This is a genomic window from Streptomyces rimosus subsp. rimosus (genome assembly GCF_000720725.1).
Lineage (GTDB): Bacteria > Actinomycetota > Actinomycetes > Streptomycetales > Streptomycetaceae > Streptomyces > Streptomyces rimosus_A.
Map to the genome: position 1 here is coordinate 173,015 of NZ_JOCQ01000010.1, position 54,970 is coordinate 227,984.

The window sequence follows — 54,970 nt, forward strand, 5'->3', positions numbered from 1 at the left end:
CCGCGGCGGCACTGCGCAGACTCAGGTAACGCGGCACGCGCAGCCCCCACTCGATGTTGCCGCGGATACCGTGCCCGAGATCCGTGAGACAGCGGCGCAGTTCGGCGCTCGCCCGGGGCAGGATCCGCTCGCGCAGGACCAGGAAGCGGTGCAGTACCCGGTCGCGCAGCGCCACGGCGTCCGCCACCGCGCGAGCGGGCGGGGACCCGTCGTGCCGCATCAGGACGGAGAAGATGTTCTGCTCGGTCTGGTGGCGGGTGACCTCTTTGACGAGGGAGTACCGGTCGTTGTCCAGGGCAGCGACGAGAATGGCCATTTCGGTCAGGGCGCAGACCGCCGGGGAGTCCATCTCCCGGGCGGGCACCTCGGCGCCGTTGGCGATCTCCAGTAGCGCGAAGGTGGGTTCGCCTCCGGCTGCGTGCAGACGCATGGTGAGGTAGTCGTCGAGCGTCGGCATGTGCCCGCGGGCGCGGTTGCCGATCTGCCGCTGCACACCGCTCAGCCAGGCGCGGTGGGCCTGTTGGAAGCGCCGTACCTGTACGGGCGTCGCGCAGGCCCGGAAGCGCTCGCCCAGGTCGTGGACGGCCGCGGCGTGCGGGTCGCCGAAGGCGCACGGGCCCGGGATCTCCAACGCGCGCTGCACGTTGCCCGCCATGGCGGCGAACGCGGCCGGGTCCCTGCTCAGCATTCCCTCGTCGCACCGGGCATCGTCGAAGGCGAACCCCCAGTACACCCAGCAGACGGCGACCCAGAGGCGTTCGAGGTCGGCTTCGGGAGCGAACCGGGCGTAGAAGTCCGCGCCGCAGGTGCCGAGCGCCCACGCGCGCTCGGCCGGGGTACGGCAGAATCCGAGCCGGTCGATCCACGCGACGGCGCGCCGCTCGGCCTCGCCGGCCTCGGGGTGGATGGCGGAGGCGATCGGGCAGTAGAAGGGGGGCAGGTCGACGGCGGCCGTGTCCATGGAGGCTCCCGGGCGCCGCTCAGGGGCGGGTGAGTGCGCGGGGCAGCGCGAAGTGCCGCCGCTCCTCGGCGGCGCGGATGACTTCGACGTCGTCGAAGCCGTACGCGGCGAGCCGGTCCAGGGCCTCGGCGACCAGGATCTCCGGCACCGACGCGCCGCTGGTGAGCCCCACGGTGGACATCCCCCGCAGCCAGGCCGGGTCGATCTCCTCCGCGCAGTCGACCAGATGGGCAGCGGGCGCGCCGGCCAGGACCGCCAGTTCGGCCAGCCGGGCCGAGCCGGCGGAGTTCCGCGAGCCGATCACGAGCACCACATCGCAGACGCCGGCCAGCCGTCGCACCGCCGCCTGCCGGTTGCGTGTCGCGTAGCAGATGTCGTCGCCGGGCGGTCCGAGCAGTGCGGGGAACCGCGCCTTGAGCGCGTGGACCGTCACCGCCGTCTCGTCCACCGACAGCGTCGTCTGCGACAGCCAGACCACCCGCCCCTCGTCCGCGACCCGGAGGTACGGGACGTCGTCGGGGCCGCCCACCAGGTGGACGCGCTCCGGCGCCTCGCCCATCGTGCCGATCACCTCCTCGTGCCCCTCGTGGCCGATCAGGAGGATGTCGTAGCCCTCGCGGGCGAACCGCCGGGCCTCCATGTGGACCTTGGTGACCAGCGGGCAGGTCGCGTCGATGGTGGTGAGCCCGCGCCGTGCGGCCTCGGTGTGGGCCTCCGGGGCGATGCCGTGCGCCGGGAGGACCACGACCGCGCCCGCGGGCACCTGGCCGGTCTCCTCGACGAAGACCGCGCCCCTGTGTTCCAGGGCGCGGACCACGTGCCTGTTGTGGACGATCCGCTGACGGACGTACACCGGCGGCCCGTAGCGGTCCAGGGCCTTCTCCACGGTGACGACGGCACGGTCCGCCCCCGCGCAGTAGCCGCGGGGCGAGGCGAGCAGGACCCGGCCGGGGCCCGCGGTCACGTCGACGGAGCGGAATGCGGCGGTTCCGTAATACGTCATGAGGTCCTCACGGTGGCGGCGATGGCGAGCTGGTACAGCGCGGCCCGTACGGCCGACGGGAACGGGGAGCTTTCGAGGGAGTCGACGGCCTGCCGGCGGCGTTCGCGGATCATGTACTCGACGGTGTCGAGCGCGCCGGTGGCCCGCAGGACGCCGCGGACGACGGCGGCGCCGTCCTCGTCGAGGCGCGGGTCGCCCACGAGCGCCCGGAGCGTACGGGCCTGTGCGGCGTCGGCCTGCCGCAGGGCGACGGCCAGCAGCCCGGTGTGTTTGCCTTCGCGCAGGTCGTCCAGGCACGGCTTGCCGGTCACCGAGGGATCACCGAAGACGCCGAGCACGTCGTCGCGCAGCTGGAACGCTTCGCCGACCGGCACTCCGTAGGCACTGCACGCCGCGTACATCCGCTCGTCGCCGCCTGCGAGGGCGACGCCCAGTTGCAGGGGGCGTTCCACGGTGTACTTGGCGGTCTTGTACCGGGCGACGGCCAGGGACGTGTCCAGACCGCTGTCGAGGTCCGCGCTGGCGAGCAGGTCCAGATACTGGCCGTACATCAGCTCGCTGCGCATGTCGTCCAGTACGGGCCGGGCGGCGGCCATCCGCGCGGCGGACAGTCCGCCGGCGTGCAGGAGTTCGTCGGACCAGACCATGGCGAGGTCGCCGAGGAGGATCGCGCCGTTGACACCGAAGCGTTCGGCGTCCGTGCGGCCGGGGCGGCCGCTGCCCGCGTCGGCCAGCGTGCGGTGCACCGTGGGGCGCCCGCGTCTGGTGTCGCTGCGGTCCATGACGTCGTCGTGGATGAGGGCGAACGTGTGGAAGAGCTCCAGCGAGGCGGCGGCAGGCACGACGCGCGCCAGGTCACCTCCGTCCGCCGCCAGCCAGCCGCAGCAGCACAACAGCGGGCGCAGCCGCTTGCCGCCCGCGCCGAGCAGGCCGCGCAGGAGGTCGATGAACCGGGTGAGGTCGGCGTCTTCACCCGGGCTGGTCTTGCCGTCGAGGAATGCCGTCAGGGCCGCCTCGACCGCCGCGGGTACGCCGTCGAGGCCGGGGACGCGGACGCCGTTACGGATCTGCGCTGCGCGCGCGATGACCGGCAGCGCGCCGGCGCCGTCCTGAAGGCTCCGGCCGGGGCAGCGGAAAGGGGCGACGGGGACGGTGGGCACTCCGGGGTCTGCGGCCATCTTGCGCTCCACGAAGGGTGAGGGAAAGGGAAGAGGAAAGTCGGCAAGGGTTTTCGCGCGTGGGCTGATACGGAGTGGGCAGTGCCTGTGCCTGTGCCAGTGCCGGTGCCGGCTCATGGGCATCGCGGACAGCGGGGCGGTGAATTCTGACCGCCGCGTTCTTTCCACAGAGAGGCACGACGGATGCGGATGCGGATGCGAATGCGAATGCGATGAACGGTGCCCGATACGTCGACGTGGAACCTCTCGAATTCGCTGATCGTCGTCTGCGGGACGAAGTCGGATTGGGTGACCGGGAGTTGCCCGAGATCGATGCGGAACGGGCTCGATGCGGAGCGGACTCGGCGCAGAACGGGCTCGGCGCAGAACGGACTCGACGCAGAACGGGCCGGGGCTTCCCAATCACTCGTCGTACGTTCCGGGCGCGCCGTGCCCCGGTCTCCGGCCGCGTCCCGTGGGGCGGACAACGCGGCCGGAGAGTCTGCGCGGCCTCCTGACCGATCAGATCACCCTGGGTGCGCGGCACCAGTCGGCCTCGGCCGCTCACCATGTCTTCCGCCTTTCCTCGTACGGCGACGGCCGGACGCACCCACCACGGCTCCATCTCGCCGCGGACACCTTCGCGCCGCCCCGTGCCATCGGGGCGGCCGGTGTTACTCCATGGGTTCACGCGCCGAAAGGCCCTCATTCCGACTCGGCGACCGCATCGTGTTGAACGTGTTGTGCGGCAATGGCACGTCAACAGGCGTCGGCGGGCGAGGCATTCATCCGGAATTCCGTACGACCGCATCCACCCGGCGCAACAAGGACCGGACCGGTTGGCGCGTGGCGTGCACCCGCAGTTCCCCGCGCAGTTCGGCGAGAATACGGTCGGCGCGGCCGGAGCGCAGGTGAAGGTAGTCGTCGAGGAACCGGTGCCAGGTCGCGCACGCCTCCTCCAGCCGGCCGTCGCCGAGCAGCAGCCGGGCGATCTGCGCGTGGGTGAGCGCGCAGGGGAGGTATGCGGTCGCCGGGCGCTGCTCCAGGGACGCGCGCAGGGCGGTGACCGCCGCCGTCCGGTCCCCCAGGAGCGCCAGCGTCCGCCCCTTCCGGCAGGCGAGCGCGGCCGCGGAGGCACCGGGTACGCAGCGTCCTGACGTGCGCGGATCGGGCATCTCCTGCTGCTGTCGCGCCATCTCCGACAGGGAGGCCAGCGCGCGGCGACGGTTTCCGGTGGCGGCCTGGGCGAGCGCGAGTTGAGCCAGCAGCGGCGCCCGGACTTCCGGGGGCGCGTCGGGCGTGGCGATAGCAAGGGCCGCCTCCGACAGGCGCAGGGCCGTGCGGCGGTGGCCGAGGTCGAGGGCGTGGCCGCTCATGCTCCGCAGCACGATGGCGTACGTCGTACGGTCACCGGCCTCGGCGGCCAGGAGGAGGGCGGCGCGGTGGTAGTGCTGCGCCGCGCCGTTCCGTACGTCGTCGACGTACATGCCGGCCAGCACGTGGACCAGCCGTGCCGCCTCGGCCAGCAGCGGAAGGTACATACTCGCGTGGCCTCCCGCGTGCAGCCGGGGGACGACGTCGTCGTGAAGATAGGACACCAGGGCCGAACGGGCGTGGCGGCCGCCGAAGTCACCGGCGCGCCGGAAGAAATCCGTGGCGCTGCGCAGCCCCGCGGCGTCTCCCGGGCAGCCGATGTCTTCCCGCGACAGCGGCTGCTCGGCGGCGGAGCTTCCAGCACTCCGTCCGGGCCACACCGGCGCATCGTTTTCCACGGCGTTGTAAACGCACTGCTGCACCAGGCGCCGGCGCACGGGGTCGGCGTCCATTCCGCACAGCGTGGCCAGCAGCGCCACCGCGCGCGTTTCCCCGTCGGCGCCCTTCCGCACGTACGCCTCGATGCTGTCCCGGACATCAGGTGCGGCGGATTTCCCCATCCCCAGCGCCCCGGGGGAAACGGGCCGGCGGAGTTTGCGGGTGAAGGCCTCGGCGATCAATTCCCTGGTACGCGGGCGGGGGACCGATCCGGCCAGCCAGTGCGCCACCGAAGTGCGGTCGTAGCGCAGCCGTATGCCGTTCTCGGCACCGAGCGCGTTGACGTTCCTGGCCAGGGCTTCATAGGTCCAGCCGGCTGCCGAGAGCAGCCCCCGCAGGGCATCGTTGGCTGCACGACGGTCGGCGGCCATCCCCCTCCTCCAACGCGTGGAACGCTCACAAGGATTTCGCCGCGACCCGGGCAGCGTTACACAGCTGAACGCCCGTCGTCTTGGCAGGTGTCCCGCACCTCCGTGTCCGGCCGGGAGGGCTTCACAAGCCGTCCCGCCGGAGCGCAGCAGGCACCGGTCAGCGGGGACTCGGCGGCGGCACGGGTGGCATTCGCGCGACGCCTTCCGACCAGGCGGATGCAGGGAGCACTCTTCGTTTGGCGCGATGCCCAAGCGGGGTGAGCGATATCCCTACATTCGCTCTATCGGGCAATTACTAATATGAGATGAGGCCACTGGACTCTCCGAACGGGAAGCTGGGGCCTTCGAACGGGAAGCTGGGATCTCCGAACAGGGATCGGGCGCCGTACTCCTGCGTCCGCCCTCTCAGAAGATCAGAAGATACGGGGCTGACCGGACGACGCGCTCAGGCCGCCGTCGACCGGAAGGTGCACGCCGTTGACGAACCGGGCGTCGTCGCTCGCCAGGAAGGCGATGACATCGGCGACCTCTTCGGGCTCGGCGGGGCGCCGCATCGGAATGCGCTGCTGGAACGCGGCCATCAGGGACTCGTTGGCGAGCAGCGGGCCGGCCATCTCCGTGGCGGTGAGGCTCGGGTGTACGGCGTTGACCCGTATGCCCTCGGCCCCGTGGTCGAGGGCCATGGCGTTGGTGAGGTTGACCACCGCGCCCTTCGCCGCGTTGTAGGCGGCCAGACCCCAGTCCCCGCCGAGGCCGGAGACCGAGCCGACGTTGACGATGCTGCCGCCGACGGCGCGCAGGTGCGGCACCGCGGCCCTGGACATGTAGAAGGTGCCGTCCACGTCGACATTCATGATCTGGCGCCAGCTGGCCGTGTCGGTGTGCTCCACGGTGCCGCCCGTGGCGACGGCCGCATTGTTGACCAGCACGTCCAGTCGGCCGTGGTCGGCGATCACCGCTTCGATGAGAACGGTGACCGCCGATTCGTCGGAGATGTCCGCCACCTGCGCGACGACGGCCGAGCCGTCGGGCGCATCGGCGACCGTCCCGCGCAGCTTCTCCTCCGTACGCCCGACCGCGACGACGGTGGCGCCCTCGCGTGCGAAACGGTGCGCCGTGGCGGCACCGATGCCGGAGCCGGCGCCGGTGACGATGACAACCTTGCCGACGAAGCGGCCCTCGCTGCTCACGATCAGTGTCCCCTCAAGTGGCCTAGACATCAGAGCTGTTGCCCAGGGAACTGACGGGTCCGGCGTTCTGTTCCCGCCCACACCGAGCACAGCGGCCCGCACCACACACCGAAGGACGCCTGCACCAGCGAACACCGAAGGACGCCGACGCCAAGGAACTGACGCCGGCGTCCCGGAGCCGGGAATGTCCGCTCAGCCGAGGCCGGTCATGATGCGCCCGACAAGCTCCCGGTTGCCCGCGGGAACCGCGGCGAAGCTCGGATCGGAGATGTTGGTCTTCGTATCCGTGGCGGCCGTGTCCTTCTGGGTGTCGGTGGCGGCCGTGTCCTTCTGGGTGCCGGTGGCCGCCGTGTCCTTCTTGGGGACGGTCTGGCCGTTGGTCTTCGGCGGCACCTTGGGGTCGTCGGCCGCTCCGGCGACGGGTGCCCCCGCGACGACGGTGACTGCGGCCAGTGCCGCGCCGGCCAGGGTGAGACGTATACGCATGCAGATCGCTCCTGGATCGTGAATCAGATGGGTACGTCTTCAGCACACCCGCTTCCGCCGGTCACCGCATGCCGGCGGAGGCACCCGGGTGGCCGGGGCACGATCCCCGTACGGCGGCGCCCAGTGGTTTCCGACCGGCCTCCCAGAATCGCTTCGTCGCAGGTCCACGGGCCAATCGCCCCGCCGGCCACCCCTCTCCGAGCCCTCAAGTAAGGTAACCCTTCCCAACCACCCCTGCGCCCCTGCGCCCCTCCCGCTTCTTCCTCCCGGAGAGACCTTCCGACCGCCGCCCCCTCCACAAGGTCCGTCAGCGGCTGACGCCGGACGACCTCGGCCTGCTCGGCCGGTCGCCGTTCTGTCTGGTCTCCACGTCCGACGCGCAGGGCAACTGCGACGTCTCCCCGCGCGGCGACCTGCCCGGCTTCACCCACGTCCTGGACGCCGCCACACTGGCCCTGCCGGTCCGGCCGGGGAACCGGCGGGCCGACACCTTCCACAACGTCCTGGAGAATCCGCACGCCGGATTGCTCTATCTGATACCGGGCAGCAAGGGCGTGCTCCGTATCAACGGCAGAGCGCGTGTCCTGACCGACGCGCCGTTCTTCGACGCCATGACGGTCCGGGGGCAGCGCCCCACGCTCGCCCTGCTCCTCGACATCGACGAGATATTCCTGCACTGCCCCGCGTCGCTGCGGCGCTCCGGCGTGTGGCAGCCGGAGGCCTGGTGTGCCTCCGGCTGACCGGTACGGACTTCGGGGACCTACGGATCAGTTCAGGCGGTCTTGCGGGCGACCGCCCCGTACATGGCGATGTCCCGGTCGTCGACCTCCTCCTGGTCGGCGTCCGGGCGCCAGTGGTGGACCTGCGTCAGCCCCGGGGCGACCAGGTCCATCCCCGCGAAGAACGCCTCGGCCTCGGCCCGCGTCCGCAACTTCATGGGCATGCCCCGGCGCGCGTACTCGTCGGCGACCCGGTTGACCTCGTGCGGCGCGAAGTCGGCGGTGCCGATCGTCATGGCCACGAAACTGCCCGCGGGCAGCGGCTCCAGGAGGCGCCGCACCAGACTGTGGTCCTCGGGCGGGAGCATGAAGTGCAGGATCCCGATGATCATCAGGCCGACCGGCTTCCGCAGGTCCAGCAGCTCCTGGAACTGCGCGGAGCCGATGATGGCCTCGGGGTCGCGCATGTCCGCGTCGACGTACGCGGTCCGGCCCTCGGCGGAGCCGGTCAGCAGCGTCCGGGCATGGGTCAGCACGATCGGGTCGTTGTCGACGTACACCGCCCGCGCGTCCGGCCGTACCCCCTGGACCACCTCGTGCAGGTTGGGCGAGGTGGGCAGCCCGGTGCCGATGTCCAGGAACTGCCCGATGCCCTCCTCCTGGGCGAGGTAACGGGCCGCGCGGTGCATGAACTTGCGGTTGGCCCGCATGTGTACGGGCAGCGCGGGCCACTCCCGGCACATGGCGTCACCGGCCTCGCGGTCCACGGCATAGTGGTCCTTGCCGCCGAGGATGTAGTCGTACACACGCGCCGAGTGCGCCGTACCGGTGTCGATACGGTCCGCCGGGTATCCCTGGTCCAACACCCCTGCTCCTTACGGTCATACGGCACCACGACGGTCCGGTGCCAGGGGGAGTCTAGGCGGCGGCTGATCAACACCTCTCCAGTGGCCTGCTGTTTTACCGGGCGTCCTACCAGGCGCCCTACCAAGAGGGCAGCGATGACGAGGACACTGACGTCTCACCCCGCCCCCTATTACCGCCCGGCCTCCCACCCGCGATCGCCGCTCCAGTCCACCCACGTCGGGTCGTCGAGCAGCGCCACCCCTTCCGGCAGCCCGGCACGCCGCAGGAACTCCTCCACGTCGGCGTCCGAGTACGCCACCCCCAGGTCGGCGTCGAGCCCGGCCGTACGCACGGAACCCCGCCGCCCGCCGCTCGCGGACGGCCGGTGCACGGTGATCGGCGCAGTCATACCCCCCACCCTGGGCCCGCCCCGCGGCAGCCGCGACCCGGCGCCCGCCCGAATACGGCCAACCGGCGGCCGGTACGCAGTCCCACCGCCGTCCGCCGTCGACGACTCCGACCACCCCACAGCGAACTGGATCAGTCACTCCGAAATACGAGGAGGTCCGCCGTGCCACCCGCCGGTCGCCCCCGCGCCTTCGACATGGAGGCCGTCCTCCGCGAGTCTCTACGGCGCCTTCGGCTCCAAGGAAGGGCTGTTCGCGCGGGCCGTCGAGCACTACATCGCCGGGCCGGGCAGTGTCACCGACATCGCGTCCGACGACGCACCCAGTCCCCGCGAGGCCGTGGCCCGGCTGCTGCACGGGTCCATCGACATGCAGACCGACCCCTCTCACCCCCGCGGCTGCCTGGTCGCCCTTTCGGGGGCGGTCCAGGGTTGCGGGGCGGAAGAGGCCGGGTTCCGGAAGGTCGTGGCAGCGCGCCGGGCCGCGGACCGCGCGCGTTTCAGGGAGCGCGTCGTGGAGGGCATCGCCGTCGGCGAACTCGCCGAGGACGCCGACGTGGAAGGCGTGACAGCGATGATCCACGGGTTCCTGCTCGGCATCTCGACACAGGTGTGTGACGGGACACCGGCCCGTGACCTGCACGCGGCGGCCGATGCGGTGCTCGCGGGCTGGGGCGGGCCGGGAACGGACGTACACGACGTGCACGGGGACCGAGACCGTCCGGGCCGCGCGCCGGGCCCACCACCCGATAACTGATTGCCGTACACGCACCCCTGGTGATCTCATCCGCGCATGGACCATGACGCGATGCTTGCGGTTTTCGACGACCGGATGAGGAAGAACGCACCACCGGACGACCCCGGTGCGCACGTCGAACGGGTAGGGGACGTGGTGCGCCAGACCGGCCCGGACACCGGCTGGAACGGGGTGCTGTGGTCCGCGCTGGACCGGTCCCGCGCGGACGAGGCCATTGCGGAGCAGATCGGCCACTACACCGCGCTCGGGCGGGAGTTCGAGTGGAAGCTGTACGGCCACGATCAGCCGGGCGACCTCGCCGACCGGCTGGAGGCCGCCGGTTTCGTCCCCGAGGATCCGGAGACACTCATGGTCGCGCGGATCGCCGACCTCCCAATCACCAGTGCACTCCCCACAGGCATCGAGCTGCGCCCGGTGACCGACGCCGCCGGTGTGGAGCTGCTGGCGCAGGCCCAGGAGCAGGCGTTCGGTACGGCACCCGGCACCCGCCACCGGCAGCAGCTCCTCGCGCAACTCACCGGGCAGCCGGACACGGTCGTCGCCGTCGTCGCCATGGCCGGTGACGTGCCGGTGAGTGCGGCCCGGATGGAACTGGTGCCGGGCACCGGCTTCGCCGGCCTCTGGGGCGGCGGAACGGTAGCCGCCTGGCGCGGCCGCGGCATCTACCGCGCCCTGATCAACTACCGCGCCCGCATCGCCGCCGAGCGCGGCTACCACTACCTCCAGGTCGACGCGTCCAGCCAGAGCCGCCCCATCCTGCAGCGCCTGGGCTTCACCGCGCTGACCACCACGACCCCGTACGTGTACCGCCCCCGCCCTGCGACAGCTTCCTGACGTCGCACCGTCAGAGGGGCGCGAGGATCATCAGGATCTCGTCGCGGTCGTCCCCGGGAGCCAGGCGCAGCGCGTCGGGCCGGCGGCCGATCTCCTTCCAGCTTGAGGGGCTGGGCGTAGTAGATGTTCGCCACGGCCGCGCCGCAGACCACGGCCGGCAACAGCACCGTGCCCCGGCCAAGCCCGCTCCGTACGGGCGCGGCGGCGACCGGAGCGGGGCCGGAAGCCGGCCCGGGAGCGGGGACGGAATCGGGCGTGGCGCGGTCGACGGCGGGTGTTGATCCGGCACCGAGGAGCACGCCCCTGTCACGCGGCGATGCAGACTTTCGCCCGTCCCTTCAACCCCGCGGCACCGGCCGCAGCGCCAGCAGGGCGATGTCGTCGGCGCTGTCGGCGCTCAACCCGATGAGGAGTTCGTCGCAGAAGACGTCGAGGGGTTCGCGGGCCAGGTCGGCGGTGTGGCGGCGGAGCCGGTCCATGGCGTGGTCGAGGGATTCGTCGCGGCGCTCGATGAGGCCGTCCGTGTACAGCAGGACGGTCGAGTGGGCCGGGAGGGCGTCGGTGGCGCCGGGGCGGGGCATGTCCGGCTCCATGCCGAGGAGGAGGCCCGAACCCCCGTCGAGGTAGCGCGTGTCGCCCTCGTGTGTGGTCAGCAGCGGCGGCAGGTGCCCGGCGGAGGAGTGCTTCAGCTCCCACGGGCCGCTCGCGGGGCCCGTGACCAGGGCGTAGATGCAGGTGGCGGTGGCCTCCTGGGACAGGCTGTGGTTTGCGATGTCCAGTCGGCGCAGCACCTCTTCGGGAGGCTCCTCGCGGTCGATGGCGATGCCGCGCAGCATGCTGCGCAGCTGGCTCATGGCGACGGCCGCCTCCAGGTCGTGCCCGGTGACATCGCCGATGACCACGGCGGTCTGTCCGCCGGGGACGACGAAGCTGTCGTACCAGTCGCCGCCGATCTGCGCGGTCGTGGAGGACGGCGAGTAGCGGGCAGCCATCTGGAGATGCTCGATCTCGGGCAGTACGGGCAGCAGGGAGCGCTGAAGTCGCTCGGCGATGTGCCGGGTTTCCTGGTAGAGGCGCGCGTGCTCCACTCCCAGGGCGAGGCTGCGGACCAGGTCGCCGATCAGGAGCAGGGACTCCTCGGTGAACGGCCGGTTCCGGCCCGTACGGACGAGGGTCAGGGCGCCGAAGACCGCCCCGCGGGTCCGCAGCGGTGCGACGACGGCGCTGTTCGCGCCCACCCGATCGAACAGCTCGACGTAGTGCGCGTCGAGCGGGCTTTTGGCCTCGCTCGGCTCCGGCGGCTCGGTGAGCAGCAGCGGTCCGGCGCCGCGCAGCACCCGGGCCAGCGGCCCGCGCGCGACCCCCGTCACGGGCGGGAGCCTGCCCGCGTACGCCTCGGCCGGCAGCGGCGTGGGGCTGTGGTGCGCGACGCAGAACCGCTCCAGCTGATCGCTGTCGTTGAGCAGGTCCACCACGCACCAGTCGGCCAGCCGCTGCGTGAGGATCTTGCAGACGCGCTGCAGTCCTTCGTCCAGGTTCGGGGTGCTGCTCAGCGATTCCCCGATGTCGGCCAGCAGTTTGCGCTCCAGTGCCGCTCCGCCGGCCGCGTCACCCGCCGCACCTGTCGCAATGCGCTCCGGCCCCTCCGGCAGGTCCGGCCCTGCGGACTGCTCCGGGGACGCGGCCCGGCTCTCCCCGGGTGACAGCGGCGCGGGCACGGGAGGGGCCGTTCTGGGGGCGAGTTGCGCGACGAAGACCGTAGTGCCGTCCGCGGTGCCCTGGGTCTGGATGAACAGCCGTACGGGAACCAGCCGGCCGTCCCGGTGCAGCGCCGGAAGCGGCACCGAGCGGCCCAGGATGTGCGGCTGCCCGGTGCGCAGGAGCCGGGTGAACGCCGCCAGGTGGCGCTCCCTCAGGTGCTCCGGGATGAGCACGGTCAGCCGCTGCCCCACCAGCTCGCCCGTCTGCCAGCCGAGCATGTCCGCGGCCGGCCCGTTCGCCACGATGATCCGGTTCTCGTCGTCGGCGGCGATGGTGGGGATCCTGCTGGCCCAGGCGTGGCTGGCGTCCCAGGGCACCAGCTCCGAGGGGCTGGCGCTCGGCTCGCGGGGGATCACGGTCCATGCGGTGGGCGGCCCGCCGGCGAACTGGCCGGTGATCTGGTCGAACAGCCACTGGCGGAAGACGCGGTTGTGGGGAAGCGACGGCCAGACGAGCAGGCGTTCGTCCCGGGCCAGCTCCTCGGCGGTATCGAGCACTTGACGGAGCGTCGGCACGGCAGGCGCGATGTCCGCCGGAAGGGACACGTTAAGGGAGTGGGTGTGGTCGACCGACGGCTGTTCCTCCAGCGCCGCCGTCATGGCGGCGCTGAGCACGTTGTTCATGTCGTGGGCGACGGCGAGGTCTTCCGGCTGTACGCCGGTGTCCGTACCGGCGAAGGCGGCGAGGGTCAGCTCCCGCAGCAGCGCGTGCTGGTGCCCCTGGGCCGCCATGTAGAGCGCGCCCGGCAGGTCGACGAGGGTCACCGTACGGGTCGGACCGCAGGCCGGCGCGGTGGTCTGCCATCCGGACGGCGGGGGCGGCCGCTCGTCGCGCCGCAGGGCGAACCAGACCGCCTTGCGCTCGTCACCGGTGTCGACCCCGTAGGCGGACGCCAGTTCCTCGACCATCGACAGCCCCTGCCCGGGCCCGGTGTGCGGGAGGGACCGCTGCGGCACCGGCGCGCGGCACGGCCGCCGGTCACCGATCCGTACCTGGACCTCGCCGTCGAGGGCCCGGGCCGACACGTCGATCTCCGTGCGCGCGTGCAGTACCGCATTGGTCACCAGCTCGCTGACCAGCAGCTCGGCGGTCTCCACCGAGTCCGGGTCGGCCCCGGCGAGCACGGCCCGCACGAAATGCCGGGCCGCCGGCACGCTCTCCGGCCGCGGCGGAAACCTCCGGGAGGACGCCTCCTCCGGCTGACTGATGTGGTCCATGCCGCCAGTGTGCTGCACGCGGCTTCCCGGGGCTCTGCGCTCCGGTACGAGTTCCGCCGACCCGCTCGCGGGAATCCGCCGACCGGGTGAGGGGGGCCGGAGAGCGGGGCCGGTGACCGGGCCGGTCACCGACGGCCCGGTAGGCCCCCGCGGTCATCCCAGCAGCCACCTCAGCAGGCCCCCCGCGGCCACCCCACCATCACCCCGCCTCCCCCCGCACCACCCCGCCCATCACCGCGGCCACCACCTTGCGCACCGCCTCGGCCCCCGGCCGTTCGCCCGTCCGGTCGGCGAAGAGCAGATGGCCGCCCCCGATCAGCGTGGGAGCGAGGCTGTCGATGTCCGCGTCGGCCGCGATGCGGCCCCGTTCGCGTTCGGCGGCGAGGTAGGAGGCCAGGGCGGTGGCGGCTTCGGTGAGCAGCGGGATGCCGGCCGGCGTCGTCCGGCGCAGCCGTACGCGCAGCTCGTCCCGCGAGGTGACGAGGCCGACGATCGCCACCGCGACCGGCCCGAACAGGTCCGTCAGCGCCTCGGTCAGGTGGCCGACGACGGTACCGGTTCCGGCGGAGTCGCGCAGCGCGGCGGCGCGGCCGTCCATCCGGGCGATGCGGTCCCGTACGAGTTCGGCGAGGAAGGCGTCGAAGTCGTCGAAGTGCCGGTGCAGCACGCCTTTGGCGCAGCCCGCCTCCGTGGTGACCGCGCGGCTGCTGAGCGCGCTCGGCCCGTCCCGGAGCAGGACGCGCTCGGCGGCGTCGAAGAGCTGCTCGCGTGCGTCGCGGATGGCCACCCCTGTCGGCACCGTACGTCTCCTCCTGCGGTCGTCGGGGCGTACCCCGTTGACGAGTGGGCACTCGCCCACTCATAGTGGGCACATGCCCACTATACCGTCGGAGGGATCGACCCCTCCTGCCCGGGAACCGTCGCGCCGCCCCGCTCCGGAGCCGCACCGGCACCGCGAAGTGGCCGAGTCGTTCGGCACGGACGCCGAACGCTACGACCGGGCCCGCCCCCGCTATCCCCGGGCCCTGATCGACCGTGTCCTCGCCGTCGCACCCGGTACCCGCGTGCTCGACGTCGGCTGCGGCACGGGCATCGTGGCCCGTCAGTTCGCGGCGGCCGGGTGCCGGGTGCTCGGGGTCGACGTGGACGCGCGGATGACCGGACTGGCACGGCAGTACGGGCTCGCAGCCGAGGACGCCGCGTTCGAGGCCTGGGACCCGGCCGGCCGGACGTTCGACGCCATCGTCTCCGGACAGGCCTGGCACTGGGTGGACCCCGTGACGGGGCCCGCCAAGGCGGCACAGGCGCTGCGGCCGGACGGCGTGCTGGCCGTGTTCTGGAACGCGGGCAGTCCCCCGCCCGAACTGGCGACGTCCTTCGCCGAGGTCTACCGCCGCCTGCTGCCCGACTCGCTCGCCGCCCGCCAGTGGTCGGTCCCGGCCGTGGACACGTACACCGCGATGTGCGGCAAAGTCGCCGACGGCATACGGGAGGCGGGCGGGTACGGCCCTCCGGAGCAGTGGCGCTTCGACTGGGAGCACACGTACACCCGGGACGCGTGGCTGGACCAGATCCCCACCACCGGCGGCCACACCCGGCTCTCTCCCGCCGAGCTGGCGAAGGTGCTCGCGGGCATCGGCGCGGCCATCGACGCGGTGGGCGGCGGCTTCACGATGCGGTACAGCACGCTGGCGGTCGCCGCGAGACGGAAGGACGCCGGCTGAGCGTACGCCGTGTCACGCGGGACATTCGCGGGGCGCTGCCGCTCATCCCAGCAGCGGCGCCACCGCGTCCCGCAGCTGCCCGACGTGCCGGTAGTGCAGGCCCGTCATGCCCACCGTCCGGGCCGCGGTGACGTTGCCGAGGCTGTCGTCGACGAACAGGCAGCGGCGCGGATCGGCCCCGGCCCGGCCGGCGGCCGTCGTGAAGACGCGCGGGTCCGGCTTGGCCATGCCGATACGGGCGCTGTTGACCACCGCGTCGAACGCCTCCGCCAGCCCCACGGCGGCGAGACAGGTCTCCAGCCGGGTGGTGGCGTTGGAGACCAGGACCACCGGCACTGTGCCGCGCAGCGCGGTCAGCAGGGCCACGACCTCGGTGTCCACCCGCCCGGTCAGCGCGCTCCACGCCGTCACCAGGTCGCGGGCCCGCCCGGCCGAGCCGCAGACCGGCACCAGGCCGTCCGCGACCCGGTGCCGCCACTGCTCGTCGCTGAGGCGTCCGGTGACGGCCGCCTCCAGCAGCGCGGCGTCGAACGCCACGGCTGCCAGGGTGCCTTCGGCCAGCCCCCAGGAGCGGTCCAGCGCGGTCATCCCGTCCGGGTCCCACAGGTTCACGACTCCGTCGAAGTCGCACAGCACCGCTTCGTACGGAGGCGTGTCCGTGTCCATGGCAAGTGATCGTGCCATCCGCTCCCCGATCCGCCAACATCCCGCCCGCGCACGGCCGCACACAGATCGAAGAGCACGGTGGGGGGACGACCGGCCCGCAATCAGGCCCCATTCCCCCGGAACGCCGACCGGTACGACTGCGGTGTCACGCCGACAACGCGCTTGAACCGCTCCCGGAACGCGGTCGGCGAGCCGAACCCGGCCTGGGAGGCGATGCGTTCGACGCCGTGGTCGGTGTTCTCCAGGAGGAACTGCGCCCGCCGCACCCGGGCGCGCAGCAGCCACTGCAACGGTGTGGTGCCCGTCTGCTCCCGGAAGCGGCGGCTGAACGTCCGCTCGCTGAGACCGCTGCGCGCGGCCAGCTCGGCGAGGGTCACCTCCTGGGCGAGATGGTCCTCGATCCACTTGAGCACCGGCTCCAGCAGCGAGCCCCGCGGCACCGGCGGCCGGGCGTGCACGATGAACTGTGCCTGCCCGCCCTCCCGTTCCAGCGGCATCACCGCCAGCCGCGCCGAGTCGGCCGCGACCGCCGAGCCGAAGTCCCGCCGGATGAGGTGCAGGCACAGGTCCAGCCCGGCGGAAGCCCCGGCCGAGGTCAGGATCCGGCCGTTGTCCACGTAGAGCACGTCCGGCTGTACGTCGACGCGCGGGAATCGTTCGGCCAGCAGGTCGGCCGCCATCCAGTGCGTCGTCGCGCGCAGCCCGTCCAGCAACCCGGCTTCGGCGAGGATGAACGCTCCCGTGCAGATGGAGGCGATGCGGGTGCCCGCTGCGGCGGCCGCGCGCAGCGCGTCGAGCACCTCCGGGCCGGGCGGCGGGGCGGCCTCCGAACAGCCGGGCACGACGATCGTGTCCGCGTCCCGCAGCGCCTCCAGGCCGTGCGGCGCGACGATCGTGAAGGCCGCGGAGGCCACCTGGGGTTCCGGTGCGCAGACCCGGACCCGGTACGGGTTGCGCCCGTCCGCGAGCCGGGCGCGCCCGAACGCGTCGACCGGGCAGGCCATGTCGGCCGCCACCACCTGGTCCAGCACCAGGACCGCCACCGTATGCATGCCGGACACGGTAAGCGAGAAGCCGCCGTACGCAAATGCCCAGCTCGTGGGCGTGGGCTGACGCTTTCCGCAGGCGGGGCCCGGTGGCGGGAACCCGTTGGAAATTGTCATTTCAGCCTCTGGGGGGCCGGTCGGAGCGCGGCCTAACCTGACGCGGCACGTTCCCGGGCGGTGGCGCAGAGACCCACCACCCGCCCCCTGAGCGACAAGAAAAGGCGCCCCTCCATGTCTGTCGACGAAGCCACCCGGCGGCCCGGAGCCGTCCGGTGACCAAGTTCCTCCTCGCCGTCCACGTCCTGGCCGCGATCATCGCCGTCGGGCCGGTGACCGTGGCGGCCAGCATGTTCCCCGCGGCCGTCCGCCGTGCGCAGGCGGCCGGGCCGGACGCCGCCGGCCGGTCCGGCGCCCGGCTGCTGCACCGCGTCTGCCGCGTCTACGCCGCCCTCGGCATGGCCGTGCCGGTCTTCGGCTTCGCCACCGCGAGCAGCCTCGGCGTCCTCGGTGACGCCTGGCTGATCGCGTCGATCGTGCTCACCGCCGCCGCGGCCGGCGTCCTGGCGCTGCTGGTCCTGCCCGGTCAGGAGCGGCTGCTCGGCCGGCTCGACGGCTCCGGGCCTCCCGTGGACCGCGGCGCCACCGCGCGGCTGGCCATGCTCACCGGAACGTTCAACCTGCTGTGGGCGGTGGTGACCGTCCTCATGATCATCCGCCCCGGCTCCACCACGGGAGCGTGACCGTGCACCGCGACCGCCGGGCCCTGCGCATCGCCGCCGCCGTGGAACTCGCCTCGCTCGTCGTCCTGCTCGGCAACCTCGCGACCGCGCATCTGCCCGCCGTCTCCTCCCTGGCCGGCCCTCTGCACGGCTGCGCCTACCTCTTCACCGTGGTCGCCACGGCCCGCGATCCACGGCGCACCGCCATGGCCGTCGGGCTGTCCCTCCTGCCCGGCGTCGGCGGGATGCTGGCCGTACGGCACCTGACACGGGGAACGGAGGGGGGTGATCCGGTTCCCGTACGGGAGTGAGCGTCGCGCCGGAGCGGTACCCGGCACGGGCGGAACCCTGCCGGGCGCGCACCTCCCGTACCTCCGTGCCGCCCCTCACGCCACCGAGGACGAGGTCCCCAGCAGCGCGATCACCTCGTCATCACTCACCTGCCCGAAGTCGTCGTACCACTCGCCGACCGCCCGGAAGTGGTCCGGCTGGTGCAGGACCAGTACGCGGTCGGCCTCCTGGGACAGTTCGCCGACGGCGTTGCGGGAGCCGACGGGTGCGGCCAGGGCCAGGTGGGCGGGCTGCCGGCGGCGCAGGTGGCGCAGTGCGGCGAGGGCGGTGAGGCCGGTGGCGAGGCCGTCGTCCACGAGGAGTACGGTCCGGCCGGTGAGGGCGGGCTCCGGGCGACCCCGGCGGTAAAGGTCCTCGCGGCGGTGGAGTTCGGCGCGTTCGCGGGCCACGGAGGGCGCGAGTTCGTCCTCGGCGAGGCCCAGGAACTGCAGCGCCCGCCGGTCGAAGACGGGCGGCTCATCGGCGACGATGGCGCCGATGCCGGTCTCGGGCGATCCCGGTACGCCGATCTTGCGGGCCACCAGTACGTCGAGGGGCGCCCGGAACTCCCGGGCGACCTCCGCGGCCACCGGGACGCCGCCGCGCGGCAGGGCGAGGACGAGTGGGTCGGCCGCCCCGTACGGCCATGTTCCGGCCGCGCCGGCCTCGTCGTCGACCGGTGATCGCAGCCACTCGGCGAGGGACCGGCCTGCGTGCCGGCGGTCGGTGAAGCGCATGGTTGCTCCTTGCCCTCGGTCGGGAGGGGCGTTCGGGTGGGTCGGTGGCGGCGGGGCGCGGGTCACTGGCCGGTGGGCCAGGTCTCGGCCTCGCCGGTGGCGGGCGGCTCGGCGTGCAGCGGAGTCAGGGCGTGGGTCCGGTCCAGGTACAGGAAGGCGTCGTAACGCTGGTCGAGCGTGGTGGACACGTAGTTGGCGAACGCTTCCCGTTCCGGCCGGTAGACGACGCCGATGGCCCGGTGGTCACGCCGTGCACCGGACCAGAAGGCCGGGCGCGGGATCTCCGGGTGCAGGCCGGTGGCGGCGTCCCGCGGCGGGAAGATGAACAGCGCACGGTCCTCGGGGAAGACCTGGTGGAGCAGTTCCTCCACGCTGCCGGGGCGAGCCTCGGGCACGGGCACGTTCCGGGGGGTGGCTCCCCACTCGCTCCCGGCGACGACCGCCCCCTGGTACGAGCCGAAGCCGACGAGCACGACACCGTCGGCGGAGTGCCGTTCCCGTACGAGCTGGCCGATGTTCACCAGTCCGGCGGCGGCCATGTCGGTGGCCCGCGCGTCGCCGACATGGGTGTTGTGGGCCCACACCACCGCCTTGGCGCCCGGGCCGTGGTGGACCGTCAGCCGGTCGAGGGTGTCGGCCATGTGGTGGTCGCGGATGTTCCACGACTCGGGCCCGCCGTGGACCACCGACCGGTAGTACCGCTCCGCCCCGGCGAGGGTCTCGGCGTTCTGGAGCGCGGCGAGTTCGGCGACGGACGAGGCGTCCTCCGGGCGCCGGGCCCGTTCGCGCAGCGACACCAGGAGCCGGACCACCTCGGGTTCGCACCCGGAGGGCAGCATCCGGGTCGCCAGGGCGTAGCTCTGCGGGTCCTGCTCGTACGGTTCGAGGCAGCGGTACGCCTCGACCGCCTGCTCGACGTGGTCCGGGTGGTGCTCGCGCAGGTAGGCCAGCACCGCGTCCAGGGACTCCCACATGCTGTAGACGTCCAGGCCGTAGAAGCCGACCCGCTCTCGGGGCGGAAGGCCCGTGTTGTGCTCGCGCAGCCACCGGGCGAAGCGGGCCACGTCGGTGTTGGCCCACATCCAGCGCGGCCAGCGGCGGAAGCGCTCCAGGACCTCCCGCGGGTCCTCGGGCGCGCCGGGCTCGGCGGTGACCGAGCAGTGCAGGTCGAGGCAGTCGGGCCAGTCTCCCTCGACGGCGACGAAGGAGAACCCCTTCTCCGCGATCAGCCGCTCGGTCAGCCGCGCCCGCCACCAGTAGTACTCGGCCGTGCCGTGCGACGCCTCGCCCAGAAGGACGTAGCGGGCGTCTCCGATCCGGTCCAGCAGCGGGTCCAGCGCGCCGGGGTCCGGCAGCGGTACGGCCGTCTCGCGGACCGCCTCCAGGTCGGACGCCGCCGGTTCAGCGGTCATCGCCGCCGCTCCCGTGGTTCCCCGCGGGTGCCGGCGGGTGCAGGAACCAGTCCCGGGCGGACTCGGTCACCTGCTCCAGGGTTCCGGGCTCCTCGAAGAGGTGGCTAGCGCCCGGCACGATCTCCACCTCGCAGGGCGCCCGCAGCCGGGCCGCTGCCTCGCGGTTCAGCCGCAGTACGTCGGTGTCCAGCTCGCCGACGAGCAGCAGCGCGGGCGCCCGTACGCGCTCCAGCGACTCCTCCGCCAGGTCGGGCCGGCCGCCGCGGCTCACCACGGACCGGACCCGGGCGGGCCGCCGCTCCGCCGCCACCAGGGCCGCTGCCGCGCCCGTACTCGCGCCGAACAGGTGCAGCGGCAGTTCCCGGGTGGCCGGGTGCTCGCTCAGCCAGTCGACCGCCGCGACCACCCGCTCGGCCAGCAGGGGGATGTCGAAGCGGTGCTGCCGGGAGACCGCGTCCTCCTCGGCCTCCTGGGGGGTCAGCAGGTCCGGCAGCAGCGAGGCCAGACCGGAATGGCGCAGCGCGAGGGCGACCGCGCGGTTGCGCGGACTGCGCCGCGAGCTGCCGCTGCCGTGGACGAACAGCACCACGGCGCGCGGTGAGTCCGGCAGCTCCAGATCGCCGTCGAGCACCACCCCGCCGGGTGCGGACACGGTTTCCTGCGTTGTCACTGCATCCTCCTTCCGGCACCGGCTCGGGACGGCACCGGCCGCACGCGCGAACACCCGGGCCGGACCGTTCCTCCTCGGCCCTGAGGGTTCCTCACGTCCCGCCGGGCAAACAAACGCCCACCCGCCTTCGTCAGGTACCGCGTCGCGCGCTTCTTATCCTGTAGGCGCCACTCGGTTCCGCCTATCGGCCGAGCGATTGCGGGGGCGGGGGCGGAACTGGGGCCGGGACGGTGCCAGGGCAGGGGCAGGGGCAGGGGCAGGGGCCGGCATACCGGCACCGGTCGGCACGCCACCACTGCCCCGGCCCCCGCCCCCGTACGCGTGCCAGGCCGCGGCCAAGCGGCGTACCGCTTCGGTCAGGTCCTCCGGCGGGGCGAGGAAGTGAAGACGGATGAATGCTCCGCTCGCCCCGGAGGCATCCAGCCCGCTGCCGGACAGTACGGCGACTCCGTGCCGCAGGGCCGTCTGCGCGAAGGTGTCCCCGTCGCCGTGGGGCAGCCGTACCCACAGGGTCTGGCCGCCGCCGACCGGCCCGACCTGCCACTGCGGCAGCCGCCGCGCCAGCTCCGCCAGCAGGTGATCGTGGCGTGCCCGGCGGTCCTCCGCCGTGTCCCGGCACCACCGCTCCAGACCGGGCAGCAGATCCGCGGCGGCGAGCTGTGCGGGGAGGTTGCCGCCGAGGTCGTGCACCGCGCGCAGCCGCGCGAGACGGTCCACGATCGCTTCCGTGGCCCGTATCCAGCCGACACGCAGTCCGCCCCAGACGCTCTTGCTGAGTGAGCCGACGGTGACGACCGTCCCCCCGTACGCAGCGAGCGGAGGCGGCGTGTCCTGGCCGGGGAAGGACAGGTGGGCGAGGACTTCGTCGTCGATCAGCGGCACACCAGCCGCCGCGGCGGCGCCGGCGAGCCGCCGGCGTGCCAGCGGCGGCAGTACCGCGCCGGTGGGATTGTGGTGCGTGGAGACGACGTAGGCCAGATCGGGGCGGTGGGCCGGTGAGCGGACCGCCGTCTCGAAGCCGACCAGGCCGACGGGGAGCGTCCGCAGAGAGGCGGACTGCTCGCGGAACGCCTCCAGCGCGCCCGGGTAGGTAGGCGCTTCGACCAGCACCTTCCCCCCGGGTTCGACGAAGGCGCGGGCGAGCAGGGAGAGGGCTTGCTGGCCGCCGTTGGTGACGAGGATCTGCTCGGGGGCGGTCGGCACCCCGCGGCGCGTGTAGTGGTCGGCGACGGCGCGGCGCAACCGGGGATGGCCCGCCGGGTGATAACCGATGTCGCCCGTGAGCGTGGCAAGTTGGCTCACGGCCCGCTCGTACGCGGCCAGGAGAACCGGCGGCGGCGCGGCGGGCGCGGCACACGCCATCAGCACCACATCGGCGTCCTGCCGCTCCAGCAGGTGGAGGAAAACCGGCGCCCCCGTGGTCTCGCGGGGCCGCTCGCGCGCCGGACCGGCCACCCGGGTGCCGCTCCCCTGGCGCCGGACGATCCGGCCTTCCGTACGCAGCTGTTCGTACGCGGCGACGACGGTCCCGCGCCCCACCGCGAGCGCGGCGGCCAGGGACCGGTCGGGCGGCAGCGCGGTCCCCGGGACGAGTTCCCCCCGGTCGACGAGGTGTCGCAGCCGCGCCGCGAGCAGGAGGTACAGCGGACCGCGGCCGGACGACCACCGGCCCAGACGGTCGGCCAGTGCAGCGGAATCCATGGCCATGAGCCTCATCTCTCAACACCCTACGTACAGATATGTTCGGCCACGCCCTCGTACGGGCGCGCCCGGCCGGGCGGCCACAGCCCCGACGGACGGACCAATCCCCGGCCATTGGCTCTGTGCCGCGCCCCGGACGACGGCGAGGATCAGGGCATGACGACACGACACGACGACCCGCGCCACCTCTCCGCCGTCTCGGTGCCCGAGGCCATCCCCGCACTCCCCGGACCCTTCCAGCAGCGCGAGTTGGCGCGGGTGAACGACACCACAGCGGTCCGCCTCGCGCGGCTGGAAGGCGCGTTCCCCTGGCACCACCACGACGAGGACGAGCTGTTCCTGTGCTGGGACGGCACCTTCCGGATCGAACTGGAGGGCCGGGCCCCGGTCGTGCTCACGTCCGGCGAACTCTTCGTCGTCCCCGCAGGAGTACGGCACCGCCCCGTGGCCGAGGAAGCCGCCCACGTCCTCCTCATCGAGCACCCGGAAACCAAGCAGTACGGGAACTGACGCCCTACGGACGCTCAGCGGCCCGCCGCACCCGCTCCCGCTCCCCGAAAACCACCGTCGACGTCACGCCTTTCCTCCGGACGAACCGCCCATGCAACGCCGCAAGCACGGCACCCGCCAGGAGCACCAGGGCACCTACCGCCTGTACGGCTCCGAAGCTCTCGCCGAGGAAAAGCGTGCCGCACACCGTGTTTACCACCGGAACGGCGAACATCATCAACGAGGCCGAGGCGGGCCCCACGGCTGCGACACCCCGGTAGTACAGAAGGTTGGCGACGGCGACGGCACCCAGCGCCAGAAACGCGGCGTTCAGCCAGACAGCGGACGGGAGGCCGCTCCAGTGCACGCCCGGAAGGTCAGGGGCCGCGACCACGCCCAGCAGCAGAGCTCCGGCACAGGTGGCGTACGTGGTGGCGCGCAGCGGATCGACGCCGGCGAGAACACGGGGGCCGGCAAGGGTATAAGCGGCCCAGCACACGGCGCTGAGAAGAAACAGCACGTCCCCGGCGAGCCGCGTAGAACTGCCCTGGGCGCTGCCGCCCACCCCCACAAAGAAGACTGCCGCACCGGCCAACCCGAGCCCCAGCCCCGCCAGGCGCGTCTTCGACGCCCGCTCCCGCCGGGTCAGGAGGAGGAAGAGGCTGGTCAGGACCGGGCTCATGACCGGGATGAGGATGCCGGCGTCCAGGGACGGAGCGAGCGACAGCCCCCAGAAGAAGAAGCCGTTGTAGGCGAACACGCCGACTATGCCTGCCAGGGCGGCGCGGGCGGCGGCGCGTGGGGCCGGCTTGGTCTGCCCGCCGCCGCCGAGCCGCTTGCCGAAGAGCACCAGGACGGTCATCAGCGCCAGGGCGGCGCCGCCGAAGCGCAGGAGAGCGGCCACGGAGTGCGGCAGGTGCTCCACCACCGACTTGGAGCTGGAGAAGGCGCTGCCCCACAGCACCATGGTGATCGTCAGCAGCAGATACGGGCTGCTTGGGGTCTTCGTTCGCGTCATGGGAAGACTGTGGCGGTGGTGGGCCGGGTGGGTCTTGAACGCTGGTGCGCTTGCTCGGCCTTGGCATGACCACCACCAACAGGCCCCCTTTCAGTCTCAGGGCGTCTGCGCCACAACAGAGCCGCATGGGCCCGGGAGTTACGAACCGCCCAGGAAATCAGCGAGGAGCTCGCGCAACCGCGTCGGCTCGTCCTCCTGAACCAAATGACCACTGTTGTCGAGATAGGCCAGCCGGGCACCTGGAATGAGTTCCTTCAGCCGTTCGGCATGATCGGGCGGAAGCCAGTTGTCTTCCCGCCCCCAGCCATGGGCGGACGAGGGCATCAGCCACCTTTTCGCTCAGCCCCTTGTTGCTCGCCGTGGCGATGTGCGCGCGCACCAGCGCTTCGTGAAGATGGGCCGGAAGCGACGCGAACGCCTCGGGGTGTTCACGCGCCAGGCGGAAGAACCCCGTTCCCCACGGGCGCAGGGCGACGACGTCGAGCAGTGCGAGCCGCCCGTACCGCACCCCGTCGAAAACCGCCGACCTGAGCGCTACGGCACCACCGAAGTCATGTGCGATCACGGCGGGTTCACGCAGCCCCCATTCCCGCATCAGCCCGGTGAATACTTCCTGTTGGGCCGCCAAGGAGACGTCCTGCCCCTCGAACATGTCCGACTGGCCGTAACCGGCCATGTCCCAGACGTGAAAACAGAAGCGGTCGGACAGCTGTGCCACGATGTCGCGCCAGATGTACGAGGAGAAGGGAGTGCCGTGCAGAAGGACAACCGGCTCCCCTTGCCCTACGCGGGCCCAGCGAATGGTTCCTGACGGGCTCGCGTACTCCTCGTCGAGTTGCCAGTCCTCCATGACACCTCCAGTCGGGTCCACCGACTTCCGCATGCTAACGACGAGATCGTCCACCCGGCCAACAGCTCCTGGCTGAACAGGATCGAGGCCCAGGGCAGTGCGATCCGCCGATACAGCATCTGGCGGAACAAGAACGCCGCCGACACGCGCCTCACTACCCTCGTCCACAGGGCGTACGCCGCCTGCCCCGACGCCGTCGGCGTCTGTTTTGGGTCGTCAGGTCCGGGTCGGTGGCGCGCTCATCGCTGCCGTCAGGAATGTGATCGCCCATCGCCGGGCCGCCTCGCCCGCTTCCGGGGGCACGCAGCCAGGGGAGGGCTGCTGGTAGACCTGAAGGCGGTCGACGGCCGTCACGGCGAGGATTCCCCGCATCCGGAACCGCAGCTCCTCCGGGGAAAGGCCGGGCAGTGCGCGCGCGAAGGCCGCAAGGTAGCGCTCGCGGACCGAGTCCTGGGCCGGACCGGTCCAGTTGCGTGCTTCCTCGGCCGGGTCGCTGAGGATCGTCACGATCAGCCGGGACGTCCGGGCGCCGCCCTCGTCACCGGCCGGCATCTCGTCGAGCAGCGGCCCCGCGAATGCCTCCACCAGTTCGCTGACCGGTGGGTCGGGTGTCCGGGCGAGCAATGTGTCGAGCCCGGCGCGCTGGGCAGCGTTGATGGGCTCGATCACGCGGCGGGCGACTGCGGCCATCAGCTCCGCCTTCGAGCCGAAGTGGTAGCCGACGGCGGCCAGGTTCGCTCCGGCGAGTTTGGTGATCGCGCGGATCGAGGTGCCGCGGTATCCGTGCTCGGCGAAGAGGTGCCCGGCCGCGTCGAGGATCTGGGTGCGGGTGTCTGGAGTCGCCACACGCAGGACTCTACATATGTTTAAATGAAACGAACGTATGAATGAGACGGACGTATGAGAGAGGGCTGTCATGAAGCTGCTCGTGTACGGCGCCGGAGTACTCGGCAGCCTGTTCGCCGTCCGCATGCATGAGGCCGGTCACGACGTCTCGCTCCTCGCCCGGGGCGAGCGCCTGACCGCTCTGCGCCGGTACGGCGTACAGCTCACCGAGGGAGACGGTCCAGCCGTCAGGCGGATATCGGTACCGGTGGTCGAGCACCCGGACGGCGAGTACGACCTGATCACCGTCTTCGTCCGCACCCACCAGGTGGACGCGGTGCTGGAGTCGCTCGCCCGCGTCGAAGGCGACGTGCTGTTCCTCCACAACTGGGCGGCCGGCGCGCAACCGCTGGGCGCGGTGATCGGCCACGAGCGGGTGCTGCTCGGCTTCCCCACGGCCGCCGGCACGATGGACGGCGACGTGGTTCGCTACCGCAGGACCAGCTTCATGACCCGCCGGGTCGCCATGCCGATCGGCGAGCCCGACGGGCGCACCACCCCGCGACTGGTACGGTTCGTGGAAACGTTCCGTACCGCCGGGATCAACGCCAAGGCCGAGCCGCAGATGGATGCCTGGCTCAAGACGCACGCCGCGTTCGAGGTCCCGCTCGGGCAGGCGGTGCACCTGGCGGGCGGCCCGGCAGAGCTGGCCGACGATCCCGACGCAGTACGCGGCATGCTCCATCTCATACGGCAGAACCTCGCCGCCATGACGACGCCACCGGTACCTCGCGCTTTCGCCGCGTTGCGGACTCTGCCGCAAGGTCTGCTCGTGGCCGCGCTCCGGCGCTTCCTGAGGAGCCCGACGGCCGTGCACAGCGGACTCAACAACCCCTCGCCTGCCACGGCGGCCGAACTCGACCGGCTGGCCGAACAGCTCCGTGCCCCTGCGGGAGCCCGCTAAGCAACCAGGACAGCGAAAACCTCACCACGCTCACCACCGCCGGTCCCGCAGCCCTCGAACCCAGCTCCACTGGCTCCACTGGCTCCACGGACGGTAACCGTGGCCTCATGACCGTCTCGGTAGAAGCCGCCTAATTACGCGCGCAACGCCTGCGAGAGCGCGTCAACGGTCACGTCCACTACGGCCAGGAGTTGCGCCGGATTCGCCCCGCCTCTGCTCATGACAGCGAGAGACTGGTTCACGGCCGCCGCGTGTACAGCGAAGGTCTCGGCGTCCTGGTCGGTCATTCGGCCGGCCTTCAGCGCGGCGCGCAGGCGCAGGCGCTGGAAGCCGAGCGCCTGCCTGGCGTGCGCCGCGACGGCCGGGCTCAGCGCTGGAATCGCCATGACCGACTGGGCAATCAGGCACCCATCGGGCAGTTCGGGATCGGCGATGCGTTCCAGGGTGACGTCGAAGAATGCGCGGACAGCCGCAAGGGGCTCGGAGGCTGCGCACGACAGGGCGGCGTCGTACTTGTCGCCGTAGCGCGCGGCGTAGCGATCCAGGCAGCGCAGGAACAACGTGTCCTTGCCGCCGAGCGAGGAGTAGATCGAGCTGCGGTTCAGGCCGGTCACCCGGGACAAGTCGTCGACCGAGGTATCGGCGTAGCCGGCGCGCCAGAACTGGAGCATCGCGGCGTCGAGCGCCGTGTCCATGTCGAACTGCTTCTTGCCTGCCACGTGGCACTTCCTTGCCGGTGCGTCGGTGTTGCGGGTGCTGTCCCATCATTCCATCTTGAACTGATCAGTTCAAGACGTGCTAGCCTCCGGGCATGATCGCGATCGGGCGTCCCCCGCAAACCGAGACAGCGCGGCAGGCACACCACGCAACCACGGCCGCCACCGTCGCCTTCATGTACACCGTCGTCATGGTCAGCGACGACACCAACTCGCACCGTGTTCCGGCGCTATCTGGCCGTATGTGCCGCAGCCGCCTGCGCGATCCCCGCAACCGGGCTGAGCCCAGCGCGACGTATTTCCTGTTCATCCATACCGGTTCAGCTATTCCGGGCTCGCCATCCCCGTCCTGCTGCTGGGTCTTGTCGATCAAGGCAACCCAGCACCCGGAATTCGAGCACCACGCCGGCCACCCTCGTCATTTGCATCGCCCTCGCAGGCCCGGCCTTCGGGCGAATCTTCGGACCAGCCCACCCAAACACCGATGGAGGATCCCATGACCGTCTCCGAAAGTAACCCCGTCCGCGACCTGCCCCTGGACGACCTGGCCGGATTCACCCACCGCTGGGTCGACGCGGACGGCATCCGCCTTCACGCCGTCGAAGGCGGCCAGCCGGCCGGCCCGACTGTCGTCCTGCTCGCCGGGTTTCCGCAAACCTGGCGGGCCTGGCGAAAGGTCATGCCCGGTCTCGCCGGCCGATTCCGCGTCATCGCGATCGACCTGCCGGGCCAGGGCCACTCCGAGCGCCCGGAGCGCAGCTATGACACCCACACGGTCGCCGCCCACGTGCACGCCGCGGTCAAGGCACTCGGAGTGTCGGACTACTGGCTGGCCGCCCACGACATCGGCGCCTGGGTGGCCTTCTCCCTTGCCCTCGACTACGAAAGCCAACTGCGCGGGGTCGCTCTGCTCGACGCCGGAATTCCCGGCATCACCCTCCCTGAGACGATTCCCACCGACCCGGCCCGGGCGTGGAAGACCTGGCATTTTGCTTTCCATCTCGTGCCCGACCTGCCCGAGACCCTGCTCGCCGGCCGCGAACGGGAGTACGTCGACTGGTTCCTGAAGGTGAAGGCCCTCGCTCCCGGCACATTCGACGACGCCGACCTCGACCACTACGCAGCGGCCCTCGCCGCCGACGGCGGCCTCCGCGCCTCCCTCGCCTACTATCGAGACGCCGCCGAGTCGGCGCGCAAGAACCACCAGGCGCTCAATCGGAAGCACCTGACCGTGCCCATCCTCGGAATATCCAGCAGCCACGGCTCCATTCCGGACATGGCGGCCTCCATCAGCCCATGGGCCGACAACACCACCGGAGTCATCGTGCCCGACGCCGGGCACTTCATCCCCGATGAGCAGCCCGAAGCGGTCGCTGCCGCGATAGCCGACTTCATCACCGACGGCGGCTGACACCGCTCAGGCCCGCCCGGCTGCGCATCCGCCCAGGCGCGCCTTTCCCCTGACCACCCTCAGGGCATAAACGGCTTTCCTGGCTACATCTCCCTGGTGGGGAGCCGAAGCCGTCCGGCTTTGTTCACGAGAACCGGGTTTTCGTGAACATAGCCAGGCCGTTGCTGTTCGCCGTCCTGTAATCGAGGTGTTCGACAGCGACTCCAGTCGTTCGGGCTTCCTTGTCAGCGAACCTGGTCGCTCTTCGGCCCGAAGCCTTTCGTCCTGGTCGGAGTTCCGTCCGGGGCGAACGAGTGGTGGAAGGTGAAGGCGCGCGGCGCGGCACCGTGGTCGTGAAGGTACTCCAGCCTGGAAACCCCATCCTGCCAGGTGGGTATCACGCCGTCGGAGACCCACCAGAACACGTAATTCGGGTTTTCTGTCCTCTCCACCCAGTCGTAGCGCCTGTTGAGCGCCTCACGGTGCAGACCGGTGTAAATGGCGTCGAAGGCGGGTCGCAGGCCGGTCCAGAGCGAGAGGGTCGCGGCCAGGGCGGTGGTCTCCGCCGTACGGCCCTTGCCGTACCAGGTCGGTACGGCGAACTCTCCCCATGCACCCCAGTCCGCCTCGAAGTGTGAGCCCCGGCCGCCGTTTGCCGCTTCAGCATGCGCGAGATATCCGGGGTGCTGGCTGATCTTCCGGTAGACGGCCTCACCGATGTCGTAGAACTCCTGCGTAAGAGGTGCGGGATCGGCGAGCGGTGACTTCAGGATGCCGAATGTGTACAGAGCAAGACGAGGCATGCTTCTCTTTCTGATCGGGGGTGCTTGGTGTGGATTCGGGTCGGTGGCTCACGCATGGGGCGAGGATTCGTGGGGCGTGACCGACTTGTCCCGTCGCGCGGGCGGTCAGCTTGAAGGAACCCCTGCGCGAGCGTGGGCAACCGCCGAGGACCAGGTGAAGGTAGCTGCCTCTGCGAGCCATGTCGAAGTTGCGTTTTCCCTGCCCAAGTGGCTTCTTGTACAGGCTCTTGCGGGAGCTGGGCGGTGGCGCTGCCTGCCGCCGTGAAAGTCCGCATCGGACCGGCGACTGCGGAGGAGCAGCATCGAGCCGGGCTTGAAGCTGCCCCAGCGGAAGCCTCTACCGTCCTGAGCAGGGCCGGAGATTCCGGCCCGGTGAAGCAGGTGTGAGGGAGGCGGCGATGGCCTGGCCGATCGCGGAGGTCGCCCGGATGTCGGGTGTGACGGCCCGGACGCTACGACACTACGACGATATCGACCTGCTGCCGCCGGCCTGGGTCGGGACCAACGGCCACCGTTACTACGAGGAGCGCCAACTGCTGCGGCTGCAGCAGGTTCTCGTGCTGCGGTCGCTGGGCCTGGGACTGCCTGAGATCGGCCGGATCCTGGCCACGCAGGTCGACGAGCTGGAGGCCCTGCGGGTCCATCACCGTCGGCTGCTGGCCGAGCGCGACCGGCTGGATGCCCTGGCCGGCACCGTCGCCCGCACGATCACCGAACTGGAGCAGTCCAGGAAGGACGGCACAGACATGATCAGCATCAGCCGGCCGGAGAACCTGTTCGAAGGCATCCGGTCTGCCCAGTGCATGCAGGCCCTGCGCGGTTTCCCGGAACTGGCCGGGGCCGTCGAGCGGCGTACCGCCGCGTTGAGCAAGGCCGCGATCGAGGCCGACGAGCGCGAGCGCACGGCGCAGATGGTCCGGCTGGCGGAGCTGTTGGCCGCCGGCCTGCCCGCTGACGCCGACGCGGTGCAGGCCGAGATCGACGCCCAGTACCGGACGTTGGCCCAGAGCCGGGCAGCCACCGCCGAGGAGTACCGCGCGATCGGGCGTTGCTGCGTGGAGAACGAGCACTGGCGCGCGGTGTACGAGTCGATCGCGCCGGGCCTGGCCGCATACCAGCGGGCCGCCATCGAGGCGTACGCCGCCACTCGGCTGCGCTGAGACGGGACCGGGCCGCCGCCACGGGGGTGCGGCGGCCCTGCCGGGCCGGATCACTTGCCGGCTCCGCCGACATAGCCCCTTTTCACCTCTCCTTTCTCCGGAGCACGGCATACCGGGCCGGCCAGTCCGTAACCCCCGTCTGTCGGCCGAAATCAGCAATCCGAAGGTCGAGCACGGTGAACCACGCATCCACTGCCTTGAGAAAAGTCTTTTCAGTGGTCCAGGACGGTCCGCTGAACTGGTCCAGGGCATTCTCTTCGCTGAGCGCGGCGGCGCCGACATGTACCCACAGTCCGCCAGGGCGGCACATCCGGGCCATCGCCGCGACGAACGTCCGACGCTCTCGATCTGTGGGGCAGGTGTGCAGTACACCACGGTCGAGGACCACCGGGAACAGGCCCAGGGGCACGTGGCCGGTGACGTCAAGAACCTCATACCGCACTGCCGCACCGGCCGATGTGCGCCGCCGGGCCTCTTCGATCGCGTGGGCTGAGAAGTCGCAAGCCGTCACGGTATAGCGGCGGTTGGCAAGCCATCGAGCGGTGGTCCCGAGACCGCAGCCGACGTCCAACACGCGGACTGGGGGCGGAGCGTACTCGGCGAGGAGTTCGCCGAGTACGGGGGGCGGTTCCTCGTCCCATCCGGCGATCGCGGAATCGTACGTGTGGTCCCATTCAGCCGCGTTCAGGGAGCGCAGCGGCATGGCTGCTTCGCCGTGAGGCATGGTCCTTGATTCCTCTCTCTGCTGTGCTCCGGTACGCAGCCGCTGTTTTCTTCCGTCAGCCCACAGCCGGCCAGCGGGTGATACGGGAGGGCAACCACCACAAGAGGGAGCCGATCTGGTGAACGAGGCCTGCCTGCATTCCTCCATACACGAGTGGAGCATGAAACTGGAGTAACTTTCTGGGGCTACGGCCCTCGAACAGGCTCGCTGTGACGTTTCATTTTGGTCAAGGGTTCTGTCGAGTCATGGTCATTCGACCGGTGACTGCGTTGGACCGCGACCATCGGAGCCGGATCCACACCGCGGTTCCCGGCCCGCCAAGAAGCCCCGCCTTGATGGCTTCTGGTGACCGAGAGCTCGCGGCGACGAGCAGGATCCGCTGTGCCGATCAGCCAAAAGCCGGCTGGGGTTCCTCCTGGCGCGGAGGTTTCGTCGATGGTCAGGGGTCAGGCATGTGCGACACCGCGAGTCCGCGCCGCCACAAGATCACTGCGGCGGTGGCTCCCTGCCTCTCCAAAGTTGCGACAGTTTCGACAGGGTCGAAATGAGCAGCCGTTCAAACCGATTCGGCCGTTCGGCCTCTCGGAGAAGAAGAACGGCCTCCCTACCACTCCCCCAGTTCCCTGTCCGGATTTCACCGCTCTCCACCACCCAGCAAGATCACACCTGACGACGTCATCGAGGTGAGGTGGTTGCGCACAAGATCGCGTGTTCTGCCGCTGATCGGACCGTTGGCGCACCCGTGCAGTCCGCCGGCCGCCATCGGCCGCCATCGGCCGCCATCGGCCGTCGTACGAAGGCCTCTTGCACCCGTCGCGACCTACGAAGCACTCGCCCGCGCCGACCCCACTCTCCCCGATGGCCAACGCGAAGGCGCCGACTGGCTCCGCAACTGCGCCCGAACTTCCGCGCGTGTGGTCGCGCCTCAGTGCTGGATCAGGCCGCCGACCGGGACGGCAGCGACGTGCCCGGTCGCCGGAAGCGTCTGCGCCAGGGCTAGGCCGATGTCGACCAGCGATGACCGGCGCAGGCAAGCGACATCGGGTATCGGAGTCCAGACCGACTCAGCGATTTCGCCGTTCGGCTCCGGCCGCAGCCGGCCCCCGGTGATACGAACCTGGTAGAAGACGCCGACATTCTGATGGTCCGGCCCGCCGAGGACGGCACGTTCGGCCGCGGGGATCACCCGGGAGTCCACACCCAGCAGGCGTTCGACCACCGCGTCGCAGCCGGTCTCCTCGGCGACTTCCCGGACCACCGCGTCGAACGGATCCTCCGCGTGCTCGACCCTGCCGCCCGGAAGGGTCCAGTTGCTCTCGCCCTTCGGCGGCACATGACGGGCGAGCAGCACCCGCCCGCCCTCGATGCACACGGCGTACGCCGCCAGCCGAAAACTCATTCCCCCGCACCTCCCACCGGACCTTATCCCGATGCCCAAGGTCCATACATGCATGCCGTGAGCGGCACAGTGGAGCGATCGCGTGGATCATCCAACAGAAGCGGCCTAGGCGGGCCTGGTGTCGTACTCGGCGCGGGCGGCGTCGATGTGCGGCAGGTGCGTGATGCTCCACTCCAGCAGCGGCGCCGTGGCGTCCCGGAGGGTCCGGCCCATGGGGGTGAGCTCGTAGCTGACGTGCGGCGGCATGACGTTGTGAACGGTGCGGCTCAGGATTCCGTCCCGCTCCAGGCTGCGCAGCGTCACGGTGAGCATGCGCTGGCTGATGCCGTCGACGGCCCGCTTGAGTTCCGTGAAGCGGAGCGGTCCGTCCTTGAGGGTGCGGACGACGAGGAGTGACCACTTGTCGCCGACGATGCCGAGCACTTCGCGAGTCCGGCACACGTCCTGCTGCTGTGCCGGTGTCGGCTCGCTGTTCCTCGCGTTCACGGTTACCTCCTGAGAACCGAGGCACTGAAATGTGCCTTATTGCCGTATGTGTAGCGGTGAATCACTCTGGTGGTGGTTCTCAGAGAGTACCGAGGCGCGAAGGGGAACCGTCTGTGACCTGCGCGCCTTCATTCCGTACGAGGAGATCGTCTTTCCCATGTCCACGTTTCTACTGATACACGGCGCTTGGCACAGCGGGCAGTGCTGGGAGCGGGTGGTTCCGCTGCTGGAGCAGGCGGGGCACCGGGTGCTGGCACCGTCGCTGACCGGCTACGGCGACAAGGCGCACCTGCTGGGGCCCGAGGTGGGGCTCGACACCCATGTCGCCGACATCGCCGGGCTGATTGCCGATGAGGAGCTTGCCGATGTGGTGCTCGTGGGCCACAGCTACGCGGGGCTGGTCATCTCGTCCGTGGCCAATCAGGTGCCGGACCGGATCGCGCACCTGGTCTACCTCGACGCGATGGTCCCGGAGGACGGCGAAACCGCGGTCGACGTCCAGCCCGTCACCCGCAAGCTGATCGACCTCGCCGCGAGCTCCCGAAGCGGCTGGCGGATTCCTCCGTTGCCTGAACAGCCGCACCCCTTCGGCCTGTTCGGCGTTACGGATCCCGTTGATGTCGCATGGCTGCGTTCGATGCTTTCGGATCAGCCGGTGCGGTGCCTCCAACAACCGGTCCGGCTGGACAACCCGGCCGTGCACGCGATCCCGCGCACGCACATCCACTGCGTCGGCGCGACACCGACGGGCATCACCCGGCGTCCCGTGCCCCCGGCGCAGCCCAACGGCTCTCCTGCACAGATATGGGAACTGCCGACCGGCCACGATTGCATGATCACCATGCCCGCCGAACTCACCGCCCTGCTGCTCAAGCTCGATCCGCAACGGGGCTAGAACTCCAAGCCGCGGATCGTTGCATGGCGTGGTCTTGCGCCTGTCGGCCGCTGCGAAATCCATGCTGGTCCAGCGCACCGTCCGGGTAGGGTTGGGCAATGCCCGAGCTGATGCGGCTGCACGCCGGACATGCCTCGGCGGTCCTGGCCTTCGAGCTGGCGAACCGCGCCTACTTCGCGGCCTCGGTCTGCGACCGCGGCGATGCGTATTACGACCGGTTCACCGACCGGTACAGCGCTTTGCTTGCCGAGCAAGAGGCCGGTGTCTGCGCCTTCCACGTGCTCGTCGCCGAGGGCGGATCGGTCCTGGGACGGTTCAACCTGTACGACTTGGAGAACGGCACCGCCGAAGTCGGCTACCGGGTCGCGCAGCGCGTCGCCGGCCGCGGTGTGGCGACCGCGAACGTCCGGGAACTGTGCCGCCTGGCGGTGGCGTCCCACGGGCTGCACACCCTGCGGGCGGCCACCGCCCACGATAACGCCGCGTCCCAAAAGGTTCTGGTCAAGGCCGGGTTCGTCCAGGTCGGGCCCGCCGACCCGGCCGACCTCGGCGGCAAGCCAGGCACCTGGTATCAGCGCGACCTCGCACTCCAGCAGTAGACGGTGATCTTGCTTGCGTGGCGACTGAGAGGCGGGCACGGCTCCACCGCTGATCACCGATGGTGAAGACCGGAAATCGCGCCATGCCCGAGTGCAGGCGGCCGCAACACATCCCTTTCGACCAACCACGAGCCATCGAAAGCTCGTTTCCTGTCCCGAACGGCGGAACATCCGACCAAGTCTGTTTCCGGCGCAAAGTTTGTATCCGGCCTGTAGCGGGGTTTCCTGCAAAATCCCGGTCGGGGCAGTAACGGCACTCCAATGCCCCTCCCCGCGGAGTTTCCGTTTCAGCTTCGGCGTGCGCTTCCGCGCCATTGTTCCGGTCCGTACGAGTCAGCGCCGGCAGCTGGTTCACGAAGACACCAGCAGGTCCGCCGCAACGTCACGTCCGTCCGGCGCACGGCCTCGGTCACCGTGGCATAGAGCTGCTTCTCGCGATGCTCCCACCTTCGCCACCTGCTGGACCAGTACGGAAACGCTCGTGACAGAACGCACCGTGGCGCAAGCCGCTCACCGCTTGCCGCGAGCGGTGAGCACGTGACACGACACCACGGCGTGAAAGCCGAAACACACGCCCCCGGCGTACTGCCCGCCACCATGGGCGAGTCATTGTGGTGATGTTCTCATCATTCTTACGGTTGCGGCGCGGCATCAACCGCTCGCGGGAGCGAAGGCGCAAATACATTCGTATTGCGTCGGCCGGGCTCCCGTGATTCGCGTTATCCCCCAGGGAAAAGGAGTGCGACCATGACGTACGAGCGTCCCACACTCACCAAGGCCGGCGGCTTCCGCAAGGTGACCGGCGTCAAGAACACCGGCCCCAAGGATGTTCTCGGCGGCAAGCAGCTCCTCTGACGCGACCGGTGCGGGGCCGCTGAGCGGGCCCGCACCGTGCTCCGGGCCGGGCCGGCCGACGGAGCCGGCCCGGTCTGCGGCCGGCCCGGCCCCGTCGGCCGGTGCCCCGCCCGCTCCCGACGTCACACCGACCGAAGGCGTAGCCGTGGAAGAGTCCCTGTCTTTGTCGGCCCTGTCCAGCTGGTTCGTCGTCCTGCCCGACACCGGAGCGGCCGCCACGGTCGCCGCGAAGGCGCTCTCCTACGCGTCACACAGCCTGCGTCACGCGTCCGGCAGGCCCTGGCTGGTGGGCCGGTGGGCAGCGGAGTCGGCCGTCGTGGGAGTGCACGGCGAATCCCGCGTCGCCGTGATCGGCGAACATTCCGTCACCCTCCGAGAAGCCCGACGCGCCGCCGCGGCGACAGCCACCACCGCCTCGCTGACGGCACTGGAGCGGCACAGCACCGCGTGGGCCGGCAGCTTCCACCTCGTGGCCAGTTCGGGCGGCCGGGCCCGCGTGCAAGGGGGAGTCGTCGACCTACGGCGGGTGTTCCACGCCGACGCCACGCCTCCGACGCCCGCCCGGGTGACCATCGCGTCCGACCGGGCCGACGTACTGGCCGAGCTGGTCGGCGCGGAGCTGGACGAACGCCGTCTCGCCCTGGAGCTGCTCACCCTGGGCGTTCCGCACCCCTTGTCGGGGGCCCCGCAGTGGCGGGGCGTCCACGCTCTGCGCGGCGGCCACTACTTGAGTCTCGACACCGACGGACGGGCCCGGTCGGCCCGGTGGTGGTCGCCGCCCGACCCCGACGTCCCCCTGGCGGAGGGCGCAGTGCGGCTGCGCGAGGTGCTGACCTCTGCCGTCGATGTGCGTACGCGGGGACGCGGCCTGGTGACGTCGGATCTGGGCGGCCTGGACTCGACCGCCGTGTGCTGCGCCGCGGCACGCGGGGACGCGAAGGTCGTCGCGTACACCGCCGCCCTCCACGACGAACTCGGCGACGATGCGCACTGGGCGCGGCAGACCGTCCAGGCCCTGGGGTCGGTCGAGCATCACGTCGTGCCCGCCCAGGACACCGCCCTGACGTTCGACGGTATCGATACGCTCCAGGACATCCTGGACACGCCGAGCATGCTCACCGTCGACCGCAACCGCCGTATGCACCTCGTGGCACTGGCAGCGGCCCGAGGGTCCGCCCTCCATCTGACCGGGCTGGGAGGCGACGAACTCCTGGCCGGAACGCCTGCCCGGCTGCACTCCCTGATATCCGGCCACCCGCTTCTCGCCCTGCGGAACGTGCGAGGGTACGCGGCCAAGTACCAGTGGCCCCGGCGCAAGGTACTGCGCCAACTGGTGGACCGCCGCTCCTACCGGGCCTGGCTCGCGCGGGTCGCCCGTGACCTGACCGGCCCGGCGGCCGCCGCGGACGAGCCGCTGCTCGACTGGTCCGTACCTCCCCGGATGCCGCCCTGGGCCACGCCCGAGGCCGTCGCGGCGGCGCGCGAGCTGCTGTGTGCCTGCCTCCCGGACGCCGAACCCCGGGGCAGGGGGCACGGTGAACACCGGGAGCTGGCCGCGATGGACGGTATCTCGCAGTGGACCCGGCACATCGGGCAGATGGCCGCGCCCCTGGGGGTCACCATTGCGGCCCCGTACTACGACGACCGTGTCATCGAAGCGTGCCTCGCGGTCCGGACACCGGACCGGATCACGCCGTGGCGTTACAAGCCGCTGATCGTCGAAGCCACCCGCGGCATCGTGCCGGAGGCCGTCCGCACCCGCGGCACCAAGGCCAATGCCACCTTCGAGGAAGAGACCGGGCTGCGGCGCCACCGCAGCCGGCTGCTGACGCTCTGCGAGGAATCCCGGCTGGGCCGGCTCGGCCTGATCGATGTGGGAGTCCTGCGGGAGTGGTGCCGCCGCTCGCTGTCCGCCGAGACCGAAAGCTACCTGCTGCACCCGACCGTGGCCTGTGAAGTGTGGCTGCGCTCCCGCGAAATGACACCGGCACCGCCCGGCCACTGACCGAACAGGAGAGGTGACGGCGATGTACGCGCTGAAACCCGGTGTTCTGCTGACCGAAACCGAGTACGGCATGGCGCTGCTCGACCAGAAGAGCGCCGAATACTGGACGCTCAACCCCACGGCAGCCGTCGTCCTGCGGACCCTGCTGGACGGCCACGGCATCGACCAGGCGGTGGAGGCACTGACCGGGCACTACGAGGGCGTCGACACCGACCTGGCCACCCAAGACGTCACCCGCATCATCGACGACCTGCGGTCCGCGGGCCTCGTCGCACCGTGACCGCCGCGGCGGTCACGCGCCGGATCCCGAGGAAAAGGTACGCCATGTCGACGCCGGAAGCGGTTCCCTACTGCCCTCGCTCCGTTCCCTTGGCCCGCCGCTTCACGGCTCGGGTGGCGGTGGGCGGCGCCCATGTACTGGCCACGCTGCCACCCGGCCGTATCCGCGTCGTCCTGGGCTGGTTGCGGCGCGGGGCGAGGCCCGCCACGCTCGCCGATGCGGCACGCGCCCGGCAAACCGTGCTCGCCGTGAGCCTGGCCGCCGGAGGGAGCAAGGGATGCCTGCCCCGGTCCCTGGCCACGGTGCTGCTGTGCCGCTTCCACGGGCAGTGGCCCACCTGGTGTGTGGGCGTACGCGCCCGCCCGCCGTTCGCCGCGCACGCCTGGGTGGAAGCGGAGGGGGAACTCGTCGGCGAGAACGTACCGGCCTCCTACTTCCAGCGCTTCTTCGCCGTGGAGTGAGACCGTGACCTCAGCACCCCCTGCCGAATCCCGCCGTACCAACGGCCGGGCACGCCCGGCGGAACAGCCGGACGGCGCCGCCCCCGGCCCCCGGTGCCACGGCCTCCGGGTTCTCGCCGGCCACCTCCGGCCGCAACGCGGACGCATGCTCGCCGGGCTCGCGCTCGGCCTGCTGGGCAGTCTCCTGGGGCTGGCCCAGCCGATGGCGGCCAAGCAGGTGATGGACACCCTCGGCCAAGGGCACCCGGCCGCCGGCCCCGTGATCATCCTCAGCACGTCGGTGGTGGCCGGCGGACTCCTCGCGGGCCTCGGCCACTACGTGCTCGACTGCTCCGCGGAGTCGGTCGTCTGCACCGTCCGGCGCCGGCTGACCCACCTCCTTCCGCGCCTGCGGGTACCGGTGATCGAGCACACCGAGCCGGGTGATCTGATCGCCCGTGTCACTTCCGACACCGCGCTGCTGCGCCGCACGGCCCCGCAGGCCGTGTCGGCCGCGGTCACCGGCACTCTGATCACGGCGGCGACCGTCGTGATGATGGCGCTGCTGGACGCCGTACTGCTCGGCGTCACCCTCGCCGTGATCGCGTTCGTCGGCCTCGTCGTCATCGTGGTGAGCCCGCGCATCGGCCGGGCCACCCGGCACACGCAGGAAGCCGTCGGCCGCATGGGGGCCGGGCTCGAACGGACCCTGGGCGCCCTGCGCACCGTCAAGGCGGCGGGCGCCGAGCAGAGGGAGACCGCGGCGCTGCACCGGGCGGCCGAACACGCCCGTCGTACGGGTATCCACGCCGCCGCGTGGGAGGCGGTGTCCGCAACCCTGTCGGCCGTCGTCCTCCAGGCCTGTTTCCTGGTCGTACTCGGAGTGGGCGGCGCGCGCGTGACCTCCGGCGCCATCGGCGTCTCCACCCTCGTCGCCTTCCTGCTCTATCTCTTCGCACTGACCCCCAGGATCGGTCAACTGGTGGAAGGCTTGGGCCAGTTGCAGATCGGGGCGGCCGCCGCCGTACGCATCCGGGAAGCAGAGGCGCTGGAGACCGAGGAAGCGGGGGCCGAGGAAGCGGGGACCGAGGAAGCGGACACCGTGCAACCGGAGGGCGCGGGGCAACCGGGTCGACGCAGCGACGGCATTGGGCCCCGGGTCCCTTCCCCGGGCTCTCGCGAACAGCACCAGCGCCCCGCCACGGTGGCCTTCCAACGCGTGCAGTTCACCTACCGGCCGGGGCTCCCACCAGCCCACCGCCACATCTCCTTCACCATCCCCGCCGGCGGCATCACTGCGATCGTCGGGCCGTCCGGCGCGGGCAAGACCACGGTCTTCGCCCTCATCGAGCGCTTCTACGAGCCGGACGCCGGGCGCGTTCTGCTGGACGGCAGGGATGTGCGCCGATGGCCGCTCGCCGAACTCCGCGCGGCCATCGGCTACGTCGAACAGGACGCGCCCGTCCTCGCCGGAAGCCTGCGCGACAACCTGACCCTGGGCACGGCCGACGCCACCGACGAACAGATCGCCCGGGTTCTGCGCCTGACCCGGCTGGACACCGTGACCGCCCGCCTGCCGCACGGCCTGGACGCCCAGGTCGGCCACCGCGGCAGCCGGCTCTCCGGCGGCGAGCGACAGCGGTTGGCGGTCGCCCGGGCCCTGCTCCGACGCCCTCGGCTGCTCCTGCTCGACGAGGCCACCTCCCAGCTCGACGCGGCCAACGAGGCAGCCTTGCGCGAGACCATCGGGGACACCGCGCGCCACACCACCGTCCTGGTCGTCGCGCACCGCCTGTCCACCGTGACCACCGCCGACCGCATCCTGGTCATGGAAGCCGGCCGGGTACGGGCTCTGGGCACCCACGCCGAACTGATGGCGCGCGACTCCCTGTACGCCGGACTGGCAGGCACACAGCTGATCGGCCCCGGCTCCTGACGACGTCACGGCCCTCCGCCGTCGCTCGCACCGCCAAGCCGCCCGTCCTTCGGATGCCGTACACCACACCGCGCGGCGATGTAAGGTACGGATGCTAGATCTGACCATTACGCGGTCGTTGCTGTGGCCGCTGCTGCGGGGAGGGTTCGATGGTTGCGGACATCGTCAGGATCTGGGTGGCGGGCTGGGCCGTGTCGCGGCGGACGGCGCCGCCGGTCGAGACGCCCTGGGGGGCCTACGTCGAGGTGGCCGACAATCCCGCCGAGGTCGGGCGCCATGTCCTGCCGGAGGCCGATGAGCCGTTGGTCCGTAGCGCTGCTGCCTCGGTGACCGTGCCGCGGACCTGGATGAAGGTGCCCGCGGAGCCGGCGGAGATCGAGCCCTGGCTGTCGCCGGGATGGGTCCGGGAGGAGAGCGGGCACCTGATGGCCGTCGACCTCATGGCCATGGAGCCGGCCGTGCCCACGGGGTACACCGCGGCCGTGGAGACCAGCGGCGCCGTGGTGCGCGTACGAGTGCTGGATGCGGCGGGCGAGCAGGCGGCCCAGGGGCAGATGGCGCTCCTCGGGCAGGCCACGGTCATGGACCGGGTGATAACGGAGGAGGCTCACCGGCGGCGCGGGCTGGGCGCCTTCGTCATGCGTACGCTCGCCGACCGCGCGCTGGACCAGGGCGCGGTCCTTGGCGTCCTCGGCGCGACCGACGACGGGCGCGCACTGTACGAGACGCTGGGCTGGAAGAAGCACTCAACGCTGGCGGAGTGCGTCTATCAGCCCTGAGGCCAGCAGCGTCGGCCGCACGGGGAGGCGGCGCACGGGCCATGGCCCGGCGGACACGGCGCCTGCCGGCGCGACTTGGGCCTCGCTTTCCACGTGCGGCGGGCGGGGGCGAAGGGATCGCCCCACACGTACCGCCCCCTGCTGCGTCTTTCATAATGCCTGCATGACGAGGGACGATGGCTGGGTGCGCTACTGGCGGGACGGGGAACGCCCCGTGGAGGCCATGCACGCGCACTTCTTCGATCACGTCTATCCGCCGCACAGCCACGACACCTATTCCTTCGGCATCACCGACGCCGGCGCGCAGCGCTTCCGCTGCCGGGGCGCGAACCACACCAGCGGCGCCGGGATGGTGATGGCCTTCAACCCGGACGAGGTGCACGACGGCCGGGCCGCGGCCGAGCTGGGGTACCGGTACCGCATCGTGCACATCGGCCCGTCCGTGGTCCGCGACATGATCAGCGACGCCACGGACGGGCGGACCGGTGCCCTGCCGCTGTTCCCGGACCTCGTGTTGAGCGATCACGCGCTCGCGGGGGCCCTCGCCCGGCTGCACGCCGCGCTGGCCGGCCCGGCGGATCAGCTGGTGCGCGACGAGCGGCTGGCCGCGGCCGTCACCGCCATGGCGCGTCGTGGTGCGTCCGCGGTCGCCTCTCCTGTACGCGTCCGGAACCCGGCCGATCGCGCGCGCCGCCAGGCCGCCCGGCGGGCCCGGGCGCTCCTGGACGACGCCTACCTGGAACCGTTGACCGCCGAGCACCTCGCGGAGGCCGCCGGGTGCAGCCGGTTCGCCCTCTACCGTGCTTTCCGCGCGGAGTACGGACTGGCGCCCAGCGACTACCAGCGGCAGCTGCGCCTGCGCCACGCGCGCGCCCTGCTGCGGACCGGAGCCACGCCCGCCGACGCCGCGTCGGTCAGCGGCTTCGCCGATCAGGCGCACTTCGGCCGGTGGTTCCAGCGCGTGTACGGCATCACGCCGGGCGCCTTCCGGCGCGCCTGAGCAGGGCGTGGAGCGCGACGGCCGGGCCGGCGACGGTCAGGGCCGCGCCGGCCGGCCACCGGGTACGGGGCCGGGAGCCGCCCCGGCCGACCGGAGTTCGCGGATCAACGCCCGTACCGCCGCCGATTCGGCGGCCTCGGGCGTGGTCACGTATCCGACCTCCCGCCGGGGCGGGCACGGCGCCAGAGAGGTGACGGAGACGTCGGCGGGCGCGCCCGCCAGGGTCAGCATGGGCATGATCGACATGCCCATGCCGCGGGCAATCATCGACAGCACCACGGTGTCGTCCTCGGCCCGGATCGTGGCCGGCGGGATCCAGTCCTGGCCGGCCCACCACTCGCGGGTGTACGAACCGCAGTTCTCGTCCCAGTCGATCAGCGGCAGTGTCCGCGGATCGGCGTGCGCGCGGTCCGCCGGGTGCGCCAGCGCGTACGGCTCCTCGAAGAGCCGGGCACCGACCAGGCCGGGCGGCGGGCCCGCGGCGTCCAGGGTGGCGATGCCCAGGTCGGCCCGCCCGTCGGCGACTTCCCCCGCGGTGCCCCGGCCGATCTCCCGCACGATCCGCAGCTCGGGCGACAGGCCCGGGTGCCGGGCGGTCAGCCGCTCCAGTACGGCGGGCAGCAGGTGGGCCGCGGCGCTGCGGAACGCCGCGATGCGCAGCGGGCCGGTGACCGCCCCGTCGCCCGCGCCGCGCACCTCCGGCCCCATTGACTCCAGCAGCCGTACGATCCGCCGCGCATAGGCGACCGCCCGGGTGCCCGCGGCGGTCGGGCGGGCACCGTGCCGGCCGCGGTCGAAGAGCACGGCTCCCAGCTTGCGTTCACAGGTGCGTACGGCATGGGAGACGGCGGACTGGGTCATGCCCAGGCTCGCGGCCGCCGCGGTGAACCCGCGCTCCCGCTCGACGGCGATCAGGATGCGCAGTTCGTGCGGCGCGAGGTCGCTCATGCGGCGCAAGTATTCCATGAGCAGCATTCATGGAAAGCCCGCTTCCATCGACGGGACCCTCTGCCGACGGCGGCAACGGCTCCCTACGGTGGGCGGAGCGCGGCCACCGATCATCTGCGTAGAGCCGCACCCCACACCCCATTCCTTGATTCTCCGTTCCCCGTCCCCTTTCCCCTTTCACACAGGCCCCAGGAGCCCTCATGACCGGCGCTGCCGCCCGCTTCGTCCACCAGATCTCGCGCCCCGCCGGCTTCCCGACCGCCGGGAACTTCGCCTTCGTCGAGACGACCCTCCCCGCCCCCGCCCCTGGACAGGCCCTGGTGGAGAACGTCCATCTCTCCGTCGACCCGTATATGCGGGAGCTGATGGACGGCGGCTGGGACCTGCACACTCCGCTGGAGGGCCGCTCCGTCGGGCGCGTCACCGCGTCCCGGGCGCCGGGCCTGAGGGAGGGCGACCTCGTCTTCCACCGCAAGGGATGGCGCACCCACGCCCTGGTGACGCCGGACGAAGTGCGCGTCCTGCCCGCCCACCCGGGCGTGCCGGCCCGCTCCTACCTGGGCGTTCTCGGCGGTACGGGCCTGACGGCCTACGTCGCGCTCACCCGCACGGCGCGCCTGAAGCCCGGCGAGAGCATTTTCGTCTCCGCTGCGGCCGGCGGCGTGGGCAGCGCGGCGGGCCAGTTCGCCCGGCTGCTGGGTGCGGGCCGTGTCGTCGGCAGCGCGGGCTCGCCGGCCAAGGTCCGGCGGCTGACCGAGGAGTGGGGTTTCGACGCGGCCTTCGACTACCACGACGGCCCGGTCGGCGAGCTGCTGGCCAAGGCGGCGCCGGACGGCATCGACGTCTATCTCGACCATGTCGGCGGCGATCATCTGGAGGGCGCCATCCAGGGGCTGCGCGAGTTCGGCCGTATCGCCTGGATCGGCGCGATCGCGCAGTACCACAGCGCCCAGCCGCCCGCCGCGCCCCGCAACCTCTTCGACATCGTCGAGAAGAGCCTGCGCCTGGAGGGCGTCCTCGTACGCAACCACCGCGACGCCCAGCGCGAACTGGAGGACTTTCTCGTCCCCCACCTCCAAGCGGGCCGCGTCGTGGACGCGCAGACGGTGGTCGACGGCTTCGACGGCGTCGTGGACGCCTTCCTCGGCATGCTGGGCGGTGCGAACACCGGGAAGATGGTGGTGCGGGTAGGGACTGAACAGCCGTAGGGAAGCCGGAGCCTTACGCGCGGGGGCCATGAGAAGAGTCAGCTGTGAGGGGGCCGGAACCCGCTCCCCCCAGGCGTTGTCACACCCCGGCCTTAGCATCCATAGCGTGAACGTTGATCTGTGCTTGCCCCGTGATGTCCTGCTTCCCCCTGGCCGGACGGTCACCGCCGAAGACGACGGTGACATAACGGCCCTATGGCTGAGCGACGACGCCGTACCCGGGGCTGCCGAGCTGTGGACGCGTCTGCGCGAGGCGCACGCCGCATCCGGGCTGTGGCCGCTGCTGCTCGAACCGCTCCGTCCGGACGACGCGGGAGAGTTCCGGCCCTGGGCCACGGGCGAGCTGTATCCGGAAGACATGTCCTCGCCGCAGGCGCATGACCCGGCCGCACTCCTCGCGGCCTGGTGGGACAAGTACGCGGACGAGGAGTGGCCCGGTCTCGCGCCGGGCCGAGAGCCCGTGCGGCGTCCCGACGAGGTGGCGGCCGAGTTCGCCGAGGCGTTCGCCGCCCGCAAGCCGTACATACGCCTGGGGCTCGTCGCCGCGGACCGGGGCGCCGATGCGCTCACCGCCGCAGGCTGGAGCGGCCCCGCCAATTACGACAACGACACCGCCAAGTTCTCGGCGGTCGTACGGGACTGGGAGCGGCGGTTCGGCGCACGGGTGGTGGCGGTCGGATTCGACACGCTCCACCTCAGCGTCGCCGCGCCGCCGATATCCACGGACGAAGCGCGCCTGGTCGCCGCGGAACACTTCGCGTTCTGCCCGGACCTCGTCCGGCAGGGCTCCCACACCCTGGCCGCTTACGCCGAAACGCTCGTCGGCGCCGGGCACTGGGAATTCTGGTGGGACTGACCGGGCGACCGGCCGTGTCGGACACCGGTGCGTCCGGCACGGCCGGCGTGCGGCCTCACTTCCAGCGGAGATTGAAGTTGTCCCCGGTGACACCGGTCGTCGTGCAGTCGATGCCCCGGTACCGGTCGACGAACGTTCCGTAGAGTTCGGCGTAGGAGTCGTAGGACTGGTCGTGTGACAGTCCCTCGCGCACCCGGAACCGCAGTTGTACGTGCACGGACTCGCGCGGCTTGAGCGTGCCGGGCCCGGGGATGCTGCCCGTGGCGACGTCCCCCCGGCGCAGGGTCTTCCACTCGCGCTTCGCGGCGTCCCAGTACTGGAGGTCGGCGTAGGGGCTCAGGCCGTGCTCGCCGTCGTTGTAGACGTGGCTGTCCACCCTGGCCCGCAGGCTGAAGGACTTCAGTTCCTTCTTCGAGGCATTGGTGAGCGTGGCGGTGAAGGCGTGCCACTGGTCCCCGAGGCGGACGGTGTCGGGCGCGCCGAAGGACCGGCCGACGAAGAAGTTGTTGTGGTACTGCCCGTAGGCGGTGTCGACGTCGGAACACGTCGGCATCTTCGGGGCGGGAGCCGCCTGGGTGACCGGGGCGGCGGCCACCGCCACCGGGATCAGGGCGGCCGTCACGGCCGAGACGGACAGGGTGCGGCGCAGTTTCATGGGAACTTCCTTCTCGGGGCTCGGCTCGAATGTCCGCTGGGACATCAGCTGGGATTTCGGCTCTGAGCCCCGGCCGGTCGGGAGGAAATCAGGAGGAAGAGAGAGAAAAGGGCCGGGGTTGCTCAGGCGGTGGCGTCCGTGCGGCCGGTGCCGGTCGCGGGCTTGCGGCGGCGTACGGCGAAGACCGCGCCCGCGCCCACGGCGATCGCGGCCGCGCCGGCCAGGCCGATCACCGGCAGCGCGGCGGACGAACCGGTCGCGGCGAGGTGGCCGCCGCCCTGCGCCGCCACGCCGCCGCCCGACCCCGAACCGCCCGCGGTCCCGCCGGGCGTGGCACTCGCGCCGGGTTCGGCCGAAGCGGTCGGTTCGGCCGTGCCGCCGCCCGGCTTCCCGGGCTTGTCCGTCGGCTTACCGCCGGCGGACAGGATGGCGAAGTCGTACCACTCTTCCTTGGCCGAACCGCAGGAGCCGTCGCGGTTGCGGAAGTCGCCCGACGCGAGTGCGTACCCGGTGCCGGGCTTGGCGTCCTTGACCACGCGGGTGCGCAGCGTCAGCGTGACGACGCTGCGCGGGCCGATCGCGAAGGAGCCGAACAGGGTCTGGGGCGACGCGTCGTGGAACGTCTTCCACTCCCCCGTCCTGCGGTCGCGGTACTCGGTGTCCAGCTCCCAGTACGGCCGGTCGACGTCCTCGGCCGATGACATGTGCAGGAACGGCTGCACCTCGGTCAGCGTCTTGCCGGTGGTGTTGGAGAGCCGCATGGTGAAGGAGGTCCAGGAGCCGCCCGCCACCAGCTGGGACGGCAGGCCGTTGACCGTGACCCGCAGCTGGTCGGACTCGAAGTCGCAGGTCTGACTCTCGGTTTCGCCGGAGGTGCCGCCCCCGCCGGTGGCCGTGCCCTTGTCGTTACCGGTACCGCCCGTACCAGCGGAACCACCCGTACCAGCAGTCGTGCCACCGGTGCCGGCGGTGCCGGCGGTCGAACCGCCCGTACCCGTCGACCCGGTGGTACCGGCCGAACCCGTACCGCCGCCCTTGCCGCCGCTCTCCCCGGAACCCTCCGCTCCGCCACCCGCGGTCGCCGCGGTGTCGGCGGACCCCGTCGTACCGGAGGCGGTCGCCCCGGGGCCGGTCGCGAACGCGGCGGTGGGCACGGTCAGTACGGCGGCGGGCGCTATCACGGCAGCCGCTGCGGCGGCCGTCAGGGCGCGGCGAATCTTCATCCGGCAGACCTTTCGGGTCCCACGTGCCGTTCCGTCGGGACGGCACGCTCGTCGATTGTCGTGCGGTGGCTCGTGCTTCAGCTCGTACGCCGAGGCTGGGACGCAGGCGCGGGTACGTGCACACGCGTGTACTCGCATGCACTCGCATGTACTCGCACATGCTTGCGCCTCATATGTGACCACCCCGGTGGCGAAAAGGTTGCATGCTCGACCAATTGAGATCGTTTCGTGAGCCGGTACAGCCCGCGAGCACCGGCCCCGGAACTCGGAGGCGACCTCAAACGTCCGTACGACCATGCGTATCCGGAGAACCGGTGCCGTCACCGGCGCCCTGTTGACCGTCCTGCTCACCGCCACCGGGTGTGCCCCGTCGGAGGCAGGCAGCGGGGGCAAGAAGAAGACCGAGGGCAGGCCGGCTTCGGCCGCGCCCGTCAGGAAGGGGCCGGGCGGGAACGGCGGGCTGCTGATGGGAGCGCGCTGGATGGTCCAGTGGGTCACCGTCGGCGGCCGGGATATCAGCGCACCGCCGCACGCCGCCTCCTGGATGGCATTCGATTACGACGGCACGGTCAAGGGCAACGACGGCTGCGCGCCCTTCCACCGGTCCGCCTCCATGGCCGACAGCGTGCTCGCCGTCGGCGGGGACCGGGCGCAGGCGACGGAGGACGGCGGGTGCCCGGCAAAGAACCGCGCTTTCGCGGAGCGGTTGCGCGAGGTCTTCGACGGTCCGCTGACGATCGCCCAGCGGCATGACGACCTCACGATGGACCTGAAGAACCAGGAAGGTGACTACGTGGCGGTCAAACTCCAGCAGCCCGAGGGGTTCTACGGCCGCCGCTGGCAGTTGCCCCGGCTGATCGTGGGCGACACCTACAGCCCGGACCTGCCGAAGAGTACGTACTTCGTCTTCCACGCGGACGGGACGGTCAGCGGGAACCTCGGCTGCAACGACTTCACCGGCCAGGCCGTCTTCGAGGGCGACACGCTCACCATGCACCAGCCCACCCGCACCACGGACCGCACCTGTTCCCAGGACGTCATGGACTCGGAAGAGGGCCTGCTCACCATGAAACGGAATCCGCGCACGTTCACCTACCGGGTCACCCATGACTCCTTGACGGCCTACGACGAATCCGACGGCGCGCCGCTGACCTTCGGCTACGAATTCAGGGCGCTGCCCGGCTGACCGGCGGCCCAGGACGCCAGGATGCGGAGCCCGTCGTGGCTGGGGGTGCCGGGTTCGGCGGTCCGGACGACGAGTTGCTGGTCGGGGTCGGTGCCGGTGGTGAAGGTGTCCCAGTCGAGGGTGAGGTCGCCGGCGACGGGGTGCCGCAGAGTTTTGGTGCCGATGTTGCGGGCCGCGACGCGGTGTTCACCCCACCAGCGGCGGACTTGCCCGTCCTGGACGGACAATTCCCCGACCAGTCCAGTCAGGCCGGGGTCCGTGGGGTATTTCGCCGCCTCCATCCGCAGTTGTGCGACACAGGTGCGGGCGACGGTTTCCCAGTCCGTGTAGAGGCGTTTCATCGCCGGGTCGGTGAAGGTGATACGGACGTAATTGCGCTGCTTTTCGGGAATGGCCGCGAAATCCGTGACGAAGGCGGCGGCCAGTGTGTTCCGGGCGAGTACGTCCATCCGGCGGCCCAGGACCACCGCGGGGGTCGTGGAGAGGTCGTCCAGCAGGCGCCGGAGCTGCGGCCGGACCCGCTGCCGTGCGCGGCGGCGCGGCCGGGTGTGCTCCTTGCCGGCCAGTTCGTACAGGTAGGTCCGCTGGTCGTCGTCCAGGTGGAGGGCGCGTGCCAGGACGCCCAGGGCCGAGGCGGACGCCTGCATGCGGCCCTGTTCGAGGCGGGTGTAATAGTCGGTGCTGATGGCCGCGAGCTGGGCGACCTCCTCGCGGCGCAGGCCTTTGACCCGGCGCGGAGCGCCGCTGTCGGGCAGGCCCACTGCGCGGGGAGTGAGTTCGGCCCGGCGGGCCTTGAGGAATTCCCCCAGTTCGTTGCGGTGCGCGCTGCTGGTCATGCGTCCAGTGCGGCAGCCGACGCCACCGGCGAGCGGGGGAAGGTTTTCTCCCAGGATGTTTCCCTCCCCCGGCCCGCGGTCGTGGTCGGGCGCCCGGCCACCGGTGTGAAGGAACAGACCGCGGCGGTCTACGCCGAGCGGGGTTTCGTCACCCTGGCCTTCGACGCCGCCCACCAAGGCGAGAGCGAGGGCGAGCCGCACGGGCTGGAGAACCCGTTCCAGCGCGCCGACGACTTCCGTAACGCGGTCTCCTACCTCACCACCCGCGACGACATCGACCCGGAGCGGATCGGGGTGCTCGGCATCTGCGCCGCGGGCGGGTATGTGCCCTTCGCGGCGCAGACCGACCACCGGATGAAGGCGGTCGCCACCGTCAGCGCCGCGGATCTGGCGCGCTTCTTCCGGGACGGCGATCCGGCGGGCTTCGCGGCGCTGGTCGAGGAGGCCGGTGCGCGGCGCGGCGAGGAGGCGGCCGGGAAGGGGGCCACGCTGGTCAGCGCGCTGCCGGAGCTGGACGGGATCGACGCGTCGACGCCGGCGCCGGTCCGGGAGTTCGTCGACTACTACAAGACGCCGCGCGGCCGGCACCCGCGCCACGAATCTGTGGGTCGCACGCAGCGCGGACCAGCTCGACCAGTTCGACGCCTACGCCGGTGTCCACAAGATCGCCCCGCGCCCGCTTCTGATGATCGCGGGCACCGAGGCCGCCACCCGCCCGTTCAGCGAGCAGGCGGTGGCCGCGGCCGGCCGTACGGCGGAGCTGTTCGACGTCGAGGGCGCGACGCACGTCGACCTGTACGACAAGGACGAGCACGTCACCCGGGCCGTCGCGAAGCTGACCGAGTTCTTCGGCGCCCATCTGGCGGCCTGATCCCGGCCCGGCGCCGGAGGCCGCCGGTTCCCCGGGTCACCTCCGCTCCGGCCGGAGCGGGGGTGCCGTCACCTCCGGTCCCGGCCGGGCGCCTCGCGTCAGCGCGGCGTCGGCGGTGGCGAGGATGTTGCCGAAGGTACGGGTGAGGACCGGCCGCATGAGGAGGCGGGTCAGCGGGGCGCCGAGCAGCGGGAGGCGCACTTCGGCGCGGGTGGTCCAGCACACCCGGGTGCCGCCGTCGGCCGCGGTGAACGTCATCCGGCCCAGCTCGTGCCGGGACGGCGGCCAGCTGCGCTCGACGACGTACTCGGTGGCGTGCGGCGGGTCGTACCGGGTGATGCGCTCGCGGAACCAGCCGATCAGCCAGAGGTGGCTGCGTACCGCGCCGACCCCGTAGGGCGCGTCCGCGCCGTGCCGGGTCAGCCGGCAGCGGAGCGCCAGGGGCGAGCGTGTGTAGTGGGTGGTCGTGGTGAGCCAGGCGAACACCTCGTCCACCGGGGCGGCGATGACGCGTTCCACGGTCACGGTTTCCACGGCTGGGGTCCCTTCCTGTCGAGCGGGCGCACCGTGTTGGCGCGGCGCAGTTTGTCGGGGTTGCGGATGCCGTAGAGGCCGGTGATCCGTCCGTCGTGGATCTCGACCGTCAGCAGCCAGTCGAGCGCGCCGTCGGTCAGGAACCGTGCCGCGGGCATGCCGTTGTACGTGGCGGGCTCGATACGGGTCTCCGCGAGGTTTCTGCGGGCGACGCGGAGGATGAACCGGGCGACCTCGTCGCGGCCGACGACCGGGCGGCGCGCGGCGACCACCTTGCCGCCGCCGTCGGAGATCTGCACGACATCGGGCGCCAGCAGGTCCATCAGCGCCCGCACGTCACCGGTCGCCGCCGCGTCCAGGAAGCGCCGCACGATCTCCCGGGCGGCGCCGGAGTCCGGCTCGAACCGGCGGCGCCGCGCATGGACGTGGCGGCGGGCGCGGTGGGCGGTCTGCCGGACGGTGGCCTCGCTCTTGCCGACCGACGCGGCGATCTCGCCGTGGGTGTAGCCGAACACGTCGTGCAGCACGAACACCGCGCGTTCGGTCGGGTTCAGCGTCTCCAGGACGAGCAGCATGGCCATCGAGACCGACTCGGCCAGGAGCACGTCGTCGCCGGCCTCGGGGGCGGTACGGATCGGCTCGGGCAGCCACGCGCCCACGTAGTCCTCGCGCCGCGCCCGGGCCGCGCGCAGGTGGTTGAGGGCCTGCCGGGTCACCGTACGCACCAGGTAGGCGCGCGGGTGCCGGACCGTGGCCGGATCGACCGCGCTCCAGCGCAGATAGCTCTCCTGCAGCACGTCCTCGGCATCGGTGGCGCTGCCCAGCATCTCGTAAGCGATGGTGAACAGCAGTCCGCGGTGTTCGGTGAACGCGCCCTCAGTGCTCTCGGCACTCCCAATGCCCTCAGAACCCATGCTCCGCCCCCGCCCCGACCGCGCAGTGACCAACCGGCATCGTCCAGCCTTTCTCTTCGCCTGCCCATCGGGACACCTCGCGGCGGCGAAACGTGACAGCGGCGGCCCGGCCGGTCCGGACCGCCGGTCACCGCTACTCTCCGGACGAGGTGGGCAACCGGATGGGTGCGAGCTTCTGGACGGTGTCCCGGATGTGCTCCTGGGCGGCGGACGCGCTCGGCGGGGCCGCCCTCACCTTGGCCACCGCGGCGGCCAGCTGCCCCTGCACCGCCTCGGGCAGGGCGCTGCCCTGCACGCTGTTCACCAGCTCCTGGGCCAGGAGGTGCAGCTTGGTGTTGGTGTTCTGGGAGGCGGTGACCAGGACGGCCCAGGCGGCCTCGGGGCTCAGGGTGAAGGTGGCCATCAGGATGCCGCGGGCCAGGTCGATGGCCGGGCGGGTCTGCATGGCGCGGCGCAGCTGGGCGACCTCCGTGGGCAGGTCCTGGTGGGCGTCCTGGTCGAGGTCGTGCTGCCGATTCCCGTCGGGATCGGGGCGGTGGTCCGGGTGCGGGACCGTGCCGTCGGCGTGGGAGTGCGTCGCGGACTGCCCGTACGGCTCCGGGGAGATGAACAGCTTCCGGGCCCCGGTCACGTCCAGCAGCCGCTCGACCGCGCGGCTGCTGGAGCGGATGACGACGGTCTTGCCCTGCGCGACGGCCCGCAGGCGCAGGCGCAGCAGCATGTTCAGGCCGGCGCAGTCGAAGAACGGGACGGCGTCGAGGTGGAGGTCGATCCCCTGGTCCGATCGGCTCAGGGCCTCCTGCAGGTCGTATTCGACCTCCTCGCAGGCGTCCAGGTCCAGTTCCCCCTGCACCGCCATTCCGGTCCGGTCGCCGCCCCGGAAGGCGTCGAGCCATGACAGGCGGGGCGGGGGCACGGCGGGCGTGCCGCCGTGCCCGTCGGCTCCGGCGGAATCGGGAGGAGGGGACGCCCAAGGCGCGGCTTCCGGCATGGCCTTCCCTTCCCGTCATCGGCTCATCCGCTCGTCTCCCAGGCTTGCCCATCGGGAGACACACGTCAATTAATACACGAAAAGCCGTACGTGTTTCGGGACACGTGAATGATGGGTCGGTAGAGTTGCGGCATGGATGACCTGTCCGAGTCGCAGAACGGGGTGCCCGAGCCGCACACGGGGTGGACCTTCGTGACCAACCACGCCCGGGTGCTGGCGGCCATCGCCGACAACCACAACGCCCGCATCCGCGACATCGCCGCGCACTGCCGCCTGACCGAACGCGCCGTCCAGAAGATCATTTCCGATCTGGAGCGCGACGGGTATCTGTCCCACACCCGTGAGGGGCGCAGCAACACCTACGAGATCGACCCCAGCAAGGTGCTGCGCCACCCCGCCGAAGCCGGCCTGACCGTCGCGTCGCTGCTCTCCCTGCTCGTCCAGGACGAAGCGCACCGCGCCACGCAGCCCGACGAGGAACGGCGTCAGCCCACGGGCTGAGCGGGGCCTCCTGCGGCCCCGCCGGACGCTTCACGGCGCCTGTTGGTTGTACGGCGATCGGCTGATTGCCCGGGGCGGCCGGCGCCTCTTTGATGAGCGGGTCCCGTGTGCGCGGGTGGACGTGACCTGTTCGTCGAAGGGTGACCATGAGACGGCTCTTACGCGCGGGGCGTGCCTCCCGCGTGACGCGTGCGGCCGCGGCCGCCACCGTGACCGCGGTCTGCGCCGCCGTGCTGCTGCCGGGTACGGCCCGGGCCCGGCCCGTAACGGACACGGCGGGCGCGGCAGGCACCCCGGTCACGGAGCGGGTGAGCACCACCTCGGACGGGAGCCAGGCGGACGGCCTGTCCGACCGGGCGTCGATCAGCGCGGACGGGCGGTACGTCGCCTTCTGGTCGGCCGCGCCGAACCTGGGCGCCGACCACTACCGCGCCCTGCTCATCAAGGACTTGACGTCCGGTCAGGTCACCCGGGTGCCCGACGCCAGGACGTACGGCGGCAGCCACACCGCGATCAGTGACAACGGCCGGTACGTCGGCTACGGATCGGGCACCCGCTACGCGTCGGCCTACGTGTACGACCGGATCACCGACCGGACCACCCAGGCCAACAGCGCCGAGCTGAGCAACGTCGACTCGCTCAGCGCCGACGGCCGCTTCGCCGCTGTCACGGTCGGCAGCCGCAACCCGAACAGGCCCGCCCGGCTACTCGTCCGGGACCTGGCGGACGGCACCGACGAGCGGATCGACCCGCAGCAGACCCCGACGGGCCACCCGTCCGTCAGCAACGGTTCGCTCAGCGGTGACGGGCGGCTGCTGGCCTTCGCCACCGGCCCGCGCAGCGGCGCGTACGACGTCTTCGTCAAGGACCGGGCCGACGGGACCGTGCGGCAGGTGGACGTACCGCTGGACGGGGTGCAGGACGACAAGCGCAGTTGGCTGGTGGAGATCAGCCGGGACGGCCGCTACGTGCTCTTCGATTCCGAGTCCGACCACCTGGTCCCCGGTACCACCCCGCCCGGCCGGCACGCCTACCTCCGCGATCTGCGGACCGGCACCACCGTACGGCTCGCCCCGGCCGGCGTCTCGGCGGTGGCGGTCAGCGGCGACGGGCGCAAGGTGCTGCTGTCCGAGGAGGACCGGCTCACGCTGCTGGACGTGCGTACCGGCGAACGTACCGGGGTCGGCCCGGCCGCACGGGCCATCCCGGGCGCGCTCACCCGCGGCGGCGAGGCGGTGGCCTTCACCTCCGAGGCCGCCGACCTCGTGCCCGGCGACACCAACGCTGCCGCGGACGCTTTCGTGCACCGCCCCGGGTGACCGCCCGGGTGCGGCCGTGGCTCAGGTACGGCGCCGACGGACCGCCACCGCCCCGCAGCCGAGCGCCGCTGCCGCCGCCACGGCCGCACCGGTGATCATCCACGCGTCACGGGCGCGCACCCCGGGCCGGGGGACCTTTCGTTCGGGATGGTGGGCGGGCGCGGCGCCGTCCAGGCCGAGGGCCAGCACCTCGGCCAGATGCAAGGCCCGCCGCCCGGTGCCGGACTGCTCGATCTGGGTGCGGCAGCTGAAGCCGTCGGAGATGACCAGGGCGCTGGGGGCTGTGTCGCGTACGGCGGGCAGGACGCCCTGTTCGGCGACGGCCATGGACACGTCATAGTGGTCCTTCTCGAAGCCGAAGTTGCCGGCCAGGCCGCAGCAGCCCTCGTCCAGCACGTCGGCGTCGATCCCGGCGCGGCGCATCAGCTCCCGGTCGGGGTCGGTCTTCATGACGGCGTGCTGGTGACAGTGCGTCTGTACGGTGGCGGCGCGGGCCAGCTGGGGCGGCTGCCATTCGGAGGCGCGCCGTACCAGCAGTTCGGCGAAGGTGTGGAACTGGTCGGCCAGGCGCTGCACGTCGGTGTCGTGCGGCAGCAGTTCGGGGGCGTCGGCGCGGAAGACGGCGGTGCACGACGGTTCCAGGCCGACGACCGGCGTACCGGCTTCGAGCCACGGCCGCAGGATCCGGGTGGTGCGGTGCAGGGTGCGTTTGGCCGTGTCCAGCTGTCCGGTGGAGATCCAGGTCAGCCCGCAGCACACGGCTTCGGTGGGCACCGTCACCCGGAACCCG

The 54,970-nt window shown here is 71.5% G+C and carries 57 protein-coding genes and 3 pseudogenes (2 of these 60 cut by a window edge); 27 read left to right on the plus strand and 33 right to left on the minus strand.

The window, feature by feature from the left end:
• The 6 genes from IH45_RS0107835 to IH45_RS1000000148635 form a co-directional block, all read right to left on the minus strand.
• Positions 1-961, minus strand: the 5' portion of a protein-coding gene (locus IH45_RS0107835) for a terpene synthase family protein (RefSeq protein ID WP_030663498.1). The gene continues 119 nt to the left of window position 1, outside the view; the window shows 961 of its 1,080 coding nt (coding positions 1-961); its start codon is at positions 959-961; its stop codon lies off the left edge, out of view.
• 19 nt (positions 962-980) lie between these two features.
• The gene (locus IH45_RS0107840) at positions 981-1,964 is read right to left on the minus strand and encodes a 4-hydroxy-3-methylbut-2-enyl diphosphate reductase (protein WP_050514628.1); all 984 of its coding nucleotides are present in this window, start codon (positions 1,962-1,964) and stop codon (positions 981-983) included.
• On the minus strand, positions 1,961-3,142 hold the full coding sequence (locus tag IH45_RS0107845; RefSeq protein WP_078897336.1) for a polyprenyl synthetase family protein: 1,182 nt from the start codon (positions 3,140-3,142) through the stop codon (positions 1,961-1,963). Before IH45_RS0107845 ends, IH45_RS0107840 begins: the two co-directional genes overlap by 4 nt.
• Positions 3,143-3,906: 764 nt before the next feature.
• Entirely contained in the window at positions 3,907-5,304 is a 1,398-nt protein-coding gene (locus tag IH45_RS0107850; protein WP_050514629.1) for a hypothetical protein, read from the minus strand.
• Between the two features lie 413 nt (positions 5,305-5,717).
• Positions 5,718-6,494, minus strand: a complete 777-nt coding sequence (gene budC / locus IH45_RS0107855; RefSeq protein ID WP_030663516.1) for a meso-2,3-butanediol dehydrogenase — start codon at positions 6,492-6,494, stop codon at positions 5,718-5,720.
• 192 nt (positions 6,495-6,686) lie between these two features.
• Positions 6,687-6,980: a hypothetical protein gene (locus IH45_RS1000000148635; protein WP_030663519.1), complete on the minus strand. Its 294-nt coding sequence runs from the start codon at positions 6,978-6,980 to the stop codon at positions 6,687-6,689.
• Between the two features lie 242 nt (positions 6,981-7,222).
• Here IH45_RS1000000148635 and IH45_RS0107865 point away from each other — a divergent pair, with 242 nt between their 5' ends.
• Positions 7,223-7,720 (plus strand): MSMEG_1061 family FMN-dependent PPOX-type flavoprotein, encoded by a 498-nt coding sequence (locus IH45_RS0107865; RefSeq protein WP_030663522.1) that lies wholly within the window; start codon positions 7,223-7,225, stop codon positions 7,718-7,720.
• 32 nt (positions 7,721-7,752) lie between these two features.
• Here the strand turns inward: IH45_RS0107865 and IH45_RS0107870 are convergent, their stop codons facing one another.
• A complete protein-coding gene (locus tag IH45_RS0107870) occupies positions 7,753-8,562 on the minus strand; it encodes an SAM-dependent methyltransferase (protein WP_030663524.1) in 810 nt (269 codons plus the stop codon).
• Positions 8,563-8,735: 173 nt separating this feature from the next.
• The gene (locus tag IH45_RS0107875; RefSeq protein ID WP_030663527.1) at positions 8,736-8,954 is read right to left on the minus strand and encodes a hypothetical protein; all 219 of its coding nucleotides are present in this window, start codon (positions 8,952-8,954) and stop codon (positions 8,736-8,738) included.
• Between IH45_RS0107875 and IH45_RS0107880 the strand changes: the two genes are divergently transcribed.
• A complete protein-coding gene (locus IH45_RS0107880; RefSeq protein ID WP_234440453.1) occupies positions 8,938-9,708 on the plus strand; it encodes a TetR/AcrR family transcriptional regulator in 771 nt (256 codons plus the stop codon). The genes IH45_RS0107875 and IH45_RS0107880 overlap by 17 nt on opposite strands.
• A gap of 36 nt (positions 9,709-9,744) precedes the next feature.
• Positions 9,745-10,542 (plus strand): GNAT family N-acetyltransferase, encoded by a 798-nt coding sequence (locus IH45_RS0107885; RefSeq protein WP_030663529.1) that lies wholly within the window; start codon positions 9,745-9,747, stop codon positions 10,540-10,542.
• A 338-nt stretch (positions 10,543-10,880) separates the two neighbouring features.
• Here the strand turns inward: IH45_RS0107885 and IH45_RS0107890 are convergent, their stop codons facing one another.
• Positions 10,881-13,520, minus strand: a complete 2,640-nt coding sequence (locus tag IH45_RS0107890) for a SpoIIE family protein phosphatase (protein ID WP_030663530.1) — start codon at positions 13,518-13,520, stop codon at positions 10,881-10,883.
• Positions 13,521-13,719: 199 nt separating this feature from the next.
• Positions 13,720-14,319: a TetR/AcrR family transcriptional regulator gene (locus IH45_RS0107895; protein ID WP_030663531.1), complete on the minus strand. Its 600-nt coding sequence runs from the start codon at positions 14,317-14,319 to the stop codon at positions 13,720-13,722.
• A gap of 73 nt (positions 14,320-14,392) precedes the next feature.
• Here IH45_RS0107895 and IH45_RS0107900 point away from each other — a divergent pair, with 73 nt between their 5' ends.
• The gene (locus IH45_RS0107900) at positions 14,393-15,244 is read left to right on the plus strand and encodes a class I SAM-dependent methyltransferase (RefSeq protein ID WP_030663533.1); all 852 of its coding nucleotides are present in this window, start codon (positions 14,393-14,395) and stop codon (positions 15,242-15,244) included.
• A 42-nt stretch (positions 15,245-15,286) separates the two neighbouring features.
• Here the strand turns inward: IH45_RS0107900 and IH45_RS0107905 are convergent, their stop codons facing one another.
• Both IH45_RS0107905 and IH45_RS0107910 read right to left on the minus strand, forming a co-directional pair.
• Positions 15,287-15,910 (minus strand): HAD family hydrolase, encoded by a 624-nt coding sequence (locus IH45_RS0107905; RefSeq protein ID WP_030663536.1) that lies wholly within the window; start codon positions 15,908-15,910, stop codon positions 15,287-15,289.
• 101 nt (positions 15,911-16,011) lie between these two features.
• Complete coding sequence (locus tag IH45_RS0107910) at positions 16,012-16,962, minus strand: GlxA family transcriptional regulator (RefSeq protein ID WP_030663539.1); 951 nt, start codon at positions 16,960-16,962, stop codon at positions 16,012-16,014.
• A gap of 266 nt (positions 16,963-17,228) precedes the next feature.
• Between IH45_RS0107910 and IH45_RS0107915 the strand changes: the two genes are divergently transcribed.
• Positions 17,229-17,696, plus strand: a complete 468-nt coding sequence (locus IH45_RS0107915) for a membrane protein (protein ID WP_030663542.1) — start codon at positions 17,229-17,231, stop codon at positions 17,694-17,696.
• The gene (locus tag IH45_RS0107920; RefSeq protein ID WP_032916963.1) at positions 17,693-17,986 is read left to right on the plus strand and encodes a hypothetical protein; all 294 of its coding nucleotides are present in this window, start codon (positions 17,693-17,695) and stop codon (positions 17,984-17,986) included. The genes IH45_RS0107915 and IH45_RS0107920 overlap by 4 nt, the downstream gene beginning before the upstream one ends.
• A gap of 75 nt (positions 17,987-18,061) precedes the next feature.
• Here the strand turns inward: IH45_RS0107920 and IH45_RS0107925 are convergent, their stop codons facing one another.
• From IH45_RS0107925 to IH45_RS0107940, 4 genes are all read right to left on the minus strand, one after another.
• The gene (locus IH45_RS0107925; protein WP_030663548.1) at positions 18,062-18,742 is read right to left on the minus strand and encodes a phosphoribosyltransferase; all 681 of its coding nucleotides are present in this window, start codon (positions 18,740-18,742) and stop codon (positions 18,062-18,064) included.
• Between the two features lie 62 nt (positions 18,743-18,804).
• On the minus strand, positions 18,805-20,154 hold the full coding sequence (locus IH45_RS0107930; RefSeq protein WP_199810635.1) for an erythromycin esterase family protein: 1,350 nt from the start codon (positions 20,152-20,154) through the stop codon (positions 18,805-18,807).
• Complete coding sequence (locus IH45_RS0107935; protein WP_030663554.1) at positions 20,144-20,824, minus strand: dienelactone hydrolase family protein; 681 nt, start codon at positions 20,822-20,824, stop codon at positions 20,144-20,146. The genes IH45_RS0107930 and IH45_RS0107935 overlap by 11 nt, the downstream gene beginning before the upstream one ends.
• Positions 20,825-20,977: 153 nt before the next feature.
• Positions 20,978-22,525: an aminotransferase-like domain-containing protein gene (locus IH45_RS0107940; RefSeq protein WP_234440454.1), complete on the minus strand. Its 1,548-nt coding sequence runs from the start codon at positions 22,523-22,525 to the stop codon at positions 20,978-20,980.
• Positions 22,526-22,681: 156 nt separating this feature from the next.
• Here IH45_RS0107940 and IH45_RS0107945 point away from each other — a divergent pair, with 156 nt between their 5' ends.
• Positions 22,682-23,035: a cupin domain-containing protein gene (locus tag IH45_RS0107945; RefSeq protein ID WP_032916964.1), complete on the plus strand. Its 354-nt coding sequence runs from the start codon at positions 22,682-22,684 to the stop codon at positions 23,033-23,035.
• Between the two features lie 4 nt (positions 23,036-23,039).
• Here the strand turns inward: IH45_RS0107945 and IH45_RS0107950 are convergent, their stop codons facing one another.
• Both IH45_RS0107950 and IH45_RS01000000143250 read right to left on the minus strand, forming a co-directional pair.
• Positions 23,040-24,032 carry a DMT family transporter gene (locus IH45_RS0107950; RefSeq protein ID WP_030663564.1) on the minus strand — a complete coding sequence of 331 codons (993 nt, stop codon included), beginning with the start codon at positions 24,030-24,032 and terminating at the stop codon, positions 23,040-23,042.
• A gap of 138 nt (positions 24,033-24,170) precedes the next feature.
• Positions 24,171-24,882: pseudogene (locus IH45_RS01000000143250) on the minus strand (alpha/beta fold hydrolase).
• A gap of 36 nt (positions 24,883-24,918) precedes the next feature.
• On the opposite strand from IH45_RS01000000143250, the pseudogene IH45_RS1000000150960 reads away from it, so the two are divergent.
• Positions 24,919-25,065 (plus strand): annotated as a pseudogene (locus tag IH45_RS1000000150960) (transposase); the annotation flags it as partial.
• A 33-nt stretch (positions 25,066-25,098) separates the two neighbouring features.
• Here IH45_RS1000000150960 and IH45_RS0107960 read toward each other — a convergent pair.
• Entirely contained in the window at positions 25,099-25,728 is a 630-nt protein-coding gene (locus IH45_RS0107960; RefSeq protein WP_030663566.1) for a TetR/AcrR family transcriptional regulator, read from the minus strand.
• Between the two features lie 70 nt (positions 25,729-25,798).
• Here IH45_RS0107960 and IH45_RS0107965 point away from each other — a divergent pair, with 70 nt between their 5' ends.
• On the plus strand, positions 25,799-26,671 hold the full coding sequence (locus IH45_RS0107965) for a ketopantoate reductase family protein (RefSeq protein WP_030663568.1): 873 nt from the start codon (positions 25,799-25,801) through the stop codon (positions 26,669-26,671).
• Positions 26,672-26,805: 134 nt separating this feature from the next.
• On the opposite strand, the gene IH45_RS0107970 is transcribed toward IH45_RS0107965, so the two are convergent.
• Positions 26,806-27,390, minus strand: a complete 585-nt coding sequence (locus IH45_RS0107970; RefSeq protein WP_030663570.1) for a TetR/AcrR family transcriptional regulator — start codon at positions 27,388-27,390, stop codon at positions 26,806-26,808.
• Positions 27,391-27,871: 481 nt separating this feature from the next.
• Between IH45_RS0107970 and IH45_RS0107975 the strand changes: the two genes are divergently transcribed.
• Positions 27,872-28,798 (plus strand): alpha/beta fold hydrolase, encoded by a 927-nt coding sequence (locus IH45_RS0107975; RefSeq protein WP_030663572.1) that lies wholly within the window; start codon positions 27,872-27,874, stop codon positions 28,796-28,798.
• Between the two features lie 224 nt (positions 28,799-29,022).
• Here the strand turns inward: IH45_RS0107975 and IH45_RS0107980 are convergent, their stop codons facing one another.
• The gene (locus IH45_RS0107980) at positions 29,023-29,580 is read right to left on the minus strand and encodes a DUF3291 domain-containing protein (protein ID WP_030663573.1); all 558 of its coding nucleotides are present in this window, start codon (positions 29,578-29,580) and stop codon (positions 29,023-29,025) included.
• 398 nt (positions 29,581-29,978) lie between these two features.
• On the opposite strand from IH45_RS0107980, the gene IH45_RS0107985 reads away from it, so the two are divergent.
• The gene (locus tag IH45_RS0107985; protein WP_030663575.1) at positions 29,979-30,740 is read left to right on the plus strand and encodes a MerR family transcriptional regulator; all 762 of its coding nucleotides are present in this window, start codon (positions 29,979-29,981) and stop codon (positions 30,738-30,740) included.
• An 82-nt stretch (positions 30,741-30,822) separates the two neighbouring features.
• On the opposite strand, the gene IH45_RS1000000145100 is transcribed toward IH45_RS0107985, so the two are convergent.
• The 4 genes from IH45_RS1000000145100 to IH45_RS0108000 form a co-directional block, all read right to left on the minus strand.
• Entirely contained in the window at positions 30,823-31,464 is a 642-nt protein-coding gene (locus tag IH45_RS1000000145100) for a class I SAM-dependent methyltransferase (RefSeq protein WP_158812966.1), read from the minus strand.
• A gap of 55 nt (positions 31,465-31,519) precedes the next feature.
• Positions 31,520-31,603: a DUF5825 family protein gene (locus IH45_RS1000000150965; protein ID WP_394298662.1), complete on the minus strand. Its 84-nt coding sequence runs from the start codon at positions 31,601-31,603 to the stop codon at positions 31,520-31,522.
• Positions 31,604-32,389: 786 nt separating this feature from the next.
• The gene (locus IH45_RS0107995) at positions 32,390-32,863 is read right to left on the minus strand and encodes an NUDIX hydrolase (RefSeq protein WP_030663580.1); all 474 of its coding nucleotides are present in this window, start codon (positions 32,861-32,863) and stop codon (positions 32,390-32,392) included.
• A gap of 105 nt (positions 32,864-32,968) precedes the next feature.
• On the minus strand, positions 32,969-33,349 hold the full coding sequence (locus IH45_RS0108000; protein WP_030663583.1) for a winged helix-turn-helix transcriptional regulator: 381 nt from the start codon (positions 33,347-33,349) through the stop codon (positions 32,969-32,971).
• A gap of 157 nt (positions 33,350-33,506) precedes the next feature.
• Here IH45_RS0108000 and IH45_RS0108005 point away from each other — a divergent pair, with 157 nt between their 5' ends.
• From IH45_RS0108005 to IH45_RS0108045, 9 genes are all read left to right on the plus strand, one after another.
• Entirely contained in the window at positions 33,507-34,244 is a 738-nt protein-coding gene (locus IH45_RS0108005) for an alpha/beta hydrolase (protein WP_030663588.1), read from the plus strand.
• Between the two features lie 98 nt (positions 34,245-34,342).
• Positions 34,343-34,843: a GNAT family N-acetyltransferase gene (locus IH45_RS0108010; RefSeq protein ID WP_030663590.1), complete on the plus strand. Its 501-nt coding sequence runs from the start codon at positions 34,343-34,345 to the stop codon at positions 34,841-34,843.
• A gap of 747 nt (positions 34,844-35,590) precedes the next feature.
• Complete coding sequence (locus IH45_RS1000000147750; RefSeq protein WP_106970745.1) at positions 35,591-35,698, plus strand: keywimysin-related RiPP; 108 nt, start codon at positions 35,591-35,593, stop codon at positions 35,696-35,698.
• Between the two features lie 145 nt (positions 35,699-35,843).
• The gene (locus IH45_RS0108020) at positions 35,844-37,703 is read left to right on the plus strand and encodes a lasso peptide isopeptide bond-forming cyclase (RefSeq protein ID WP_030663593.1); all 1,860 of its coding nucleotides are present in this window, start codon (positions 35,844-35,846) and stop codon (positions 37,701-37,703) included.
• A 22-nt stretch (positions 37,704-37,725) separates the two neighbouring features.
• Complete coding sequence (locus IH45_RS0108025; protein WP_030663596.1) at positions 37,726-37,983, plus strand: lasso peptide biosynthesis PqqD family chaperone; 258 nt, start codon at positions 37,726-37,728, stop codon at positions 37,981-37,983.
• Positions 37,984-38,027: 44 nt separating this feature from the next.
• Positions 38,028-38,444, plus strand: a complete 417-nt coding sequence (locus tag IH45_RS0108030; protein ID WP_030663600.1) for a lasso peptide biosynthesis B2 protein — start codon at positions 38,028-38,030, stop codon at positions 38,442-38,444.
• Positions 38,445-38,589: 145 nt separating this feature from the next.
• On the plus strand, positions 38,590-40,359 hold the full coding sequence (locus tag IH45_RS0108035; RefSeq protein WP_234440456.1) for an ABC transporter ATP-binding protein: 1,770 nt from the start codon (positions 38,590-38,592) through the stop codon (positions 40,357-40,359).
• Positions 40,360-40,508: 149 nt separating this feature from the next.
• Positions 40,509-41,138 (plus strand): GNAT family N-acetyltransferase, encoded by a 630-nt coding sequence (locus IH45_RS0108040; protein WP_030663606.1) that lies wholly within the window; start codon positions 40,509-40,511, stop codon positions 41,136-41,138.
• A 163-nt stretch (positions 41,139-41,301) separates the two neighbouring features.
• Positions 41,302-42,138: an AraC family transcriptional regulator gene (locus IH45_RS0108045; RefSeq protein ID WP_030663608.1), complete on the plus strand. Its 837-nt coding sequence runs from the start codon at positions 41,302-41,304 to the stop codon at positions 42,136-42,138.
• A gap of 36 nt (positions 42,139-42,174) precedes the next feature.
• On the opposite strand, the gene IH45_RS0108050 is transcribed toward IH45_RS0108045, so the two are convergent.
• A complete protein-coding gene (locus IH45_RS0108050) occupies positions 42,175-43,086 on the minus strand; it encodes a LysR family transcriptional regulator (RefSeq protein ID WP_050514636.1) in 912 nt (303 codons plus the stop codon).
• A 200-nt stretch (positions 43,087-43,286) separates the two neighbouring features.
• Here IH45_RS0108050 and IH45_RS0108055 point away from each other — a divergent pair, with 200 nt between their 5' ends.
• Together IH45_RS0108055 and IH45_RS0108060 are read left to right on the plus strand one after the other, a co-directional pair.
• Entirely contained in the window at positions 43,287-44,294 is a 1,008-nt protein-coding gene (locus IH45_RS0108055) for an NADP-dependent oxidoreductase (protein ID WP_030663612.1), read from the plus strand.
• A gap of 106 nt (positions 44,295-44,400) precedes the next feature.
• A complete protein-coding gene (locus IH45_RS0108060) occupies positions 44,401-45,150 on the plus strand; it encodes a DUF4253 domain-containing protein (RefSeq protein WP_050514632.1) in 750 nt (249 codons plus the stop codon).
• A gap of 55 nt (positions 45,151-45,205) precedes the next feature.
• Here the strand turns inward: IH45_RS0108060 and IH45_RS0108065 are convergent, their stop codons facing one another.
• Both IH45_RS0108065 and IH45_RS0108070 read right to left on the minus strand, forming a co-directional pair.
• Complete coding sequence (locus IH45_RS0108065) at positions 45,206-45,805, minus strand: hypothetical protein (RefSeq protein ID WP_030663616.1); 600 nt, start codon at positions 45,803-45,805, stop codon at positions 45,206-45,208.
• Between the two features lie 122 nt (positions 45,806-45,927).
• Positions 45,928-47,028, minus strand: a complete 1,101-nt coding sequence (locus IH45_RS0108070; protein WP_030663619.1) for a hypothetical protein — start codon at positions 47,026-47,028, stop codon at positions 45,928-45,930.
• Positions 47,029-47,323: 295 nt separating this feature from the next.
• On the opposite strand from IH45_RS0108070, the gene IH45_RS0108075 reads away from it, so the two are divergent.
• Positions 47,324-48,214, plus strand: coding sequence for an META domain-containing protein (locus IH45_RS0108075; protein WP_030663622.1), 891 nt, complete (start codon positions 47,324-47,326; stop codon positions 48,212-48,214).
• Here the strand turns inward: IH45_RS0108075 and IH45_RS0108080 are convergent.
• On the minus strand, positions 48,187-49,050 hold the full coding sequence (locus IH45_RS0108080; RefSeq protein ID WP_030663625.1) for a helix-turn-helix domain-containing protein: 864 nt from the start codon (positions 49,048-49,050) through the stop codon (positions 48,187-48,189). The two genes, IH45_RS0108075 and IH45_RS0108080, sit on opposite strands and share 28 nt — an antisense overlap.
• Positions 49,051-49,155: 105 nt before the next feature.
• Here IH45_RS0108080 and IH45_RS1000000150760 point away from each other — a divergent pair.
• Both IH45_RS1000000150760 and IH45_RS1000000150765 read left to right on the plus strand, forming a co-directional pair.
• Positions 49,156-49,359, plus strand: a pseudogene (locus IH45_RS1000000150760) (alpha/beta hydrolase); the annotation flags it as partial.
• A 376-nt stretch (positions 49,360-49,735) separates the two neighbouring features.
• Positions 49,736-49,921, plus strand: a complete 186-nt coding sequence (locus IH45_RS1000000150765; RefSeq protein WP_324607924.1) for an alpha/beta hydrolase family protein — start codon at positions 49,736-49,738, stop codon at positions 49,919-49,921.
• A gap of 36 nt (positions 49,922-49,957) precedes the next feature.
• Here IH45_RS1000000150765 and IH45_RS0108090 read toward each other — a convergent pair whose 3' ends face one another.
• The 3 genes from IH45_RS0108090 to IH45_RS0108100 form a co-directional block, all read right to left on the minus strand.
• Positions 49,958-50,455, minus strand: coding sequence for an SRPBCC family protein (locus IH45_RS0108090; RefSeq protein ID WP_030663628.1), 498 nt, complete (start codon positions 50,453-50,455; stop codon positions 49,958-49,960).
• Positions 50,443-51,369, minus strand: coding sequence for an RNA polymerase sigma-70 factor (locus tag IH45_RS0108095; protein ID WP_032916967.1), 927 nt, complete (start codon positions 51,367-51,369; stop codon positions 50,443-50,445). Before IH45_RS0108095 ends, IH45_RS0108090 begins: the two co-directional genes overlap by 13 nt.
• A gap of 133 nt (positions 51,370-51,502) precedes the next feature.
• On the minus strand, positions 51,503-52,360 hold the full coding sequence (locus tag IH45_RS0108100; RefSeq protein WP_078897342.1) for an ANTAR domain-containing protein: 858 nt from the start codon (positions 52,358-52,360) through the stop codon (positions 51,503-51,505).
• 132 nt (positions 52,361-52,492) lie between these two features.
• On the opposite strand from IH45_RS0108100, the gene IH45_RS0108105 reads away from it, so the two are divergent.
• Positions 52,493-52,861: a helix-turn-helix transcriptional regulator gene (locus IH45_RS0108105; protein ID WP_030663638.1), complete on the plus strand. Its 369-nt coding sequence runs from the start codon at positions 52,493-52,495 to the stop codon at positions 52,859-52,861.
• A 146-nt stretch (positions 52,862-53,007) separates the two neighbouring features.
• Positions 53,008-54,180 (plus strand): WD40 repeat domain-containing protein, encoded by a 1,173-nt coding sequence (locus IH45_RS0108110; RefSeq protein WP_158812968.1) that lies wholly within the window; start codon positions 53,008-53,010, stop codon positions 54,178-54,180.
• 21 nt (positions 54,181-54,201) lie between these two features.
• Here IH45_RS0108110 and IH45_RS0108115 read toward each other — a convergent pair whose 3' ends face one another.
• On the minus strand, positions 54,202-54,970 hold the end of the coding sequence (locus IH45_RS0108115) for an FAD-binding and (Fe-S)-binding domain-containing protein (protein WP_030663643.1). 2,246 nt of this gene lie beyond the right edge of the window; only the last 769 of its 3,015 coding nucleotides appear in the window; the start codon falls outside the window, past its right edge — the gene reads right to left on this strand; the stop codon is at positions 54,202-54,204.

Coding starts and splice junctions, on each gene's coding strand:
- IH45_RS0108100 (WP_078897342.1), bottom strand. CDS start 52,360: ATGCCGGAAGCCGCGCCTTGGGCGTCCCCTCCTCCCGATTCCGCCGGA.
- IH45_RS0107840 (WP_050514628.1), bottom strand. CDS start 1,964: ATGACGTATTACGGAACCGCCGCATTCCGCTCCGTCGACGTGACCGCG.
- IH45_RS0107925 (WP_030663548.1), bottom strand. CDS start 18,742: ATGCGCTTCACCGACCGCCGGCACGCAGGCCGGTCCCTCGCCGAGTGG.
- IH45_RS0107995 (WP_030663580.1), bottom strand. CDS start 32,863: ATGAGTTTTCGGCTGGCGGCGTACGCCGTGTGCATCGAGGGCGGGCGG.
- IH45_RS1000000145100 (WP_158812966.1), bottom strand. CDS start 31,464: ATGCCTCACGGCGAAGCAGCCATGCCGCTGCGCTCCCTGAACGCGGCT.
- IH45_RS0107945 (WP_032916964.1), top strand. CDS start 22,682: ATGACGACACGACACGACGACCCGCGCCACCTCTCCGCCGTCTCGGTG.
- IH45_RS0108045 (WP_030663608.1), top strand. CDS start 41,302: ATGACGAGGGACGATGGCTGGGTGCGCTACTGGCGGGACGGGGAACGC.
- IH45_RS0107980 (WP_030663573.1), bottom strand. CDS start 29,580: ATGCCTCGTCTTGCTCTGTACACATTCGGCATCCTGAAGTCACCGCTC.
- IH45_RS0107905 (WP_030663536.1), bottom strand. CDS start 15,910: ATGGACACGGACACGCCTCCGTACGAAGCGGTGCTGTGCGACTTCGAC.
- IH45_RS0107890 (WP_030663530.1), bottom strand. CDS start 13,520: ATGGACCACATCAGTCAGCCGGAGGAGGCGTCCTCCCGGAGGTTTCCG.
- IH45_RS0108040 (WP_030663606.1), top strand. CDS start 40,509: ATGGTTGCGGACATCGTCAGGATCTGGGTGGCGGGCTGGGCCGTGTCG.
- IH45_RS0107885 (WP_030663529.1), top strand. CDS start 9,745: ATGGACCATGACGCGATGCTTGCGGTTTTCGACGACCGGATGAGGAAG.
- IH45_RS0107985 (WP_030663575.1), top strand. CDS start 29,979: ATGGCCTGGCCGATCGCGGAGGTCGCCCGGATGTCGGGTGTGACGGCC.
- IH45_RS0108010 (WP_030663590.1), top strand. CDS start 34,343: ATGCCCGAGCTGATGCGGCTGCACGCCGGACATGCCTCGGCGGTCCTG.
- IH45_RS1000000148635 (WP_030663519.1), bottom strand. CDS start 6,980: ATGCGTATACGTCTCACCCTGGCCGGCGCGGCACTGGCCGCAGTCACC.
- IH45_RS0107850 (WP_050514629.1), bottom strand. CDS start 5,304: ATGGCCGCCGACCGTCGTGCAGCCAACGATGCCCTGCGGGGGCTGCTC.
- IH45_RS0108075 (WP_030663622.1), top strand. CDS start 47,324: ATGCGTATCCGGAGAACCGGTGCCGTCACCGGCGCCCTGTTGACCGTC.
- IH45_RS0108030 (WP_030663600.1), top strand. CDS start 38,028: ATGTCGACGCCGGAAGCGGTTCCCTACTGCCCTCGCTCCGTTCCCTTG.
- IH45_RS0108035 (WP_234440456.1), top strand. CDS start 38,590: ATGCTCGCCGGGCTCGCGCTCGGCCTGCTGGGCAGTCTCCTGGGGCTG.
- IH45_RS0107950 (WP_030663564.1), bottom strand. CDS start 24,032: ATGACGCGAACGAAGACCCCAAGCAGCCCGTATCTGCTGCTGACGATC.
- IH45_RS1000000147750 (WP_106970745.1), top strand. CDS start 35,591: ATGACGTACGAGCGTCCCACACTCACCAAGGCCGGCGGCTTCCGCAAG.
- IH45_RS0107975 (WP_030663572.1), top strand. CDS start 27,872: ATGGAGGATCCCATGACCGTCTCCGAAAGTAACCCCGTCCGCGACCTG.
- IH45_RS0108080 (WP_030663625.1), bottom strand. CDS start 49,050: ATGACCAGCAGCGCGCACCGCAACGAACTGGGGGAATTCCTCAAGGCC.
- IH45_RS0107875 (WP_030663527.1), bottom strand. CDS start 8,954: ATGACTGCGCCGATCACCGTGCACCGGCCGTCCGCGAGCGGCGGGCGG.
- IH45_RS0108070 (WP_030663619.1), bottom strand. CDS start 47,028: ATGAAGATTCGCCGCGCCCTGACGGCCGCCGCAGCGGCTGCCGTGATA.
- IH45_RS0108050 (WP_050514636.1), bottom strand. CDS start 43,086: ATGAGCGACCTCGCGCCGCACGAACTGCGCATCCTGATCGCCGTCGAG.
- IH45_RS0107910 (WP_030663539.1), bottom strand. CDS start 16,962: ATGCATACGGTGGCGGTCCTGGTGCTGGACCAGGTGGTGGCGGCCGAC.
- IH45_RS0108095 (WP_032916967.1), bottom strand. CDS start 51,369: ATGGGTTCTGAGGGCATTGGGAGTGCCGAGAGCACTGAGGGCGCGTTC.
- IH45_RS0107930 (WP_199810635.1), bottom strand. CDS start 20,154: ATGACCGCTGAACCGGCGGCGTCCGACCTGGAGGCGGTCCGCGAGACG.
- IH45_RS0107940 (WP_234440454.1), bottom strand. CDS start 22,525: ATGGATTCCGCTGCACTGGCCGACCGTCTGGGCCGGTGGTCGTCCGGC.
- IH45_RS0108025 (WP_030663596.1), top strand. CDS start 37,726: ATGTACGCGCTGAAACCCGGTGTTCTGCTGACCGAAACCGAGTACGGC.
- IH45_RS0107965 (WP_030663568.1), top strand. CDS start 25,799: ATGAAGCTGCTCGTGTACGGCGCCGGAGTACTCGGCAGCCTGTTCGCC.
- IH45_RS0108105 (WP_030663638.1), top strand. CDS start 52,493: ATGGATGACCTGTCCGAGTCGCAGAACGGGGTGCCCGAGCCGCACACG.
- IH45_RS0108055 (WP_030663612.1), top strand. CDS start 43,287: ATGACCGGCGCTGCCGCCCGCTTCGTCCACCAGATCTCGCGCCCCGCC.
- IH45_RS0108065 (WP_030663616.1), bottom strand. CDS start 45,805: ATGAAACTGCGCCGCACCCTGTCCGTCTCGGCCGTGACGGCCGCCCTG.
- IH45_RS0107845 (WP_078897336.1), bottom strand. CDS start 3,142: ATGGCCGCAGACCCCGGAGTGCCCACCGTCCCCGTCGCCCCTTTCCGC.
- IH45_RS1000000150765 (WP_324607924.1), top strand. CDS start 49,736: ATGATCGCGGGCACCGAGGCCGCCACCCGCCCGTTCAGCGAGCAGGCG.
- IH45_RS0108005 (WP_030663588.1), top strand. CDS start 33,507: ATGTCCACGTTTCTACTGATACACGGCGCTTGGCACAGCGGGCAGTGC.
- IH45_RS1000000150965 (WP_394298662.1), bottom strand. CDS start 31,603: ATGCAGGCAGGCCTCGTTCACCAGATCGGCTCCCTCTTGTGGTGGTTG.
- IH45_RS0108110 (WP_158812968.1), top strand. CDS start 53,008: ATGAGACGGCTCTTACGCGCGGGGCGTGCCTCCCGCGTGACGCGTGCG.
- IH45_RS0107900 (WP_030663533.1), top strand. CDS start 14,393: ATGCCCACTATACCGTCGGAGGGATCGACCCCTCCTGCCCGGGAACCG.